Here is a 54,690-nt window from a genome sequence, read left to right on the forward strand (position 1 = left end):
GCATCCTCGCCGCACTGGCGCACCGCGAGCGTACGGGCGAGGGCCAGTACATCGACCTCGCGCTGCTCGACGTGCAGGTCGCCTGCCTGGCCAACCAGGCGATGAACTATCTGGTCTCCGCCCGCGCACCCGCGCGCATGGGCAACGCCCACCCCAACATCGTGCCCTACCAGGCCTTTCCGAGCGCCGACGGCGATATCGTGCTGGCCATCGGCAACGACCGCCAGTGGGCCGCGTTCTGCCAACTGGCCGGGCGCGCGGAATGGACCGCCGACGCACGCTTCGCCACCAACGCCGCGCGCGTCGAGCACCGCCACATCCTGATTCCGCTGCTGCGCCAGACCACGGTGATGCGCAGCACCGACGAGTGGGTCGCCGCGCTGCAAGCCGCCGGCGTGCCGGGCGGGCCGATCAACGACCTGGCACGCGTGTTCGCCGATCCGCAGGTCGTGCATCGCGGCCTGCGCACGGAAATCGACGGCGTGCCGCAGGTCGCCAATCCGCTGCGCCTGTCGGCCACCCCGCCGGCCTACCGCGACGCGCCGCCACGGGTCGGCGAGCACACCGACGCGGTGCTCGGCACCCTGCCGGGCATGGACGCGGCCACGCTGGCAGCACTGCGCACGCGCGGCATCATCGGCTGAACGGCCATCGGAAAAGCAAAAGGCGCGATTCACATGAATCGCGCCTTGCTGTTTGGCCCCCCGCCTGTGCCGTGTTCACCGGGCATCCTGAACCTAGGGTTCAGGGTGGTCGCTTGCCAACCGCTTCAGGCTTCCCCAGTCGGGGCATGCACACCGCGGCGTTCAGGTTCGCAACCGAGTCTCTCGACTATTGGTTCAAGGAATCTACGGCTTCCACGAACACTGCAGGGGATTGATGGGCCGGCAACTCCTCGCTCAGAACAGCTTTTCCTGCTGGGCGAGCACCCCGTCGAGGCGTGCCGTCATAAGTCCGATTCTACGCTTCGCGGCAGGCAAGTCAAACCCGCCGCCGCGCTGTTGCTGAAGGTGCTCGTGGACGATGTTGAGCGCCGTCATGATCGCCAGACGCTCGCCCGAGGAGCCCGTGCGGCGGGCCACTTCGGCCAGCCTGTCGTCGAGCAGGGCCACCGCCGCGAGCAGCGCGTCGCGCTCCTCGGGCCGGCAGGCCACCTGGTATTCCTTGCCCAGCAGACGGATGTCGAGGGTTTCCATGGGTACGCGTTCTCCCTCGTTCATGCCACCGGCAGGCGGGCCAGCAATTCTTCCAGTTTGTCGCCGGCCAGGCGCAGCTTCTCGCCCTGCGCGCGGTTGTCCGCTTCCAGCTTGGCCACCCGGCTGCGCAGATCGCGGTTTTCCGCCTTGATGCCCTCGTAGAGGGTGACGAGTTGCTCGATGCGGTTTTCGAGCTGGGTGAGTTCTTCTTCCATGGCGGCGATGGTAGAGGTCGCCCTGGGGGTGGTCAAGCCAGCACCCGGATGGAATCGTCCGTGCGCAGCACGGCGCCCGCGCGGCCGCCCAGGCAGTCCGCCAGCCGGCCCAGATCGAGGGCTTCGGCCAGCACATCGGCCAGACGGTCGAGGTCGGCCTCGCGGCGCGCGGCCAGGTCCACATGCGCCGTCTCCTCCGCACCGGCCCAGGCCAGCAGGGCAGCGAGCCCTTCCGGACGGTCGAACAGGCCGTGCACATAGGTGCCGAGCACCTGCCCATCCCCAGACAGCGCACCGTCCGCGCGCCCGTCGGCCAGCCGCAGTGCGGGGCGCTCCAGCGCGGCACCGCGCGACACGCCCATGTGGATTTCGTAACCGGCCACTGCCGCGCCGCCGGGCAGGCATAGCTCGCCGCTCACGTTGGCCAACTGCTTCCCGGCCTCCAGCACGGTTTCCATGTCCAGCACGCCCAGACCGGCCATGCCGCCACGCGCACCTTCCAGCCCGGCCGGATCTTCCAGCCGGCGGCCGAGCATCTGGAAGCCGCCGCACACGCCGATCAGCTTGCCGCCGTAGCGCAGGTGGCGCTGGATGACGGCCTCCCAGCCCTGCACACGCAGCCAGGCCAGATCGGCCTGCACGCTCTTGGAGCCGGGCAGCACGATCAGGTCGGCGGGCGGAATCGCCTGGCCGGGACCGACCCAGCGGAAATCCACCTGCGGATGCAGGCGCAGCGCATCCAGGTCCGTATGGTTGGAGATGCGCGGAAAGGCCGGCGCCACCACGCGCAGGCGGATTTCGCCCTTGTCCGCGCGCGCGCTGCCCAGTGCATCCTCGGCATCGAGGAACAGGCCGTGCAGATAGGGCAGCACGCCCAGCACCGGCAGGCCGGTGCGCGCCTCCAGCCAGTCCAGCCCGGGTTGCAACAGGCCGATGTCGCCGCGGAAGCGGTTGATCACGAAGCCCTTCACCCGCGCGCGCTCGGACGGCGAGAGCAGTTCCAGCGTGCCGACCAGATGGGCGAACACGCCGCCCCGGTCGATGTCGGCCACCAGGATCACCGGACAATCGACTGCCTCGGCGAAGCCCATGTTGGCGATGTCGCGCGCGCGCAGGTTGATCTCCGCCGGACTGCCGGCCCCCTCGACCAGCACGCATTCGAACTGCTCCAGCAGGCGCCCCCAGGACTCCAGCACCGCTGCCATCGCCTTCGGCTTGTAGTCGTGATAGGCACGCGCGTCGAGGTTGGTCGCCACCTTGCCATGCACGATGACCTGCGCGCCCACGTCGCTGGAAGGCTTGAGCAGCACCGGATTGAAATCGGTGTGCGGCGCCAGCCCGGCGGCCAGTGCCTGCAAGGCCTGGGCGCGGCCGATCTCGCCGCCGTCGGCGGTCACCGCCGAATTGAGCGCCATGTTCTGCGGCTTGAAGGGCGCCACGCGCACGCCGCGGCGCGCGAGCAGGCGGCACAGGCCGGCCACCAGCGTGCTCTTGCCGGCGTCCGAGGTGGTGCCCTGCACCATCAGCGTGGCGGGTTGCGGCATCGCGTAGAATCCGGGGTCTGAAAGACGTCGATTATCCCATGGCCTTCGCCGTGTTCCCCGCCTCCATCGTGTTCCTCAAGCTTGCCGCCGGCCTGCTGGCCGACCGCCTGCTCGGCGAACCGCGCCGCTGCCATCCGCTGGTGGGCTTCGGCCATCTGGCGAACCGCCTGGAGGACTGGCTCAATCGCGGCCATCGCTCCGCCCGCGCGCGCATCGGTCTGGGCATGCTGGCCTGGACGCTGGCGGTGCTGCCCTGGGCGGCGCTGGCGCTGTGGCTACGCGGTGTGCATCCGCATGCCCACTGGATCGTGGACATCGCGCTGCTGTGGTTCGCGCTGGGCGCACGCAGCCTCACCGAACACGCCATGGCCATCGCCGCGCCGCTGGCTGCCGGCGAGCTGCCGCTGGCGCGCGAACGCGTAGGCTACATCGTCAGCCGCGACACCCGCGCATTGGATACAGAAGGCGTGGCGCGCGCCGCGACCGAATCGGTGCTGGAAAACGGCAACGACGCGGTGTTCGGCACGCTGTTCTGGTTTCTCGTCGCGGGCGGCCCTGGTGCCCTGCTGTTCCGCCTGGCGAACACGCTGGACGCCATGTGGGGTTACCGCACGCCGCGCTTCCTGCACTTCGGCCGTGCCGCCGCACGCCTGGACGACGTGCTGAACTGGCTGCCCGCGCGGCTCACCGCGCTCACCTACGCCCTGCTCGGCGACACCCGCCGCGCACTGCGCTGCTGGCGCGCCCAGGCCGCGCAGTGGGACAGCCCCAACGCCGGCCCGGTGATGGCCGCCGGCGCCGGTGCGCTGGCCGTGCGCCTGGGCGGCGCGGCAATCTACCACGGACGCACGGAAAACCGCCCGGTGCTGGGCGAAGGCCCTCCGGCGGATGCCGCCATCCTGCTGCACGCGGTGCGTCTGGTACGGCACGGCATGCTGCTGTGGCTGGCCGTCTGCGGCGCGGTGGCGGCACTGGTTTTCCTGCTCCAGGGGGGGCCTCCACATGCTTGAGCACGGCGGCCGGCTGCGCGCGGCAGCGCAACGCCACGGCATTCCCCTGGAACACTGGCTGGATCTATCCACCGGCATCAATCCCTGCGGCTACACGCCCCCGCCCATCCCGGCCGAGGTCTGGCAGCGCCTGCCGGAAGAGGATGACGGCCTGGAGGACGCGGCGGCAGCCTACTACGGCACGCGCGAACTGCTGCCGGTGGCCGGCTCGCAGGCCGCCATCCAGGCCCTGCCCCTGCTGCGCACGCCGTGCCGGGTGGCGGTGCTCGACCCCCTGTACGCCGAACACGCCCACGCCTGGCGCAGGCATGCCCCCACCGCCTGGCCGGCCGAACAGTTCGACGAAGCCGCACGACATTCGGACGTGCTGGTGCTGGCCAATCCCGCCAACCCCAGCGGCGTACGCTTCACCCGCGAACGCCTGCTGGGCTGGCATGCCGAACTGAGCGGACGCGGTGGCTGGCTGGTGGTGGATGAAGCCTTCATCGATGCGGAGCCCGGCGAAAGCCTGGCGGGCGAGGCCGGGCGCCCCGGCCTGGTGGTGCTGCGCTCGCTGGGCAAGTTCTTCGGGCTGGCCGGCGCGCGGGTCGGCTTCGTGCTGGCCGAGGCAGAACTGCGCAAACAGCTTGCCGAACATCTCGGCCCATGGACCTTGAGCGGCCCCGCCCGGCACGCCGCCCGTGCCGCACTGGCCGACACGAACTGGCAGCAGGCCACCCGCCGGCAGTTGGCCGAACAGGGCGAACGCCTCGCCACCCTGCTGCGCCGCCATCTGCCCGGCGAACCCGCCGGCCCGGCGCTGTTCCAGTGGCTCCCCCACCCGCGCGCCGCCGCCCTGCACGACGCATTGGCCCGCCACGGAATCCTGGTCCGGCTGTTCGCCAGCCCCGCCGCCGTGCGCTTCGGCCTGCCCGCCGACGAAGCCGCCTGGCACAGGCTGGACAACGCACTGGAAAACGTCACGCGCGAACTGCGCATCTGAACGCCCCCACCCCATGGACACCCGCCGCATGCACCGCCGTCTGCTCGCCTTCCTCGCCGCCTGCACCGCACTGCTCATCAGCGTGCCCGCCTTCTCCGCCCCCGTGCGCATCGTCGACGACACCGGGCAGGAGGTCGTGCTGCCCCGTCCGGCCCAGCGCATCATCGCGCTCGCGCCGCACGTCACCGAGGTGCTGTTCGCCGCCGGCGCGGACGAGCGCGTGGTCGGCGTGGTGGCGTACAGCGACTACCCGGAAGAAGCGACCCGCCTGCCGCAGGTGGGCGGCTACACCCAGCTCGACCTGGAAGCGGTGGCCGCGCTGCGCCCCGATCTGGTGGTGGGCTGGGCAGGCGGCAACCGCGCCGCCAGCCTGGACAAACTGCGCGCCCTGGGCGTGCCGATCTACCTGAACGATCCGCACAGCCTGGACGACGTGGCGCGCAGTCTGGAAGCCATGGGCATCCTGGCCGGTACCGAAGCTGCCGCCCGCGCGGCGGCCGAGGCCTTCCGCGCACGCCGTGCGGCACTGGCCGAACGCTATGCGTCCCGCCCGCCTGTGCGCCTGTTCTATCAGGTCTGGGACCGGCCGCTGATGACCGTCAATGGCCAGCATCTGATTTCCGACGCGATCCGTCTGTGCGGCGGCGAGAACGTGTTTGCCGATCTCCCGCAGATCGCCCCGACCCTCAGCACCGAGGCGGTGCTGCTGGCCGATCCCGAAGTCATTCTGGCCAGCGGCATGGACCAGGCACGCCCGGAATGGCTGGACAATTGGCGGAACTGGAAGGAACTGCTGGCGAGCCGCAACGACAACCTGTACTTCGTGCCGCCGCAACTGCTCCAGCGCCATACGCCGCGCCTGCTCGACGGCGCGGAACGGATGTGCGTTTTCCTGGAGGAAGCGCGCGCCAAACGGCCGGCGGGTTGAGCGGGATTCAGTCGTCGATCTGATCCCGCCGCGCCATGCGGTAGGCGCGCCGCCAGGTACGCCCGGCGCAACTCCACCAGTGGCGATCGAAGGCCCAGGCCAGATGGGGCAGCAGTTCGGCCAGATAGTGGTTGGCCGCGGATGGACCGGGACGCACCTCCGCGCCCGGCAATACGCGCAGCGCGCGCAAGCGTTCAGCCGGCGAGGGATGCAGGGAACCCGCCCCGCCGTCGCCGCAGAAACCGCCATGCACGCGGCCGCCGGCATGGAAACCAGCCGCCACGCCCAGGCCCATCTCGCGGAACGGACGGATGCGCGGCTCGGGCGCGGACTCGCACTGCGCCAGCACCTTGGGCCAGTAATCCTCGCGCAGGAAGCGGTCCTTGGCGGACACCTCGATCAAGGCCTCGCCCAGCAGCCGGCGCCCGACCACGCTGGCGGCCACCGCGTCGGCCTCGAATTCCTCGAGGCGGGCCAGACGCAGCATTTCCAGCGTGTAGGCACGGGAACGACGGTCCACCCAGGCTTCGAGGCGCGGATACAGTTCCACCGTGCGTTCGGCCACGCGCAGCCACCAGGAGCGCAGATGCGCGCCGCACGCGCCCAGCCCCCTGCGCTGCGCGACCAGGTGGCCGAACTCGTGGGCCAGCACGGCGAGGAACTGTCGGCGGGTCAGGCAGTGGGTGAGCGGCAGGCCGATCATCAGGTGGGTTTCGACCCCCCCCAGGCAGCCCAGGCGGGGGCGTTGCAGCACCGAGGCGTTCATCTCGTCGGTGACCCACACGCCGTCCAGGCGTGGCACCCCCATGCGGCGGACGACCTCGTCGATACGGTAATGCAGGGCGCTGGCCTCTTCGCGGCCCAAGGGAATGCCGTAAGGACCGGGCGCCGGGATGACGATCAGCGCAAGCAGCCGGCGGGCAACCAGCAGGCACGCCAGCGCCACCACCATCCATACCGCGAATTCCGGCGCCAGGCCGATCTGCACCGCACGCCAGACCGCCCACAGCGCACCACCCAGCGCGGCAAGCAAGGCGCCACCGAGCAGGCAAAACCCGCCAAGCGCCGAGAGCGTCAGACGGCGGGCCAGGCGGGCATGCACGGCACCCAGCCGGGAAGGCGCGGAAAGGATCTCGGACATGGGCGGCTCATGGAGGGGGACGCTGGCAACTTAGTCGATTCCACGGGGTGACTTTTTGCTTCAGATCAATTTCCTTGCATTTGGAGCAATGCACATGTCACGTTTATGGCTACCGGTTTGCGCACCGGCAGCGGGTCGACTAGAGTAACCGCCTCGCGCGGCGCGTTTTTCTCCGTCCAGCGCGTGTCGACCGGCGCGCCTTGCCGCGCGGCTCGCCGGGCCGCACACGTACAAATACACGAGCCGCCCACGGCCCCACGCCCCCATGCCCCCACTGTTCCGACGTGCTCTCGTGGCTTTCTCGGCCGCCATCCTGCTGGCTGGCTGCGAAGCCCCCGCCCCCACCTTCAATGCCACCGACGTCACCGGCGCCCCCTATGGCCGCCAGCTCGCGATGACCGATCACAATGGTCAGCCGCGCACGCTGGAGGATTTCCGCGGCAAGGTGGTCACGCTGTTCTTCGGCTTCACCCAGTGCCCGGACGTCTGCCCGACCAGCCTGAGCAACATGGCGGAAGTGATGCGCCTGCTCGGTCCGGATGCCGATCGCGTGCAGGCGCTGTTCGTCACCGTCGACCCGGAGCGCGACACCCAGGCCCTGCTGGCCGAGTACATGCCGGTGTTCGATCCGCGCTTCGTCGGCCTGTACGGCAGCCTGGAGCAGACCGCCGAGGTTGCCAAGGAATTCCGCGTGTTCTACCGCAAGAGCGGCGACACCAGCGGGATGAACTACACCATCGATCATTCCGCCGGCACCTATGTGTTCGACACCCAGGGGCGCATGCGGCTGTACCTCAAGCATGGAGAAACCCCGGAGAACATCGCGGCGGACATCCGCCAGTTGCTGGAAGGACGGTAGATCACCCCACGCGTGCTAGACTTGGTCCGCAGGTTAGCCAACCACTGGGAGTGACCGCATCATGCCCCTTACCGTGAATGTCCACGAAGCCAAGACACAGTTCTCCCGGCTGCTCGAACAGGCCCATGCGGGCCAGGAGATCATCCTGGCCAAAGCGGGCAAGCCTTATGCCCGCCTCGTGCCGCTGACGCCGGCCCGGCCGCAGCGCCAGCCCGGTCGTCTGAAGGGTCACATCGGCGACGCGTTTTTCGAGCCGCTGCCCGAAGACGAGATCAACGCCTGGGAACGCGGATGAACCTGCTCCTCGATACCCATGCCCTGCTGTGGTGGTTCACGGACGATCCACGCCTGTCCGCCGGGGCGCGGCGGGCGATCGCCGACGAATCCAACACCGTCTTCGTCAGCGCCGCAAGCGCGTGGGAAATTGCCACCAAGCACCGCCTAGGCAAGCTGAATGAAGCCATCGAAGCCATCGACCGCTTCGGCGAACTGGTAGCCGCTGACGGTTTCGAGCACCTGCCGGTCACCTACCTTCACGCCCTGAAAGCCGGCTCCTACCAAGTGGATCATCGTGATCCTTTCGACCGCGTGCTTGCCGCACAAAGCGCACTGGACGGCCTGACACTGGTTACCATCGACCCCGCCTTCAAGCGCTTCGGCACCGAGGTCGTCTGGTAATTGGAAAACTTCCGGCCCCACAAAGAACAAAGGCAGCCGCGGCTGCCTTTGTTCTTTGTGGGGCCGTCTCCGCCAGGTCACACTGCGGCGTCGAGCATCCCGCGCATCTTCTGCATGGCCTTGGCCTCAATCTGGCGGATGCGCTCCGCCGACACGCCGTACTCGGCGGCCAGTTCATGCAGCGTGGCGGAGTCGTCCTCGGTCAGCCAGCGGCGTTCGACGATGCGCCGGCTGCGCTCGTCCAAGCTGGCCAGCGCGTTCTTCAGGCCTTCGTCGCGCAGATGGGCAAGCTGGGCCTGCTCCAGCGCCTCGGACGGCTCGGCCTGCGGATCGGGCAGGTAGGCGATGGGCGCGAAGCGCTGCTCGTCCTCGTCGTCCGAGCCGCCATCCAGCGGCAGGTCGCGCCCGGTGAGGCGGGTTTCCATCTCCACCACTTCCTCGGGCTTCACCTTGAGCTGGGCGGCCACCGCCTCGACCTCGTCGGCGGAGAGCGTGCCGGTATCCTGCTTGAGACTGCGCAGGTTGAAGAACAGCTTGCGCTGGGCCTTGGTAGTGGCAATCTTCACCAGACGCCAGTTCTTCAGGATGTACTCGTGGATTTCCGCCTTGATCCAGTGGATGGCGAACGACACCAGGCGCACGCCGCGCGTCGGGTCGAAACGCTTCACCGCCTTCATCAGGCCGACGTTGCCTTCCTGGATCAGGTCGGCGTGCGGCAGGCCGTAACCCAGATAGCCGCGCGCGATCGCGACCACCAGACGCAGATGGGACATCACCAGCTTGCGGGCCGCGTCCAGATCGCCTTCCTCGCGAAAGCGGGTCGCCAGGTCCACCTCTTCATGCTCGGAGAGCATCGGCATCCGGTTCACGGACTGGATGTACTGGTCGATGCTGCCAGCGGCGGGAATAGGGAACGACAGGGCTTGGGTCATGTGCGGTTGTCCTCCTCGGTGCGATTTTAGCACTCGGCACGTGAGAGTGCTAAAGCGCCCGGAAAGTTCACCGCGTTGCGCGCGGCAAGCCCGGCGAAGGCGTTACCAGACGTATGCAGCAGGCGCTCAATCCAGCAGCAGCGCGTCATCGGACACCTTCTCGCCGCGCGTGCGCTCGAACATCTCCAACAGATGCGGCACGTCCATGCCCTCGCGCTCCTTGCCGCTGACGTCGAGCACCACCTGCCCCTGGTGCAGCATCACCGTGCGCGAACCATAGTCCAGCGCCTGGCGCATGCTGTGGGTGACCATCATCGCGGTGAGCTTGCTCTCCTCGATGATGCGCGCGGTGAGTTCAAGCACGAAGGCTGCAGTCTTGGGATCGAGCGCGGCGGTGTGCTCGTCCAGCAGCAGGATGCGCGACGGCTGCAGCGAGGCCATCAGCAGGCTGACGGCTTGGCGCTGGCCGCCGGAAAGCAGGCCGATGCGGTCGGTGAGGCGTTTCTCCAGCCCGAGATTGAGGATCGCCAGCTTCTCGCGGAACAGTTCGCGGTTCTGCCGGTTGAGGGCGAAGCTGAAGCCGCGCCGCCGCCCGCGCGCCATCGCCAGCGCCATGTTCTCCTCGATGGTGAGCGCCTCGCAGGTACCGGCCATCGGGTCTTGGAACACGCGGGCGACCAGGTCCGCGCGCTCCCAGGCATGCTTGCGGGTGACGTCGGTGTGGTCGATGGTGACGCTGCCCTCATCGACCAGCAGATCGCCCGAAATGGCGTTCAGGAAGGTCGACTTGCCGGCGCCGTTGGAGCCGATCACCGAGACGAACTGGCCGGTCGGGATGTCCAGCGACAGGCCGCGCAGCGCGCGGTTCTCGATGGGCGTGCCGGCGTTGAAGGTGATCTTGAGGTTCTTCGCGCTGAGCATGTCAGGCCTCCCGCCGGGCCGCCCCAAGGGAGGCCTGCGCCCCCTTGGGAGGCAGCGAATGTAATGAGCGTGGGGGTCGTTCCATCTTAGCCCCCTTGCCTGCCGCGCAGCCGCAGGTTGCGCTTGAGGATGGGCAGCACCAGCACAAAGGTCACAAGCAGGGACGCCACCAGATTGAGATCCTGCGACTTGAGGCCGATGAACTCGCTGTTGAGCGCCAGCGCGATGAAGAAACGGTACAGCACTGCACCGATGATCACCGCCAGCGTCATCCAGATCAGCCGGCGCGCCGGCAGCACGCTCTCGCCTATGATCACTGCGGCCAGGCCGATGACGATGGTGCCGATGCCCATGGAAATGTCCGAACCACCCTGGCTCTGCGCGAACAGCGCCCCGGCCAGCGACACCAGCGCGTTGGACAGCGCCAGCCCGGCCAGCTTGGCACGCCCGGTGGCCACGCCCTGGGCGCGCGCCATGCGCGGATTGGCGCCGGTGGCCCGCATCGCCAGGCCGGTTTCGGAAGAGAAGAACCAGTCCAGCGCGAACTTGATCACCAGCACCACCACCACGAGCAGCAGGGGCTTCTCGATATAGTCGGGCAACACGCCCGGCAGCAGCACGGAGAACACCGTGGGCTCGAAGATCAACGGCACGTTGGGCTTGCCCATGATGCGCAGGTTGATCGAGTACAGCGCGGTCATCAGCAGGATGCCAGCGAGCAGATCCATGATGCGCAGGCGCACGTTGAACCAGCCGGTGAGCATGCCCGCGAAGGCGCCCGCGGCAGTCGCGACCAGCGTGGCCGTGAAGGGATCGCTGCCGGACGCGATGAGGGTGGCCGCCACCGCCCCGCCGAGCGGGAAGGTGCCGTCCACCGTGAGATCGGGGAAATTCAGGATGCGGAACGAGATCAACACCCCAAGAGCGACCAGACTGAAGATCAAACCGATCTCCAGCGCGCCCATGAAGGAATACAAGGTCATCGGGTACGGGGCCTTTACTGTACCTGGCCGGTAAAGCCGATCTGGCGGATTCGGCGGGTGGCGCGCGGACCACCCGCCCTACGAACGAAACGCGGGGCATGAAGCCCCGCGCCCGGATCACTCAATGATGGAAGCGGCCGACTGGACGAATTCCGGCGACAGCGTCACGCCCTGGCTGGCGGCAGCCTTGGGGTTCACAAAGAGCTGCAGCTTGTCGCTGGTTTCGGAGGCGATCGTACCCGGCGCCTCGCCCTTGAGGATGCGCGCCACCACCTTGCCGGTCTGGCGGCCGAGATCCTTGTAGTCGATGCCCAGCGCGGCAATGGCGCCACGCTTCACGCTGTCGGTATCGGAAGCGATCAGCGGAATCTTCGCATCCGTCGCCACCTTCACCAGCGCCTCGTAGGCCGACACCACGTTGTTGTCGGTGTTGGTGTATACCACATCCACCTTGCCCACCAGGCTGCGCGCGGCCTGGCCCACATCCACGGTACGCGGCGCGGTGGCTTCCACCAGGGTCAGCCCCGCCGCCGGCAGCAGCTTCTTGAACTGCTCCACGACCACCACGGAGTTGGCCTCGCCCGGGTTGTACACCATGCCCACGCGCTTGGCGTTGGGCACCACCTGCTTGATCAGGTCGATCTGCTTCTGCAGCTCCAGCAGGTCGGACACGCCGGTCACGTTGGTGCCAGAGGCTTCCCAGCCCGCGACCAGCTGCGCGGCCACCGGATCGGTCACCGCGCTATACACGGTCGGGATGCTCTTGGTGGCCGCCACCACGGCCTGCGCCGACGGCGTGGCGATGGCGACGATCACGTCCGGCTTGTCGCCGATGAACTTACGGGCGATCTGCGCGGCCGTACCCGGGTTGCCCTGGGCGCTCTGGTACTCCCACTTCAGATTCTTGCCGGCCTCGAAACCCTGTGCGGCAAGTTCCTCCTTGACCCCATCGCGCACCGAATCGAGCGCCGGGTGTTCAACGATCGCGGTCACCGAAACCGCCTTGTCGGCAGCAACGGCGGGACCGGCAAACGCCGCGGCAACCAACAACATGCCGAGACAGCTTTTCTGCAGGAAGCGGGCGGGAACGCTGAACATCTGTGTCTCCTTTGAAGTGACTGGACGCACGCCGCGTTGTAACACGCAGGCAACACTGGAAAAGCGCGTATCTTAGCGTGGATAGCGTGTCGTTTGCGGGGACTTTGGCGCGTTTTCGGTGCTTCTCTCCCGAAAAGTGCGCCCCTCGGAATCGAAGCCCACCGCAGCACGCCACCCCCGCCGCTTTGCGGCCCCCGGCTTCATCGTCCCGGCAAAGTCCACGCTGGCAAAGGGCCGCAGAGGCCAACCGGTCGATCACAGTGGCCACCCATATTGTCAAGATTTGACAATTCCCGCCCGGAATGCGTCAAGAATGGACAAGCCGGAAGCCTGCATCTTCAGCAATTCCTCCGAAAAACCAGTATTTACGCGCTGGCACGGCCTATGCATTGGTGCTGTCCGAGCGGTACGGCTCAGCACACCGCACAACCAACCAGGAGAATTCCATGAAGAAGATGCAGCAAGGTTTCACCCTGATCGAACTGATGATCGTCGTGGCGATCATCGGCATTCTGGCTGCCGTGGCGCTGCCGGCGTATCAGGATTACACCGCGCGGGCCCAGATGGCCGAAGCAATGACGCTGGCCGGTGGCGCTCGTACTGCGGTCACTGAATTCAGAACATCGGAAGGTGATTGGCCTGCCGGCAACACTGAAGCTGGACTTTCGCCGGCCACTGATATTACCGGCAATTACGTTGCTTCCGTGTCGGTCCAGGCTGATGGAACCATCATCGCTGCGATGAAGGGCACTGGTGTTTCCACAGGAATTCGGGGAAAAACGCTGGTTCTTAGCCCAATCAGCCAAGCCGGGGCTATTACCTGGGTGTGCAAGCCCGGTGGCGACGATCCGGTCGATAACAAATTCGTGCCGACCTCCTGCCGCTCGTAATTTTTCCTGTCTGGTATGTAACTGCCCGCTAAAGCGGGCAGTTTTTTTTGGAGCCTCGCCCTGTCACGCTTAAAACAGCCTGCGCTGGCACTTCTCGCATTACTCATCTTGTGCTCAATCGTCTATTCCCCGGGGCTACAAGGTGGATTTCTATTCGACGACACGCCTAATTTATCCCCACTTGGTGCATATGGTGGAGTAAATAACCGGGACTCCCTCCAAAGCTTTGTTCTAGGTGGAAATGCAGGCCCAACCGGGCGCCCCGTTGCTTTGGCTAGTTTTTTACTGAATGACAATACTTGGCCCAGCCAAGCTAATTATTTCAAGCCTACCAACCTAGCCTTTCATCTCTTGACCGGCCTTGCGCTATGCTGGGCCACCCTGCTGCTGATGCGTCTGTGGGGCAAAAGCGAACGGACCGCCCAGTGGCTCGCTGTGCTCAACATGGGGCTATGGCTGTTGCACCCTTACATGGTGTCCACCACCCTGTACGTAGTGCAGCGCATGGCCCAGTTGGCCACCCTGTTCATGTTTGCGGGGCTTGCCGGCTACCTGCACGGCCGCCTGCTCCTGCCAACCCGCCCACGCGCAGCGTACGCATGGATGTCCTGCTCCGTGGCCTTGGGCACTTTACTGGCCGTATTGAGCAAGGAAAACGGTGCGCTCCTCCCGTTGCTGATCTGCATCGTCGAATTCTGCCAGCCTGTTTCCTACCCGTACGAGAACAAACCCGACTGGCGTTGGCGAGCCGTTTTCTTATGGCTACCCGCACTGGCCATCCTTTTCTACCTCGCCCAACGCATCAACTTCTCGCCCGATCTGTGGCCGACCCGACCGTTCAATCAGGTCGAACGGCTCATGACCCAGCCGCGCATCCTCTGGGAATACCTCTATCATCTATGGGTACCGCGCATTGAGGGACGCGGCCTTTTTCAGGATGGTTTCCTGATTTCGCGCGGCTGGCTGAGCCCTCCCGGCACTCTGGTTGCCACTATCGGGCTGGCGACTCTTGCCGCCCTGGCCATTGCATTGCGCCGTACCTGGCCCGCATTCAGCCTGGCCATCCTGTTCTTCCTCAGTGCCCACCTGATCGAATCCAGCGTCATCGGACTGGAACTGTACTTCGAGCACCGCAATTACGCTGCCGCGGCGTTCCTCTTTTTACCGATCGCCTGCGCCCTGGCCTGGACCGCCCAGCACATCCGCCCCACAGCTGCAATTGCGGCGTGCTGTGCGCTACTGATGCTGCTATCTTTTTTCACATGGCAAAGAGCCACGCTTTGGGGCGACACCAATAAATTGCAAACCTATTGGGCATTGGCCACCCCCGACTCACCACGCGCCCAGAATTACCTGGCAGTACAGTTGTTCAAGCAAGGGCGCACGGCCGAAGGCATGCATCATCTGGAACAGGCCGCCGAACGCCTGCCACACAGTTCTCTCCTAACCATGCAGTGGCTTTTACAGCGCGTATCGCTTGGCATAGCCATAGAAGCGGACTTCGAGCTTGCCAAGCAACGCTTGGCCGACCAGCAATTCGATGCACAGGCAGTGCTGGGCTTACGCATGATCACCGAGGAGCTCATCACGTCAAAGCAAAGCACGGCTTACCGCAAATGGACTCTTGGCCTGCTGGAAAGCATGGACGAATACCCCCACTACCGCAGGGTCGCTCTGTTCCGCAGACTTTCCCCTTACTTACGGGGTTTGCTGCTGCTTGCCGAACACGAGGCAACACAGGCTACCGAATTACTGAGCATCGCCATGCGCCGCTATGCCGACACCGACGCAGCCATGAGCATGGTTGCCCATGTGGCGAATTCCGGGTATCCCGCCGAAGCGATGGTGTTGCTGGCACAGGCACACGAAATTTATCTGGCTCAACCCGACAGGAAACTGAAACGCTCACGCCAAATCTACGACATGGAATTCGAGCGTGTAGAAAACATACTGAAGGAAGATCTGAAGGCCTCCAAGCAGCACACGCCATCCGTGCCCGGCATTTCACGGACTATTGACTAAGCCATGCCCCCCACGCCACCATGCCCAGCCTAAGCATCGTCATCCCCGCACGCAATGAAGCCAAAACGCTCGTACAGTTGCTCTCCCATCTGACCTCCATACTTCCGGGGGTCGAGATTATCGTGGTGGATGATGGCTCCACCGACGACACCGCAGTCATTGCTTTAACTCATGGCGCAAAGGCCGTTCGCCACCCATACTCCAAAGGCAACGGCGCGGCGATCAAGACTGGTGCCCGTACAGCCGGGGGCGAAGTCATCGTATTCATGGACGCCGATGGCCAACATGATCCGATGGATATTCCCCGCCTGCTGGCCAAGCTGGATGAAGGCTACGACATGGTGGTGGGTGCACGCCAGAGAGGCTCACAGGCCAGCGTGGGGCGTGGCCTAGCCAACCACTTCTACAACCGGTTGGCCAGCTACATGACGGGCCACAAGGTGGAAGATCTGACCTCCGGCTTTCGGGCCGTGCGCGCCGAAAAATTCCGCGAATTCCTATATTTGCTGCCCAATGGTTTTTCCTATCCTACAACAATCACGATGGCCTTCTTCCGCGCCGGCTATTCGGTGGCCTATGAACCGATTCATGCCGCCCGGCGCATCGGCAAGAGCCATATCCGATTACTGCGGGACGGGACACGATTTTTGCTCATTATCTTCAAGATCGGCACTCTGTTCTCGCCCATGAAACTGTTCGCGCCGGTAGCCTTGGCGATGTTTCTGCTAGCAACGGGGTGGTATGGATATACCTATCTATCCATTCGCCGGTTTACCAACATGAGCGCGCTGCTGTACACCGGCTCGGTCATCACGTTCATGATGGGGCTGATTTCCGAGCAGATCACAGCGTTAATGTACCGGGATGAGGAGCGTTGATTGCTCCCGTGGACTGCATACCATCCAGCGTTTGCCACAGACCAGACATCAAGGAGCGTTGCCCCCGCACTTGTGCCGCTTGTTGGCACACAAAGCATGGCAGTAGCCGTTTGCCAATGTGATCTGATCGAGTAAACATTAGACACGGAATAAACCGCGGCACGATGAAACCTGAAATGCGGCAGCCTCATGCAGCCTTGGACATGCATGGACGTTTGCGCAAGGCACAAAAAATTGCTGAATTACTGGCGCTGCGCCCATCAGATGGCCGACCTGTACGGGTGCTTGAAGTTGGTACGGGCTCTGGAGCAATTGCCCAATACTTCAGTGAATTGCTGAACGAGCGTGGCGTTGTCAATGCGGTAGATGTCTTAGACCAACGTGTAGTGAGCACCGGTTATCAATTTGATCTGGTCAAGAGCACGGCCTTGCCGTTTCCTGATGGCATGTTTGACGCGGTCATCAGCAATCATGTCATTGAGCATGTGGGAGCGACACAGGATCAAAGACATCACCTCCACGAACTGAAACGAGTCCTACGCAACGATGGCAGAGGCTACTTGGCCGTTCCGAGCCGCTGGCAATTGATCGAGCCACACTACCATCTCGCCTTTCTCAGTTGGCTGCCACACCGTATGCGCAGCCCCTATCTGCGCTGGCGTGGGCGCGGGTTTTACTACGACTGTGAGCCACTGGGAATGTATAGCCTGGAATCCTGCCTGCAAGCCTGTGGGCTGGTGTACGAAAACCAGTTCGCTCAAGCGGTCAAGGCAATGATCGACGCAGAGCACCAACCCCCCATTGCTGCCAAACTGGCGGCTCTGCTACCCATGCCGGTTTTGCAAATGTTTCGCGTGACCAGTCCAACCCACGTCTATTTGTTTGCCAAAAACCGGGCGGCGTTGGCCAATGTATAGACAAGAGCCCGACGGCAAAGCATGCCTGCTCATTCTTGCCTCCACCTACCCCCGTTGGCAAAACGACCCGGAACCCGGCTTTGTCCATGAACTGTCCAAACGCCTTACGGATCGGTTTCGTGTCATCGTGCTGTGTCCCCATGCGCCAGGCGCACAGCCGCACGAAGTACTCGATGGAGTGGAGATCATGCGTTACCACTATGCGCCCGAGCGATGGGAAACACTGGTCAACGACGGTGGCATCGTCACCAACCTGAAACTGCACCGCTGGAAGCTGCTACTGGTGCCCGGTTTCATCCTGATGCAAGCTTGGTGGGCCTGGCGGCTGTGCCGGCGAGAGAAGGTCGATGTGATCCATGCCCACTGGCTGATTCCGCAAGGTCTGATCGCTGCCTTGTTGCAAAGCCTGCCGGGGCGGAAAGTAGCTTATGTAGTGACATCGCATGGCGCCGATTTGTATGCATTGAAGGGTCCGTGGCTTGATAGGATCAAGGCTTTCGTCGCACGAAAAGCTTCTGCGGTAACCGTTGTCAGCAGTGCCATGCGCAAGCGGATCGCCTGCCTGAATGTGCCAAGAGATAAAATTTCCGTGCTGCCGATGGGCGTGGATCTTTCCGGTCTTTTTTTCCCGGACTCGGCAGTACCCCGTCGTGAGTACGAAATTCTTTTCGTTGGTCGACTGGTGGAGAAAAAAGGCTTGCGCTATCTCCTCGATGCGTTGCCTGCCATATTACGAGCCGTACCCGATGCCCATTTGACAGTGATCGGCTTCGGCCCAGAGGAAAAGACTCTCAAAGAACAGGTATCCCACCTTGGAATCGCATCGGCGGTTTCGTTTATCGGGGCAATGCCACAGGCCGAACTACCTCCTCTGTATCGTCGCGCAGCACTGTTCGTAGCGCCGTTCGTGCGAACTGACTCGGGCGACCAGGAAGGCCTGCCTGTCGCATTGATGGAGGCGGTGGCTTGTGGGTGTCCGATCATCGCTGGCGATGTTGCAGGTCTAGAAGACCTGCTGGGCGGAGCGGCAGATGCAGTGTGCCTCGACGTGCACGACGTACCCGCATTGGCCAACAAAATAATTGAGTCATTGTGTTTTCCTACGATGGCACAGACGTACGCAGATAACATTCGCGCGACTGCCACGCAACATATGGGCTGGGCAAGAATTTCTCAGGAATACGCACATATAATTTCAGAATGCCTCACGCCAATGGAAAAATAGGCGTGCTGTGGTCAGCCACAAAGGGGGATTTCAAAGGAAAATCGAAAATCGCACCAAATCTCGACGCCCCCCCCCCAATCACTACTTCAAAGATCAAAATTCGTCGAAATCTGGATTTTTGGAACATCCACAAAAAATGAAAATCAACAAGCGCAATCCAAAACACTGGCTATTACTGTTCGCATTCATGGGGCAAGGTATTCTTGGTTTGGTATTGCGCTGGGCTACCGGACATAAGCACCGGGATCAGAAGCGCCAAGCGGTTGTGAATGTCATCCTGTACGGCCACAAACTCAATGGTAATCTGCTGGCGCTACATGATTATTCGCGGAGCAATCCCAGTATTGGGTTGCGTCCGGTATTTCTGAGCATGGATGGCGCGTATTGCCAGGAGCTGGCCGCACTTGGAGTGGATTGTGTATGGGCCGGCGGCATGGGTTGTTCGCGCATCTTGGCCGGCGCTACAGCCTTGGTCAGCGATCACGGCCTGCATTCGCTGCAACCATTGCTTGGAGCCTACCAACGGTTGGGGCTCCGGTTCTTCGATGTCTGGCACGGCTTCGGCTTCAAGGGCTTCGACGCAGACGATTACCGCACCTTGCATCACTATGACGAGGTCTGGGTCGCATCGGAAACGCAGCGAGAACAATACGTTCGCATGGCGGAATTTGAGCCTGCCATCGTGCACCCGACCGGGTACGGGCGCACAGATGCCTTGGTTAATCGCAGCCACAATCCCGAAGGCATTATTCAGCACCTCGGACTGAACCCGTCGACCTGCGGCAAGCTAGTCATGTTTGCGCCGACTTGGGCGCAGGACGACCGCGGACGAAGCATTTATCCGTTCGGCTGCTCCGAACAAAAATTTCTCGGGGCGCTATCGGATTTTGCGTCCGGACACGGAGTGACCGTCCTTTTTCGCAGTCACATGAACAGCGGCGATGTGTCGGGCGGTGATTATCCCGGTATCGTTGCCCTGCCGGGTACGCGGTTCCCGAATACGGAGGCGCTTCTGTTCATCAGCGATGCACTGGTGTGTGACTGGTCGTCGATTGCATTCGATTACTTGGTCCTCGACCGGCCCACCTTCTTCCTCGATGTGCCGGCGCCGTTTGCGAAAGGGCATTCGCTCGGACCCGAGTGCAGGTTCGGCCCCATCGTGCATGGCATGGAAGAATTGCTGGAGGGTTTGCGAAACGCGTTGACCGACCCGCAGAGATACTGGTCGATCCATGGGGCTGCACACCTATCGACGAAGCAATATGTCTGGGGGCCTTACGCAGACGGCAACGCGACCAGTCGTTACGTTGAGCGGCTTCAGTTGCTCTGCGGCCATTGAGGCTCGCGAAGCTCGATTGCTGTCATCGGGTGCCGTTGCCCAATGTCGGATGCAGGGCTGGAATCCAACCTTGGTCGCGCATGAAACCGAGCAGGAGAATGCTGGAGTCAGCTTGGGGGTGGCCATCGAACGCAAGTTGACACAAATTAAGACGGCGCTGTTGCCAGTGAGCAGACTCTCCTTGGAGGATACCCCCAAGAAGGCCGTCCCAATTTTCGAATTTCGGACCCGGTGTCATCGACTCAAAGTCGAACTGGATTTCTCGGTCGCCAGACACGTATTGACGGAAGTCGGGCACAAGGAAATAAACCGGCCGATCCAGCAGCAGGTAGTCCATGTAGATCGACGAATAATCGGTGATCAGGCAGGACATGTACGGCAGCAAGGGATAGGCATCACTGTGCGGGTTAAGGACATGCAGGTGGCGCCCGGCAACAGCGGCTCCCCCTCGTTCATAGGGATGGAATTTGAAGACGAACTCGAATCCATGTAATTCACAGAATTCGTCCAGCTTGGTGATTTGTCCGGGATCAAGCCCGAGCGGAACTCCAGGGGTATGGCGATAGGTTGGCGCGACAAAAACAAGCTTCCTGTCTCCGCTCCGACAGACTTCCAGCTTGTCACGTGCGGTGATGTCCGCGTTGATCCAATCCAGCGGGTGTTCGTTGCGAAACCCGTTGCGCGGATAGCCGGTGATAGGCAAGTGCCTGCTGCGGAAGGCCTTTGCGAACACGTTGTCGCGATAGAAGACCGATGTGCAGACCACTGCGTCGAACCGGATGGCCCGGCCATACAGGTAACGCCGGGCCATGCGCGGCCATAACACCCACCTGCTCGACAGGATTTTTTTCCCAGGCGCTTCGTTGCGCCATTTGTCGAATTCGATTCGCTTGAAGCCGACGCCGTGCCAGAACTGCACAAGACGCGCTCGGATGAGAAAAAAACGCCGCCACTTCTGGTACCACTCGATGGAGTCCACCACTACACTGCCGCAACGCATCAGGAACCAGATAGCGCGAAGCGAGGGATACACCATAGCTTCGAAGCCCTGATCGAGGACTGCCCTTGCCACCTCGGGCAGCCCAGTAACGTGGACGATGCGCAAACCATTAGTCTTGTCCGTTGCCACGTCGATGAAGAAGTATTTGGTGTTGTCGACGAACTCGCCGGATTCGCGACCGATGACGGCGATCCAGTCAAGGCGCCTGGGAACCAGCGCCGCGACCGGCGCGATCAATATCCAGCCTGCGAGACCGGAGAAGATTTCGGCTATGTTCGTTTTTGTATCGTGCCAAAGGCTAGATGCGGACATCGATTACTTCGCCTGTTGCCGGGGAAAAGCAGGCGCTCAGGGTCGCTTTGGCAACCGTTTCGGGACTCAGCAGCTTCTCGGCTGGCTCGATGCCAAAATTCTCTGTTCGCATCGGCGTCGCCGTACGCTCCGGGTTGATTGCATTAATCCGTACGTGAAACGGAAGAAACTCCTCGCTCAATGCCTGCACAAGGTTGACGACCGCCGCTTTCGTCGCCGAGTAGATGCTGTAGCGTGCGCGTCCACGAGTATACGAGCTCGAAGTAAACAGGGCAATGCTGCCGCCGGATTCTCGCATTACCTCAAATGCTTCGCGGGCAACGACGATGCTCCCACGAAGGTTGATTGCGACCTGCTCATCAATGCACGCGTAGTCCTGCCCCGCGATCAAGCCCGTCCGCAAGATGCTGGCGGTCACAATCACGGCATCAATCCGACCGAAGGATTGCATGGTTTTACGCAACGTTGCCCGCACCGCATTCTCGTCGCAGATATCGACGCCGCTGGAGCGGGAAACCGCAACGACATTGGCTCCGGCTTCCGTGCCAAGCTGAAGGATACTCTTGCCGATGCCGCGGCTGGCGCCGAAAACAACGATGATCTTCCCTGGCAAGTCGGGTGTCTCTTTGTTGTTCCCATGTCGGGTACGAAGCTGGAAAATACGATCTGCCAAGTAAATGTCGGAAGGATAGGTAATTTTGATGTTGTTGATGTCGCCCGCGACTACTCCAACATCGCCGAGTCCAAATTGCAGAATCAGGCCGCAGTCGTCGGTAACCTTTAGATTATTTTCTTGGACCGCGAGTTGGTGTGCCTTGCGTAACAGGCCAGAACGAAAGGCTTGTGGTGTCTGTCCTAGCCGCAGACACGACCGATCGGGGATTTCATCGATCATGGAGTCGTCCTGTACGCGAATGATAGTGTCACTGGACGGAATCGCCGTATCCACAGCATCAACACGATCCAGTGCATCAAGGCAGCGGTCGATGGTCGCATGGTCGAGCAGCGGCCTGACCGCGTCGTGGACCAGCACCTTGTGGCCATCACCCACGACCGAAGCGATCCCGGCGGCAGAGCTTTGCTGGCGTGTCGCACCGCCTGATACCACCTTCGTGACTTTTCGATAGCCGGCGCGATTGATGATCTCGTTTATGAGAAGCAGGTTGCCTTCATGCCCCACAATGACGATTTCGTCGATTGCTGTATGTCGCTCGAAGATGTCGAGTGTATGTTCCAGCACTGTCTTCCCGGCAAGCTTGAGGAATTGCTTGGGGGTTGGTGCGCCGAAGCGAACGCCAGATCCGGATGCTAGGACGATGGCAATGTTCATGGCCTGCGCCTTCATGTTCTTTTTGCGTCGTCCGATATGGTTTGAATCGAGGCCGAACCAAGCCTCGTGTCGAGTATGACAGAGGAGAAATGTTTTGCCGATCTCTTGGATGGCGGGTGCGGTGTCATATATTCGTCTCCGTAAAAGACTCGCAAGACGCCATCTGGATTTTTGGGTGCAAAAAACTCGGAGCCCTCGAAGACAATCCTTTCGACTGGATAGATATGATCCCTCTTGAAAACTCTCGTCCATCGGACATCAAACCCATATCCGGGGTTTCCATTTCCGGACTCCCTGAATTTGCTTTTAATTAGGAATTTTCTAGAGAATGCACGAAATACCTTTATTGGTGTTTCCGCGGTAATGACAGGAGCAAGCAGTTGAAGAATTCTGTTGATGGCAATCGCAACTGGGCGAAATGCTCCACGGGAGGGAGGCATATATATCTTCAATAGATTTCGGTAAATAGATTTGCACATCAAATCCATCATAAGCATGGGGTTGCTTCGATGAAAATCATCGCAAGGCAAAACGTCGATGAATAAGCCTCGTTGCTCGTGCACAGGGCTTTGCGTATCAACAATCCGACTGTATTTGTCCCTGATTCGGCACGGAACACTGTAGTCACTTTCGATTATTCCCGTGGCAGGATCGATCTCTAGGTCAGATGGCAATTCCTTTCTTGCAACCTCCATGAAACGATCAAAATCCCGGCGCGGCATCACGATATCCACGTCGTCGTCCCAAGGGATGAAGCCACCGTGGCGGACGGCGCCAAGGAGTGTGCCGCCATCGAGCCAATAAACTAGACCGTGCTTGGTGCAAATATAGTCGACAATCTTGAGCATGCGCAGTTCGATGAATTGAATTCCACGCAGAGTAGAATTTTGAATATTCCTTTCGTCTGGAAAAATCATGCCGAGAGATGGATTTTTCATGTCGGCATTAATCAACGCTTTCCCCATACTATCGATTTAATCTTTCGGCGAATCGGCTGCTCGATAATGAAACTGTTTTGCTCCATCAATTTGAGGCCGGCAGATTCGAAGGTTGAAATATATAGAGCCTCGTTTCTAATAACACCACCAAAGGACATATAAATTTTTCTTTCGGATTCTGCTAGGCAATCCCTGGTTATTACGATCCCTCCTGACTTTGTCAGATCAGAGATTTTCCGAACAACTCGATCAAAAGCTTGATCGCTGGAGACATGGAGGAGCACGCCCAAGCACAGCACTGCGTCGTATTTCTTGCCGTCGTCGAAAGTGGCGATGTCGCCGCATTCGAATGTGAATGAAATATCGGAAAGATTCGCATAAAGATGTCTTGCAGCATCAAGCGATGACTGCGAAATGTCTTGAAGTGTGACATGGCATTTGCACGGAGCAAATTTTTTAGCCAATGCAATAGAGTGCCCAGTCGAGCTTCCGCCGATGTCGAGGATATTGACAGTATCGGACGCGGGTTGACATAAGCTCTCAAGAAGACGGAGGTAGTAATCTGTCTTGGTGTCAGTATGAAGGGAGTCGGAATGGTCTACGTATTTGTAGCGAAAATGCGCGCGCGCATCCGAGACTTCATCGAGGAAATCGGCTTCGTATTTCTGGTGATTTCTGGCCAGAACGGCATCGCCTGCAATTTCAAGGATGTCGATGATGTCCTCCTCGTGAACGCCGAATTCATGAAGGTATTGCTTGCAAAGGTGAAGGTCGGTGCAGGCGAGAAAAAATTTCTTGATTCCAAGTGCTTGGTAATCATCAAAAACTCTTTTCAAGAGTCGCTTTGGATGAGCGGCATAATTTTCGCCGAGTCCGGCATAGCCTCTTTTGACCGATGTGATAAGGTCGCCCATCTTTTCCGAATGACTGGAAAGTGTAACAAACCGATTGGTATCCTTCGGGAGGCATTCAAGCGTTCCGATGAACGCGATCCTGTCTTCATTGCCTTCGATGCGCTTGGCGACACTGTCCCAGAGATTGATGCATTTAAGCTTGGTGTTGAGCTTAGGAATGAGCTGGTGCGCTGTCAGGCACAGCAGCATGTAATGTCCATGGTTCGACTCGGCCTCCTTCAACTTCCGGTTGAAGATCGAGACCACCTCCGCGACCTTTCCCTGCCGGATGCTTTTTGAGACGGATGGTGTCTGTGTTAGGAAATCCAGCGTGTATTCGGGGAGGTCATTGTCCCAAAGAACTCCTCGCTGCTGGCACTTTTTCAGCATGTACGTCGCCAAGTCGACGCCGGCCACGGTTCCCTTTCCTGAAATGATGTACATGGACGTTCACCATGTCCGAACGAAATCTATTGCCCTCTTGTAGTCGTCGTATGTGTCGATGTCCATCGCGCGCACCTTCAGGCCTTTCATAGGAAGATATTCCTCGATTTGATTAAAGACGGTGCCGGATGTATAACGAACCTTGTCCCTCCGAAGGCAGGCAGGCCCGGTCCATTCATAATCGCCGTTTTCTCGCGAAAACATCACCACGTCGCCGTGCCTGTTCGTGCGAACGAAGACTGCTTCATCCGACGAGCGTTCGGCATAGGCAACATATTCAGATGGATGTTGGAGGCACATCTTGACGTCTTCGGGGTGTACCAACAAATCACCATCCCATTCGATGACGTACTCATTTGCGTCCCGGCTACCCAAATAGAAGCTTGCACCGGTCTGCGTGTTGAAATAGTTGTGGTTGTAGATGAATACGACGTCCCGCCGCTTTTCAAGAACCGCGCTGATGATCGAATTTGCCTCATACCCGACCACGATCCGCAAATCCTCGACATTCTGAAATAAATCCAGCTGCCAATGGATCAGCGGTTTTCCATTAATATCTATCAGCGCTTTGGTCTGCCCAAGCCCAAGTCTGGAGCCGATGCCGGCACAACTCAGAACAACTGATTTAGTTGACGGCATAGTGCCTCCTCGTCGAAAACGGCATAGTCTGCGATAGTAAGAACACTTCTGGCCGGGTAGTGCGTCAGCCCGCATGCGATGGAAACGTGGGCTTCGCGCATGGCTTCAACATCATTGTTTCCGTCGCCAATGAAGACGACTTTTTCGTTTCTATCCTTGTAATGTCTGACCACGTTTTCTTTCTTCAGGATGACCTTTATACGGTCTATCCTGTTATCGATAACTGTAGCTTCCGATCCAAAAAACCGGCAGTCCAGCTTTCTCGACAAACTGGTTGTCCAGCAGGTCAGATTACCGGTGGCGATGGCGCAATGCTCTGCATTGATTTTGATGAATTCCCGGATTTTCGGGTGCATGGCGACATCTCCCAGCAATTCGTCCACCTTATCGACTGGGAGTTTGCCGAGTATATGAACCCGCTTGATGAAGCTTTCGACGAACGGGATGTTTCCCTGGATCGTTTCCCTCGTCAGAGCTTCTATCTGCTCCGCGACCTGAAAATGTTCAGCAATCAACGGTAAAGTTTCCTGGGAAGTCACCGTTCCATCGAGATCAAAAATGAAAGTGGTCATTCTTACACTGCTTATTCGGTTGACAAGTGCTGGTTACTTCGTCCAACAGTAACACGTGCGGATCTCGATACGGGGTACGTCCGATGCCCTGCTCGTGATGCTGCATTTTCAATCCCCCATCCAGTTTTCCACCCGCATTCCCGCAGAACAAGTCAAAGTAGTTGTCGCCTGATTCATGCAACCAACGTCACTATGTTTTCAGCATGAAGTCACCGCGTATACCGTGCGGCGAGGGCGTCAGGGCAATCACCTGCGCACAGTCTTTCAAGCTCGCTTCCCGGTGCGCAATAACCACGATGGTCTTGCTGCCGGAAAGTGCCCGTACCGCCTCGTTGACCGCAGCCTCTGTCGCGCCATCCAGCGCGCTCGTCGCCTCGTCCATGAACAATACCAGTGGATCGCGATAGAGGGCGCGGGCAATGCCGATGCGCTGGCGCTGCCCGCCGGAAAGGCGTATGCCACGGTCGCCCACCGGTGTGTCGTAGCCCTGAGGCAGTTCGTTCATCACAAAGTCGTGGATTTGCGCGGCGCAGGCGGCGCGTTGCACGGCCTGCATGTCGATCTGATCGGCAGCGGTGCCGAAGGCGATATTGGCGGCCACGCTGGCATCGGCAATGTAGATGTGCTGCGGCACGTAACCGATGGCGGCCTGCCAGGCGGGCAGGTTCCGCGCGGTGACGGGCTGACCGTCCACGCTCAAGGTGCCGGCCTGCGGGCAGAGCAGGCCGAGCAGGATGTCCATTACTGTGCTTTTGCCGGCGCCGCTGGGGCCTTGGATGCCCACGCTGGTGTTGACCGGGATGACGAGGTCGAAGCTGTCGAGCACAGGCTTGCCGAGCGTGGCGGAGTAGGCGTAGCGGATACCGCTGAGGCGGATTTCCTGCCGGGGCACGATGGGTGGCTGATTGGTCGGCGCGGCGGTGGGTAGCGGTAGCGACATGTCGCGGTACAGGCCGTCCAACGTGGCGCTGACGAACTTGAGGCGGGCAAAGCCTCGGTACATGATCTGCGCGGCGGGCAGCATGCGGTAGGCGGCAAAGCCGTAAAGGCCCAGCGCGGGCAGCACGTGCGCCACGTCGCCGCTCTTGAGCAGCAGTGCCAGGGCGATGAGGATGAGGCCGGTGTAGCCGGTGGCTTCCACCAGGTAGAGCGGAGTCTGGCTCAGGGTTTCGTTGGCGGCCATGTGGCGCGCCTGGGTGCGCGAAGCCTGCTGGTAGCGCTGCTGATAGGCGGCTTCGGCATGGGTGATCTTGATGTCGCGGATGCCTTGCAGGGCTTCGTTGCAGGTCTGGTAGCGCTGGCGGTTGGCTTCCACTATTTCGGTGCCGATGCGCTTCAAGCGCCGGCGCACCAGCAGGTAGATGAGGCCGTAGAGCGTGCCCACTACGGCCACGATGGCCAGCGCGGTGAGTGGGTTGTAGGCGAACACCAGCGCCAGCATGGCGAGCAGCACGATGCCTTGCACGATGACTTGCGAAAACGGCTGGATGAGGTTGCCCATGACCATGTCCACCTCGGCCAGGATGCTTTTGGAGAGTTCCGCCGTGTTGCGGTGGATGAAGAATTCGTAGGGCTGGGCCAGGTAGCGGGCAATCAACCGGCTGCTGATGGAATGCCGCAGCAGGTGCACAAAGCGGTTGAGCAGGTGCTGGGTGATGGTCTTGAAGACGGACGAGGCCAGTACCAGCACGACGGAAGCCAGCCCCAGGGCGATGATGAATGTGCGGGGCTCGGCGAACCCCAGGCTGGCGTAGAGGGCGTGCAGCCAGGGGTTTTCTTCGATCACACCGGGCCGCGCCAGCACCGAGAGGAACGGCATGATGGAGATGACACCCACGGTTTCGGCCATGGCCATGAACAAGGCGAGCAGCAGCATCCACACCGCCTTGCGCTGCTCGGCGGGGGTGAAGAGTTGCCAGACTTTTTTGAGGGTGTCGTGCATCAGTCTTCCGTGCCTTTCAGCATGCGTCCGCCCCGGTCGGTAAGCCGATATTTTTGCAGCCGGCTCTGTGGTCTGTCTGGAAGGGTCATTTCGATGATGCCGAGTTCCAGCAGGCGGCGAACTTGCTTGTGTAGCTCGCCCGATACCGTGGCGTGGCCCAGGGCCTTGGCCAGTTCGGCTTTGCCGGCGGTTTGTTCGCGCAGCAGCAGCGCTACCTTGGCTGCTAGCCGTGACTCTAGCCGTGACTCTAGCCGTGACTCTAGCCGTGACGGATCGGCATGTTTATCGCCTGAGACTGGATGATCGTCGGATGTGGGCGGGCCTGGGGCATGATGCCGCCCCAAGTAAATGCTCAGCCGCAAGCCGGTGGCAATTTCCGCGATGACGGGTTCCGGCAGCCCCAGCCGGGCGGCTTCACCGAAGATGCGCCGGATGCCGCTACCCCATTGTTCGGTCAGCCCAAGTTCGCGGAACACGCGGGCGATGACCGGGTTGCGGATGCGGGAGACGCCGCTTTTCATGTCGTCGATGGTCATGCCCGGCAACAGCAGGCCGGGGCTTTCGATGTCGATGCGGTCGTCGAAGAAGGCAACCCGGATGGGCGCGCCGCGCTGGGCGTAGTCGCTGTGCACCAGGGCATTGACGATGGTCTCGCGCAGCATGGCCAACGGAATGCTCCAGACGTCTTCGCGTCGCATGGCGCCGAAGCGGGCGGTCTTGAAGGCGTGCTTTTTCAGGAACAGTTCGATCTGTTCCACGGCGTCGGGCAGGTGGGCATGCACTTCGTGCTGGTCGAAGATGTCCACCTTGTCGAGCCCGCGAAAGCGCCCGCACTGTACCCAGGCGTCGGGGAAGTGCTGTTCGCGTTCCTTGCCGAACAGCAGTACGGCGCCTTGCGTGGGCACCGGGCGACCTTGTTCGAGGCGCAGCAGCTTCAGGGTTTGCAGGGCCTTCTCGTCCACTGTCCGTTCGGGGCCGAACAGGCGCGCGATGGCTGCCAGGTCCAGATCGTCCGTGCCCAGGTCCGGCATGGGCTGTTCGTCGAACACCAAGCCGGCGGCTGCGCGGCGCGTCTCGGCAATCCAGTCAGGCCCAGCCTGCCGGTTGCTGGAGCCCAGACGCACGTAAACGCCTTGTGCGGGGCCCTGGCTGTTAAGGTAGTGCGGCCGGGCACTGCTGGGAAACACTTCCACCACCAACACCGTGTATTGGTTGACGCCCAGCAGTTCGACGCTGGGTACCAGGCGCGGCGAGATGCCGTCAGCAATCAGGTTACAGATGCGCTCTTCTGCGTCCAGCGGATCGGCCACTCCAACTACCTGGCGCGCATCGTCCACCCCGATGACCAGCCGGCCTCCCGCCGAGTTGGCGAAGGCCACCACCGTCTTGAGCACATTGCGCGGCGATGACAGGTCGCGCTTGAACTCCAGCGTCTTGCCTTCGGGCTGCTTGAGCAACGGATCCATCGGCAGTTTCATGGTTGGTAGCGGGGGCGGTGAAGCAGAGGTCCGGTATTTACGGCGGCGACCAGCATAGCCGCCACCTCATCCTGCTGCATTTCGCTCGGGCCCTGGCTTCCTTGTAATACCGCTCGGCCTCGGGGAAGTCGCCGGCCTTGAAGCCCAGGGCCTGGAAATACGGCTGCGTATGCACCGGAATGTAGCATCGTTTGTCAGGGCTATGCCGCCCTCGGCGATGGTGATGGTTTTGACGAACCGGGATGAACCGGCGTCATGGACTACAATGGCCGCCCTGTTTCCAGCCTATACTCGAAAAGCCGATGAGTACCCTGCCCTCCTGCCCCCAATGTAGTTCCGAATACACCTACGAAGACGGCACCAACTACGTGTGCCCGGAATGCGCGCACGAATGGCCGCAGACCGTCGCAGCGAGTGAGGAGGAAAGCCGCGTGGTGCGTGACGCCAACGGCAACGTGCTGCAGGACGGCGACACGGTGGTGGTGATCAAGGATCTGAAAGTGAAGGGCGCTTCTTCCGTGCTGAAGGTGGGCACCAAGGTGAAGAACATCCGCCTGGTGGAGGGCGACCACGATATCGACTGCAAGATCGACGGTTTCGGATCGATGGGGCTGAAGTCGGAGTTCGTGAAGAAGGCCTAAACCGGGCGATTGCCCCACATCGACCAGCACCATCCCAATCTTGGGGGTTGATAACCTACTCCATCCCCCACTTCTGCAGCCGATAGCGCAACTGGCGCAGGGTAAGGCCCAGGCGGCGGGCGGCGGCCGAGCGGTTCCAGCGCGTTTCGTCGAGCATGCGCAGGATGCGGATGCGCTCGTCGTCGGAATCGGCATCGGGGAGGTCGCAGGCATCCAGCGCATCGTAGCGCGGCAACGCCCGCATCAAGCCCTCGGTAGGATGCAGGTCGATGTCCTGCGGGCCGATTTCCTCGCCGTCGCACAGCGCGCAGGCGCGTTCCAGCAGGTTTTCCAGTTCGCGCACGTTGCCCGGGAAGAGGTGTTGGCGGAGCAGATCGACCGCCACGCGCGACAGGCGGCGCGGCGCGGTGCCTTCGCGCTCGGCGAGGCGGGCGAGGATGTGCGCGGCGAGATCGGGCACGTCTTCGGGGCGCTCGCGCAGGGGCGGCACGCGCAGGGTGATGACGTTGATGCGGAAGTAGAGGTCCTGGCGGAAACGGTTTTCCGCGACCAGTTGGGTGAGGTCGCGGTGCGAGGCGGACAGCACGCGCACGTCCACGGGTTCTTCTTCCTGCCCGCCCACCGGGCGCACGGCGCGTTCCTGGATGGCGCGCAGCAGCTTGACCTGCATGGCCAGCGGCAGTTCGGCGACTTCGTCGAGGAACAGGGTGCCGCCGCTGGCGGCCTGGAAGAGGCCTTGTTTGTCGTTGGCGGCGCCGGTGAAGCTGCCTTTCTTGTGGCCGAAGAATTCGCTTTCCATCAGCTCGGGCGAAATGGCGCCGCAGTTCACCGGCACGAAGGGCCCGGCGGCGCGCGGCCCCAGGCTGTGGATGAGGCGGGCGATGACTTCCTTGCCGGTGCCGGATTCGCCCTGGATGAACACCGGGGCCTGGTTGCGCGCGAGTTTTTCCACCTGCGCGCGCAGTTGCGCAAGCGCGGCGGAGCGGCCGACCAGGTCGCGCCCTTCCGCGCCGGCCGGCGGCGGGGCGGCCTGGCTGCGCAGGGCGTTGGCGACCAGTTCGCGCAGGCGCTTGAGTTCGACCGGCTTGGTGACGAAATCGAAGGCCCCGAGCTTGAGCGCGCGGATGGCGGTTTCGATGCTGCCGAAGGCGGTGATGACCGCCACCGGCAGGCCGGGGTGACGGTTCTGGATGTGTTCGACCAGTTCCAGCCCGTCACCGTCGGGCAGGCGCATGTCGGTAAGGCACAGGCGGTAGCGCCGGCTGTCGAGCAGGCGGCGGGCCTCGCCCACCGAGCCGGCGGTGTCGCAGCCCAGGCCCATGCGCAACAACGAGAGTTCGATGAGTTCGCGGATGTCGCTTTCGTCGTCGATCACCAGCACGTCGATCGCGCGGGCGCGGGATTCATCGCTGTTCATGATGTGCTCCGGCCGGTCAGGGTGAAATGCGCGCCGCCTTCGCCGGGGGCGAGTTCCAGCACGGCGCCGTTGGCTTCGGCGAGTTCGCGGGCGATGTACAGCCCCAGCCCGGTGCCTTTGGGGTGGGAGGTGAAGAAGGGTTCGAAGATCTTCGCGCGGTCGGCCTCGGACACGCCGGGGCCATCGTCGGAGACGTGCAGGATGACCACGCCCGGGGTGTCCGTTTCCGCACGGATCCGGATGGAACCCGGTGCGCCGCTGCAATGGCGGCGGGCATTGTCGAGCAGGTTCACGAGGATCTGCTGCAGATGGGTACGATCCGCGGAGAAGCTGACGTCGGCGGCGATGTCGATCTGGAAGATGCGGCGCTCTTCTTCGCCGCACCCCAGGCAGAGCTGATCCACCAGCCCGCCGACGAATTCGTTCAGCGGCACGGTGTCGGGCAAGGCCTCGTCACGCCGGCCGAGGGCCAGCACGTCGCGCACCATGCGTTCGATGCGCCCGGCATTGTCGTTGATGATGCGCACCAGGCGCGCCTGCATGTCGCGGCGGTTTTCGTCGAGCAGCAGTTCGGCGGCCTGCGAGACGGCCGACAGCGGGTTGCGGATTTCGTGCGCCATGCTGGCGGTGAGCCGCCCCAGCGCGGCCAGCTTGAGTTGCTGGATCTGGCGCTGGATTTCCTCGAAATCACTGAGGTAGATCACCGTGTAGATCACCGTGTCGCCATCGCCGCCGGCTTCCACGGTACGGCAGCGTAGGCTGCGCCTGGCGCGGCCGAGACGGGTCAGGCTGTCCTCACGGCCGCGCTCGACGGTACGCGCTGCCAGAAAGGCGTCCAGCTCGCTGAGCAGCGCGCCTTCGGGCAGATCGATGCCGAGCAGGTTGGAGGCCCGCGCGTTGGCGTGGCGGATGCGCCCTTCGGCATCAAGCACGATCACGCCATCCTGCAGGTCGCGGATGATGCGTTCGTTGATGGCCTGCTGGCTGGCCAGTTCGGCGCCCCGGCGGCGGGCCAGCGCTTCGTTGGCCTGCGCGCGGCGGGCGAGCAGGCGGGCGATGACGGCAATGGCGAAGAAGCCCGCGCAGGCGATGCCGACCTGGAAGAAGTCGGCGGGCCAACCGCCGGAAATGAACCGCCAGGTGTTTTCCGAGAGCACCAACACGGTCGCCAGCGCCGCGTGGAACAACACGGTGCGCTCGCGCGACACCAGCCCGGAGCCCGCCAGCACCACGGTCATCAGCAGCAGGGGCACGCCGCTGCGGTAGCCGCCGCTGGCCCACATCAGCACGGCCAGCGCGACGATGTCGATGACGCCCTGCAGGGCGGCCACGCGGTCGAAGCCCAGACGCTGGATGGCATCCGGAAAGCCCAGCAGCAACACGGCGGTGAGGTACACGACCGCCGCGCCGAGGAACACACGGGGCGATTCGCCGCCCAGGTTCAGTTCCTGCCCGGCGACGACGAACAGCCCGGCCAGGATCAGGCGGAATACGTTGAGATAGCGCAGGGAAACGCGGCGGGTCTGCTCCAAGCCGTCGAAAGCGGGCGCAACCGCGTTCATTCAGGGCCTTCCGCTGCCCAGCCTGCGATGCTCTTCGCTGCAGTAGAAGGCACCTTCGTGGCGCACGCCCTCGCTCTCCGGCACATGCACGCCGCAGTGGCGGCAGGCCAGCATGCGCTCGGCGGCGGCCTTCTTCGCCTTGCCGCCGGCCGGGCCCCTGCGCGCGCTCATCCTGCGCAGGGCGTTGCGCACCCACCAGACGGCGATGACGACGAGAATGAAGATCAGCAGAGTGCGCACGGCGACAGGCGAAGATGGGGAAGCGGGCCGGCGCAGTGTAGCACGCGGGCGGGGCGGCTCTCAGCGTGCCAGCAGGCGCTCGCCCTCGCGGCGGGCCACGCCGGCACGCAGCAGTTCGTCGACCAGCCAGATGGTCAGCGCATCCACCGACAGGCCGAGGAAACGCGTGTTGGCGATGCGGTACAGCGGCACTTCGGCCAGCTGTCCGGCCAGTTCATCGACCGTCATGGCGCGGCGCTCCAGCAGGGTGAAGGTGACGCAGGCACGCATGGCGTTGCGCGCGATGCGCGCGCCGTCCTGCTCGAAGGCGCGGATGCGGCCGAAGGCGCGCTCCAGCGCGTCGTCGAACTCCACGAAGGGCGATCCGTGGCCGGGAATCACCACCTCCACCGGCAGGCGGGCGATGGCTTCCAGCGTGCGGCGCGCCTCCCCCAGGCCGTCGCCGCTGCCCAGCACGTCGGCGAACAGGATGCCGAAGCCGTCGCGCCACAGGGCATCGCCGGAGATCAGCACGCGATGCTCGGGATTGTGGAACACCAGCGCGTCCATGTCGTGGCCGGGGGCGGCCAGTGCCTGCCATTGCAGCCCGCCGGCGACGAAGGATTCACCGGCGGCCAGCGCGTGGTCGGCACTGAAGCGTTCGCCGTGCTGGGCGGCCACGCTGAGCAGCAAAGCCTCCTCATCCCAGCGCTGCACGGCGTCGAACATGCCGGCGGGTACGGTGATCTCGCAGCCGAAGGCGCGGCGCAGCGCCGCGTTGCCGCCGATGTGGTCGGAGTGCGAGTGGGTGTTGATCAGCCGGGTGAGCGGCTTGTCGCCGAGGCCTGCGCGCAGCAGGGCGACGGTCTGCCCGGCATGGCTGAGGTAGCCGCTGTCGATCAGCGTGGCGCCGTCACCGTCGTCGAGCAGGATGTTGTTGGCCGACAGCCAGCCGCGTTCGAACACCCGCAGCCCGTCGGGCAGGCGCACCGGCGCGGTCAATCGCTGCCCTCGCCGAGCGCGGCGGCCACGTTGGGCGGCAGCGGGGCTTCCACCGCGGAAGGCTGCGAATGCGGCATTTCCGCCGCTGGCGGCTCGGCCACCGGCACGCCGTGGATTTCTTCCGACGTACGTCCGCAGCCCAGACACACGCCGGTGTCCCAGTCGATCATGCACACACCCACGCACAGCGCATCGCCACTCATTCCACATTCTCCAATCCATCCAGACCCCGCGCGGCACGCCGGCCGGCCACGGCAGCCAGGATGCGCCGCCGTTCGGCATCGTCCGCAGCGCCCCAGCGCGCGATCTCGTCCAGCGTGCGCAGACAGCCGGCGCACAGGCCGCTGTCCGGCTCCATGCGGCATACGTTGATGCAGGGCGAGGGGATGCCCTCCTTATTGATTCGAACCGGCACCGTGCTCCCCGGAAGATAGCGCCGACCAAAGGCCAAGATGCTCCACGAAGGGATCGAAATCCCGATCGCTGTACAGTAGCGGCAAGGCTGATTCGATGCAGCGCGTGGCGATCACGGTATCAATGGTCTTGCGCACGGTGATCCCCATCGAACGCAAAATCCGGTAATTCCGCGCCGCCTGGATGGCGATGTCCTGCCCACCCAGCTCGACGAGCTCCAGCGAAGTCATCAGTTTCCTGGCCTGGTTGAAATCCCGCTCATTGGAGAAACCCTGCAGTACCTCGGTCAGGATCAGGTCGCCGATCGCAATCAATTCGACACCCAGCAGGGCATCCAGCTTTTCCGTCTGGGGTGTCGGGACGCCACGGAAGTAGTCGATCCAGACACTGGAATCGACCAGGATCATCGGTCGGTTCTCATCGCATCCAGATCACCCTGCCACGCAAGCTTGCCGCGAAAGCTGCGGATTTCTTCCTGCTGGCGCAGACGCAGCAGAGTGCGCAGGCCCAGTTCGACAGCCTCACGCTTGGTTTTCAGCCCTGTGGCCCGCAAGGTGCTGTCCATCAGTTCGTCATCAATCAGGATGTTGGTGCGCATGATGTGTATCCTTTTGCAGTTTCATACACATTATAGGCAACCCCCACTGCCTCACAAGCGTATCGGCCGCTACACGCCAGCCTTGGCCCGCTTGGCCAGCACCGCGCGGGCCACGCGCGAGGCCGGCGCCCGGCCCAGTTGCGCGCTGATCCAGGCGGCCACGTCGACCAGCACGTCCAGGTCGACGCCGGTTTCGATGCCCATGCCGGCGAACAGCCAGACCAGCTCTTCCGTGGCCACGTTGCCGGAGGCGCCGGCTGCATACGGGCAGCCGCCCAGCCCGCCCACCGAGGCATCGAACACCGCCACGCCCATTTGCAGCGAGGCGTACACGTTGGCCGCCGCCATGCCATAGGTGTCGTGATAGTGGCCGGCTAGGCGTTCCACCGGCACGCGGCGCGCCACCGTTTCGAGCATGCGCGAGATGGACGCCGGGTTGCCGGTGCCGATGGTATCGCCCAGGGAGATTTCGTAACACCCCATGCCAAGCAGGGTTTCCGCCACCTCGGCGACCTTCCCGGGGGTCACCGGGCCCTCGTACGGACAGCCGGCCACACAGGATACGTAGCCGCGCACGCGCACGCCGGCCGCGCGCGCCGCCTCGGTGACCGGGCGGAAGCGCTCCAGCGATTCGGCGATGGAGCAGTTGATGTTCTTGCGGCTGAAGGACTCGCTGGCCGCGCCGAACACCGCCACCTCGCGAGCGCCGGCTGCCAGCGCGGCTTCGAAGCCCTGCAGGTTGGGGGTGAGCACCGGGTAGTCCGGCCCGGCCGGCGCCGCGCCGCCCAGCACGCGGGCGAGCACCTCGGCGTGGTCGGCCATCTGCGGCACCCACCTGGGCGAGACGAAGGCAGTGGCCTCGATGGCCGGCAGGCCTGCGGCGGCCAGCCGGCGGATCAGTTCGACCTTGGTATCGGCGGGCACCAGTTGCTTTTCATTCTGCAGGCCGTCGCGCGGGCCGACTTCGACGATGCGCACCTTTTGCGGCAGATTCATGCCAACGCCTCCTTCACTCCGCCAACGCTTCGAACTCGACCAGTTCCGCGCCGTCGCCGACCTGATCGCCCACGCCGAAGCGGAAGGCCTTCACCGTGCCGGCGGCCGGCGCGGCAATGGTGTGCTCCATCTTCATCGCCTCCAGGATCAGCAGCGGCGCGCCCTTTTCCACCCTGGCGCCCGCGCTGGCGACCAGGGCAATGACCTTGCCCGGCATCGGCGCCCTCATTTGCCACCCTCCTCCGCCTTCCGCGCCGCCGCCCTCGCCGGCATGATGCAGCGGATCGACGGCGGCCAGCACCCAGGCGCGGCCCTGCACGAACACGTGGCGGCGGCCGGCGGCGGCGATCACCGTGGCGTCCAGGCGGCGGCCGTCGAAATCCGCGCGCAGCAGGCCGCGCGGGTTGAGTTCGCCGTGGGCGCTCACCGCGCCTCCCGCGTATTCCAGCCGGTAGCCGCCCGACGGCAGGTAGGCCACGCTCACCGCCACCTCCTGTTCCTGCCAGCGGAACCGCAGCACGCGGCGCGCGGCGGCGTTGAGCCGCCAGCCGTCGCGCGCGTGCCACGGCGAGGCCGGGTGAGCGTCGCGGCGCGCGCGTTTTTCCGCCAGCGCGCGCTCGCGCAGCAGTTCGGCCAGCGCGGCGGCGAACAACACCTCGGCCGGCGCCGCCGTTTCGGCGGGGAACAGATAGGCGTGCTCGCGCTCGATCAGCCCGGTGTCCAGATCCGCGTTGGCGAAGGCCGGGCAGGCGGCCAGGCGGGCGAGGAAATCGACGTTGTTGGCCACGCCCACCACGCGGTAGTCGGCCAGCGCCTGCAGCAGACGGGCCAGGGCACGCTCACGGCTGGCGGCAGCATCCCCGCCCTCGTCCCAGACGATCAGCTTGGCGATCATCGGATCGTAGTGCGGGCTGATCTCGTCGCCCTCTTCCACGCCGGTGTCCACCCGCACGTGCAGGTTCTCGGCAGGCGGCGCCAGATGCACCAGCCGGCCTGTGGACGGCAGGAAGCCCTTGTCCGGGTCTTCCGCGTAGATGCGCGCCTCGAAGGCGTGGCCGCGAATGCGCAGTTGCTCCTGTGCCAGCGGCAGCGGCTCGCCGGCGGCCACGCGCAGCTGCCATTCCACCAGATCCAGGCCGGTGATCATCTCGGTGACCGGGTGCTCGACCTGCAAACGGGTGTTCATTTCCATGAAGTAGAAGGAGCCATCTTGATTGGCGATGAACTCCACCGTGCCGGCGCCCACGTAGCCCACCGCCCTGGCCGCATCCACCGCCGCCTGGCCCATGGCCGTGCGGCGCTCGGGGGTCATGCCCGGCGCGGGGGCTTCTTCCAGCACCTTCTGGTGGCGGCGCTGCACCGAGCAGTCGCGCTCGAACAGGTACACCACGTTGCCGTGGGCATCGCCGAACACCTGGATTTCGATATGGCGCGGGCGGGTGATGTACTTCTCCACCAGCACGTGATCGTCGCCGAAGCTGGAGGCCGCCTCGCGCTTGCACGAGGCCAGCGCGTCGGGGAAGTCCGCGCCCTTCTCCACCAGCCGCATACCCTTGCCGCCACCGCCGGCGGCGGCCTTGATCAGCACCGGGTAGCCGATGGCGTCCGCCTCACGTTGCAGGCGGGCGGGGTCCTGGTCGTCGCCGTGGTAGCCGGGAGTGAGCGGCACGCCGGCCGCTTCCATGAGTTTCTTGGCTTCGGACTTGGAACCCATGGCGCGGATCGCCGACACCGGCGGACCGATGAAGACGATGCCGGCCTCATCGCAGGCGTGGCAGAAGGCTTCGTTTTCCGACAGGAAGCCGTAGCCCGGATGGATGGCCTGCGCGCCGGTGGCCTTGGCCGCGGCGATGATGCGCTCGATGACCAGATAGCTTTCCCGCGCGGCGGCCGGGCCGATCAGCACCGCCTCGTCGGCCAGGCGCACGTGGCGGGCATCGGCGTCGGCCTCGGAATACACGGCGACGGTCCGGATGCCCATGCGGCGCGCGGTCTTGATGACGCGGCAGGCGATTTCACCGCGGTTGGCGATCAGGATCTTTTCAAACATCTCGTCTCCCCCAGGCTTTTTCAGCTCATGAAGTGGCCGGCCGCTGGCGCGGCCGGAATATCCGTTTGACGAAGCGCCACAGCAGCACGATCAGCGCCACCGCGAACAGCACGAAAACCAGCAGCCCGAGGGCGAACCACAGCGGGTTGGTGAACAGCAGCCACAGCCCGCCGAGGAACATGGCGTCCTCGCCGAAGGAGGCCAGCACGTTGCTGACCGGCTCCGGCGAGGTGTTGATCGCCGCGCGCGCGCCGGCCTTGGCAAGATGGGTGCCGGCCGCCAGCGAACCGCCCAGCAGGCCGGCGATCACCTGGGTGGCAGCGCCCTGGTCGCCCATCACTCCGGCGGCCAGCGCGGCGCCGGCAGGGATGCGGATGAAGGTGTGCAACCCGTCCCACAGCGAATCCAGCCAGGGCAGCTTGTCGGCGAAGAATTCGGCGAACAGCATCAGGCCCGAGAGGCCCAGCACCCAGGAATGGGTGAGCACCTCCAGCCCGCCGGGCAGTTGCACGCCGCCGAAGCGCCCCAGCGCGCCGAGCGCGAACACCAGCGCGTACAGGCGCAGCCCGCTCGCCCAGCCGAGCCCGGCGGCCAGCACGGCCAGCGAGGCGAGGTCGAGCGGCAGGCCGCTCCAGTCGAGCAGCGGGGCCGGGTCGGGCAGGCGGTCCAGCCAGTCCGTGGGGTTCATCGCGTGGCGCTCACGGCAAGGACATCAAACCTTGGACACCCAAGCCGGCGGACGTTTCTCCAGAAAGGCCCCCAGCCCCTCGCGCGCTTCCGGCGTGGCGCGCAGCCGCGCGATGCGCCGGGCGGTGTCTTCCACCAGCGCGTCGCTCAACGGACGGTTGGCCACTGCAGCGATCAGTTCCTTGGCCTCGGCCTGCGCGCGGGGGCCGCCTTGCAGCAGCGCCCGGGCGATTTCCGCCACCTTGGCGTCCAGCTCTTCGGTGGCAACGCACTCGTGCACCAGGCCGATGTGCACCGCGCGCGCCGCATCGATGCGTTCCGCGCTCTGGAAATAGCGCAGGGCCTGACGTGCGCCGATGGCGCGCAGCACGTAGGGGCCGATGGCCGCCGGAATGATGCCCAGGCGCACTTCGGACGTGGCGAACACCGCCTGCTCGCCGGCCACGCAGAGGTCGCAGGCGCTCGCCAGCCCCATGCCGCCGCCCAGCGCGGCGCCGTGCACGCGGGCGATGGTGGGTTTGCGCAGTTCCGCCAGCGTGCGCAGCATGCCTGCCAGCTTCATGGCGTCGGCGAAGTTGTCGGCCTCGCCCGCCTCGCCGGCGGCCTTCATCCAGTTGAGGTCCGCTCCGGCGGAAAAGCTCTTGCCCCGCCCGCCCAGCACCACCACTCGCACCGCATCGTCGGCGTCCAGCTCCTGGCACGCCTCCGTCAGTTCGGCGATGAGTTGCGTGTTGAAGGCGTTGTGGACGTCCGGACGGTTCATCCACACGGTGGCGATGCCTTTGTCGATGTCGATTTCCAGGGTTTCGTACATGCCGCGCCGTCTCCTCGCCTCTCCGGGGCATTCAATCCTTGTCAGGGGCAAACCAGTTTTCCAGGCGCAAGCCCTGGAAACATTCGAAATCGCGGGTGTTGCCGGTGACCAGCGTCAGGTCGCGGGTGGCGGCGGTGGCGGCAATCTGACTGTCCAGCGTCGGGGGCGGCCTGCCCTGCGCCAGCAGGCGTGCAAGCTCGTGCGCCAGCCAACGGGCCGCCTCGCGATCAAAGGGCAACACTTCCAGTCCCCCAGGTGCGAACAGGTTGCGGTAGCCGCCGCGCAGATATTTTCCCCGAGCTGTATCGCCCAGTTTCTCGACGCCCGCCCACAGCTCCAGGTACACGATGCTGGCGGTCACGCAATCACGCTCGCAGGCGCGCACCTTGGCGGCGACGGAAGCATCCGGCCGCGGACGCACCAGTTCGGACAGTATGTTGGTATCCAGCAGGTACTTCATGCGCTCTTCTTTCCTGCTTTGCGGCGCACGGGATCAGCCGGTGCAGCTTCCGCAGCGCGCAGGGCCTGCACGTGGGCATCAATGTCCGCGTAGCTGCTATCGCCGAAGTCGACCCGCGGAGCGAAAAGCTCACCGCCGCCCGCCGCCAGTTCATCCTCCCGCAACCCTTCCAGATCGGCCGGCACGTGGGCGCGCCAGCCATCCAGCCGCGCCAGCCAGGACGGCACACTGCCCTCCCTCCGTTGCAGACGGGCATATTCGTCCACGGACAGCACCACAGCCACCGCCTTGCCGCGTCGGGAAATGGTCACCGCCTCGCCCGCTTCGGCCTGGTGAATCAGGGCGGGCAGCCTGTTCTTCGCATCGGCAATCGAGATCATCACGCACCTCATAATAGCTATCTACATAGCTATTTTAGACCGCATTGCCCGGATTACATCCGGAACACGCCGAACCGGGTCGGTTGGATCGGCGCATTGAGCGCGGCCGACAGGCTGAGCCCCAGCACGCGGCGGGTCTGCGCCGGGTCCACCACGCCGTCGTCCCACAGGCGCGCGGTGGCGTAGTAGGGGTGGCCCTGAAGCTCGTACTGTTCGCGGATCGGCGCCTTGAAGGCTTCTTCCTCTTCCGCGCTCCAGGCGCCGCCCTTGGCGGAGATAGAGTCGCGGCGCACGGTGGCGAGCACGCTGGCGGCCTGCTCGCCGCCCATCACGCTGATGCGGCTGTTGGGCCAGGTCCACAGGAAGCGCGGCGAATACGCCCGGCCGCACATGCCGTAGTTGCCGGCGCCGAAGCTGCCGCCGATGAGGGTGGTGATCTTGGGCACCTGCACGGTGGACACGGCGGTGACCATCTTGGCGCCGTCCTTGGCGATGCCGCCGTTCTCGTACTTGCGGCCGACCATGAAGCCGGTGATGTTCTGCAGGAACAGCAACGGGATGCCGCGCTGGCCGCACAGCTCGATGAAGTGCGCGCCCTTCTGCGCGGATTCGCCGAACAGGATGCCGTTGTTGGCGACGATGCCCACCGGGTAGCCGTGCAGTTGCGCGAAGCCGGTGACCAGGGTGCTGCCGTAGCGCGCCTTGAATTCGTCGAAGCGCGAGCCGTCCACCACGCGGGCGATGATCTCGCGCACGTCGTAAGGCTTGCGCGTGTCGGTGGGCACGATGCCGTAGATTTCCTCGGGATCGTAGGCGGGTTCTTCACCCTCGCCCAGCGCCAGCCCCTGCGGCTTGACCCGGTTGAGGTTGGCGACGATGCGCCGCGCGATGGACAGCGCGTGGTTGTCGTTTTCCGCCAGGTGATCCGCCACGCCGGACAGGCGCGTATGCACGTCGCCGCCGCCCAGGTCCTCGGCGCTGACCACTTCGCCGGTGGCCGCCTTCACCAGCGGCGGGCCGCCGAGGAAGATGGTGCCCTGGTTCTTGACGATCACGGTTTCGTCGCTCATCGCCGGCACGTAGGCGCCGCCGGCGGTGCACGAGCCCATCACCACGGCGATCTGCGGAATGCCCTTGGCGGACAGGTTGGCCTGGTTGTAGAAGATGCGGCCGAAGTGGTCGCGGTCCGGGAACACCTCGTCCTGCTTGGGCAGGAAGGCGCCGCCGGAATCCACCAGGTAGATGCACGGCAGGTGGTTCTGCTCGGCGATCTCCTGCGCGCGCAGGTGCTTCTTGACCGTCATCGGGTAGTAGGTGCCGCCTTTCACCGTGGCGTCGTTGGCGACGATCATGCATTCCACGCCCTGCACCCGGCCGATGCCGGCAATCACCCCGGCCGAGGGCGCGTCGCCGCCGTACATGCCGTAGGCGGCCATCTGGCCCACTTCCAGAAAGGCCGTGCCGGGGTCCAGCAGATGATCGACGCGGTCGCGCGGCAGCAGCTTGCCGCGCGCGCTGTGCTTGGCGCGCGCGGCCTCGCCGCCGCCCTGGGCCACCTCCGCCGCCTTGCCGCGCAGGTCTTCCACCAGTGCCCGCATGGCGGCCGCGTTGGCCTGGAATTCCGCGCTTCTCGGATTGATGGCGGATTTGATCGTGCTCATGTCTCCTCGTCCCCCGTCGCCTGGAACCAGGCAAAAGACTACTCCCGATCAGCACGCCACAAGTGCCAACAAGGTTGCAATTCGTGCCACGGATGCGCAGGATCGAACTTCATGAAAACCCTGCTCCCCGCCCCCGCCGACCTCACCCGTGGCCGTGCCGAGACGCCGGTCGCCTTCATCCGCGCGATAATCCTGGGCTACCGCGCGCGGGGAATGGATCCGGCCAGCGCCCTGCGCCAGGCGCGGATTCCGCAGGCATCGCTGGACGACCCCGCCGCCCGCGTCACCGCCGCGCAGATGGAAACCATCTCGGCGCTGGCCATGCAGGAGCTGGACGACGAGGCGCTGGGCTGGTTCTCGCGCCGGCTACCGTGGGGCAGCTACGGCATGCTGGCGCGCGCCTCGCTCACCTCGCCGACGCTGGAAATCGCCCTCAAACGCTGGTGCCGCCACCACCGCCTGCTCACCGAAGACCTCACGCTGGAGTTCACCCAGGCCCGCCACGCGGCCACCCTGCGCATCCGCGAAGCGCGCGACTTCGGCGAGATGCGCGAGTTCTGCCTGGTTTCCATGCTGCGCAACCTGCTGGGCTATGCTTGCTGGCTGATCGACTCGCGCATCGCGCTGGCCGAGACCACCCTGCCCTTTCCCGCCCCGCCGCACGCGGACGCCTACCCCTACCTGTTCCCTGGCCCGCTGCGCTTCGACGCGCAGACCGCCGGCTTCAGCTTCGACGCCCGCTACCTCGCCCTGCCCCTGCGCCGCGACGAGAACGCCCTGCGCGCCATGTTGCAGCGGGCCCTGCCGCTCACCGTGCACCAGTACCGCCGCGACCGCCTGCTGGTGCACAGCGTCGGGCAAATCCTCGCCGCCGCCCCGGACGCCGCCCACACGGCGGAGGACGTCGCCGCGCGGCTCAACGTCTCGGTACGCACGCTGCACCGCCAGTTGAAGGAAGAGGGCCTTTCGCTGCAACGCCTGAAGAACGAGGTGCGGCGCGAGCAGGCCATCAAACTGCTGTTGCAGACGCAAAAGCCGGTGAAGCAGGTGGCGGCGGCCGTGGGCTTCGACAGCGAGAAAAGCTTCTCGCGGGCGTTCCGGGCGTGGACGGGCACCACGCCGAGGCGATTCAGGCGCCAGGACTGAGGGCCGCCACGGCGACCGGGAAACACCCGGCGCACCGTGGCGGGCAGGCGGGGCTCAGAACCCGCCCGTCTCCAGCCAGCGCTCGATCTGCGGAATGCGGTCCACGCCCCAGAAGGGCTCGCCGTCCACGAACACGAAAGGCGAGCCGAACACGCCGTGGGCGATGGCCTGGGCGCATTCGTCCTTCAGCCGCTGGCGGACCGCCTCCCCCGCCAGCGCCCCGGCCAGCGCGGCGCGGTCCGCCCCGGCGGCCGCGGCGATGTCCAGTACCAGCGTTTCCTGCGAAATGTCGCGGCCCTCGGCGAAGTAGGCGCGGTAGACGTCCTGGGCAAAGCGCCGGGCCAGCGCCGGGTCGCGCTCGTCCAGCCAGTAGAAGGTGCGCGCCGCCACCTGGGTGCCGATCGGGAAGACCGCCGGCACCGTCCACGGCAGGCCCAGGAAGCGCGCCGTGCGGTCGAAGTCCCGGTAGGCGTAGGGGCCCTTCAACTCGGCCGCGAGCATCGGCCCGCCGCCGGTCTGCTTGTATACCGCACCCAGCAGGAAGGGGCGCCAGCGCACCGCGCGGCCGTGGGCCGCGGCCAGGGCGTCGATCTTCTCGGCCATGAAATAACCGTAGGGCGAGGAGAAGTCGAAGTAGAAGTCGATCGGTTCGGCCATCGTTTTACCTCCGCCCGTGCGTTCAGCCGGCCAGTGCGCGGCCGATGACAAGGCGCTGGATGTCGCTGGCGCCCTCGTAGATCTGGCACACCCGCACGTCGCGGTAGATGCGCTCGACGGGGAAGTCGCTCACGTAGCCGTAGCCGCCATGCACCTGGATGGCGTCGGAGCACACCGCCTCGGCCATCTCGGAGGCGAACAGCTTGGCCATCGAGGCCTCCTTCAGGCAGGGCCGGCCGGCGTCCTTCAGGCTGGCGGCATGCCACACCAGCTGGCGCGCTGCCTCCAGCCGGGTGGCCATGTCGGCCAGGCGGAAGTTCACCGCCTGGTGCTCGAAGATGGGCTTGCCGAAGGCTTCGCGCTCCTGCGCATACTTCACCGCTGCTTCCAGCGCGGCGCGCGCCATGCCCAGGCATTGCGCGGCGATGCCGATGCGCCCGGCTTCCAGGTTGGACAGCGCGATGCGGTAGCCCTCACCTTCCGCACCGAGCAGGTTCTCCGCCGGGATGCGGCAGTTCTCCAGCAGGATCTGCGCGGTGTCCGAGGCCTTCTGGCCCATCTTCTCCTCGATGCGCGCGACGATGTAGCCGGGGTTGTCGCAGGGCACCAGGAAGCAGGAGATGCCCTTCTTGCCCGCGGCCTTGTCGGTGACCGCGAAGACGATCGCCACGTCCGCCTCGCGTCCGGTGGTGATGAACTGCTTGACGCCGTTGAGCACCCACTCGTTGCCGTCCTTCACCGCGGAGGTGCGGATGGCCGAGGCATCCGAACCCACATGCGGCTCGGTGAGGCAGAAGCAGCCCAGCTTCTCGCCGCGCGCCAGGGGCTTCAGCCACTGTTCCTTCTGCGCGTCGCTGCCGAAGCGCGCCGGGATGCCGCAGGCCAGCGAGTTCTGCACACTGACGATGGTGGAGGTGGCGCCGTCGCCGGCGGCGATCTCTTCCAGCGCCAGCACCAGGCTCATGTAGTCCATGCCGGCGCCGCCCCATTCCTCCGGCACCACCATGCCCAGCGCGCCGAGCCCGGCGAGTTCCTTCAGCGCCTCGTGCGGGAAGGTGTGGTCGCGGTCCCATCCGGCGGCGAACGGGGCGAGGCGCTCCTGCGCAAAGGCGCGCAGGGAGTCGCGGATCATTTCCTGTTCCTGGGTCAGGATCATTTTGTTCTGTCTCCTCCGCCCGCTGGATCAGGCGAGTTCCAGCGCCAGCGCGGTGGCTTCGCCGCCGCCGATGCACAGGCTGGCCACGCCGCGCTTCTTGCCGTACTGGCGCAGCGCGCCGAGCAGCGAAACAATGATGCGCGCGCCGGACGCGCCGATGGGATGGCCCAGCGCGCAGGCGCCGCCATGCACGTTGACGCGCTCGTGCGGCAGGTTCATTTCCTTCATCGCCGCCATGGTGACCACGGCGAAGGCTTCGTTGACCTCCCACAGATCCACGTCCGCGCTCTGCCAGCCGGCCTTGTCCAGCACCTTTTGCATGGCGCCCACCGGGGCGGTGGTGAACCAGCGCGGCTCCTGGGCGTGGGTGGCGTGCGCCAGGATGGTGGCGAGCGGCGCGAAGCCCAGGCGTTCTGCGGTGGAGCGGCGCATCAGCACCAGGGCTGCGGCGCCGTCGGAGATCGAGCTGGAGTTGGCGGCGGTGACCGTGCCGGTCTTGCTGAACGCGGGCTTGAGCGTGGGGATCTTTTCCGGCTGGGCCTTGAGCGGCTGCTCGTCATTCTCCACCAGCACGTCGCCCTTGCGGCCGGCCACCGTGACCGGCGCCACTTCCCACTTGAACAGCCCTTCCTTGATGGCCTTCTGCGCGCGGGTCGTGGAGGCGATGGCGAACTCGTCCTGCGCTTCGCGGCTGAAGGAGAAATGTGCCGCGCAGTCCTCGGCGAAGGTGCCCATCAGGCGGCCCTTGGTTTCGTCCGAGTAGCGGTCTTCCAAGCCGTCGAAGAACATGTGGTCCAGCGTCTGGCCGTGGCCCAGGCGGTAGCCGCCGCGCGCCTTGGGCAGCAGGTAGGGGGCGTTGGACATGGATTCCATGCCGCCGGCGACCATCACCTCGTTGCTGCCGGCGAGCAGCAGGTCGTGGGCCAGCATGGTGGCCTTCATGCCGGAGCCGCACACCTTGTTGATCGTGGTGCACCCGGCCGCCAGCGGCAGGCCGGCACCCAGCGCGGCCTGGCGGGCGGGGGCCTGGCCCAGGCCGGCGGGCAGCACGCAGCCCATGATGACTTCCTGCACCTGCTCGGCGGACAGCCCGGCGCGCTCGACGGCGGCACGGATGGCCGCCGCACCCAGTTGCGGGGCGAGGAGCGCGGCGAGTTCGCCCTGGAAGCCGCCCATCGGCGTGCGGGCGGCGGAAACGATGACGACGGGGTCGGTCATAGGTGGTGCTCCTAAATGGTGTACCGGCGGAGCGCGCGCCCCGCGCGGGACTTACAGGGTTTCGGCGAACAATTCCCGGCCGATCAGCATGCGGCGGATTTCCGAGGTGCCGGCGCCGATCTCGTACAGCTTGGCGTCGCGCCACAGGCGGCCCACCGGGTATTCGTTGGTATAGCCCACGCCGCCCAGCGCCTGGATGGCTTCGCCGGCCATCCAGGTGGCCTTTTCGGCGGTGTACAGGATGACCCCGGCGGCGTCCTTGCGCAGGCTGCGGGCGTGGTCCGCGCGGTCGCAGGCCTGGCCCACGGCATAGGCGTAGGCGCGGCAGGCCGACCAGGTGGAGTACATGTCGGCCACCTTGCCCTGCATGAGCTGGAATTCGCCGATGGGGGTGTCGAACTGCCTGCGCTCGTGCATATAGGGCACCACCGCGTCCATGCACGCGGCCATGATGCCCAGCGGGCCGCCGGCGAGCACCGCACGCTCGTAGTCCAGCCCGCTCATCAGCACTTTCACGCCGTTGCCCACGCCGCCCAGCACGTTCTCTTCCGGCACTTCCACGTCGTCGAAGAACAGCGGGAAGGTGTTGGAGCCGCGCATGCCCAGCTTGTCCAGGTGGGTGCCGTGGGTGAAGCCCTTCATGCCCTTTTCGATGAGGAAGGCGGTGATGCCCTTCGGGCCGGCGGCGAGGTCGGTCTTGGCATACACCACCAGGGTGTCGGCATCGCCACCGTTGGTGATCCACATCTTGGCGCCGTTGAGCACGTAGCGGTCGCCCTTCCTGTCGGCGCGCAGCTTCATGCTGACCACGTCGGAGCCGGCGTTGGGTTCGCTCATCGCCAGCGCGCCCACCTGCTCGCCGGAAACCAGGCCGGGCAGGTACTTGCGTTTCTGCGCCTCGCTGCCGTTGCGGCGGATCTGGTTCACGCACAGGTTGGAGTGCGCGCCGTAGGACAGGCCCACCGAGGCCGAGGCGCGGGAGATTTCCTCCATGGCGATGATGTGGGCCAGATAGCCCATCGCCGTGCCGCCGTATTCCTCTTCCACGGTCATGCCATGCACGCCCAGGTCGCCGAGCTTCTTCCACAGGTCGGCGGGGAATTCGTTCACCCGGTCGATCTCGGCCGCGCGCGGGGCGATCTCCGCCGCGCAGAATGCGCGCAGGGTGTCGCGCAGCATCTCGATGGTCTCGCCCAGGGCGAAATCCAGGCTGGGAATGTTCATGTAGTCGTCTCCTCCACGCGCGTATGCGCTGTCTTCTGTCTTGATCCGCCCGCCCTGTTCTCAGGCGGTGCGTTCGGCCTTGTCCGGCAGTGCCATGATGGTCTGCTGCATCACCGCGCACAAGTTCCAGCGCTCCGCCTTCACCGCGAACACGTCGGCGCGGGTGACGATCAGCGTGCGCCCGGGGCGGATCACCTCGCCACGGGCGATCAGGCGCTCGCCCTCGGCCGGGGCCACCAGGTTGAGCTTGTATTCCACGGTGAGCACGCTGGCGCCGGCCGCGACCAGCGAGTTGGCGGCGAATCCGCCGGCGTTGTCGGCGATCATGCCGACGATGCCGCCGTGGATGTAGCCGTGCTGCTGGGTGATGTCCTCACGGTAGGGCAGCTCGATCTCGACGAAGCCCGGCTCCACCAGCAGCAGGCGCGCGCCGATCAGCTCCATGGCGCGCTGGCGCTCGAAGCTGGCGCGCACGCGCGCCGCGTAGCCGGCGTCGCGTGGCTGGAAGATCGGTGCATCACGTCGCATCGTCGTGTCTCCTCCAGTGGGGTGCATCGGATCGTCGTGCCTGTTCCGTGCGCATTCTGTCGTTGTTATTACGTTTACGTCAACGTAAACTCAAGCGCAAAAAACGGCTCATCCACGCATGCGGCGCGCCAGTTCGGCACGCGCGGCGGCCGCGCCGGCGGCATTGTCGCCGAGCAGGGCGGAACACTGGCGTTCCAGCATGTCGATCTCGGCGAGCACCGCCTCGATATCCTCGCGCTGCTGCACCAGCGCCGCGCGGCGCTCGGCGAGCACGCCCTGGAAACGTTGCAACTGGGGCGCCGAGTTGCGCACGCCGTCGTACATGTAGAGCAGTTCCTTGATCTCGGCGAGCGACAGGCCCAGGCGCTTGCCGCGCAGGGTCAGGCGCAGGCGGGTGCGGTCGGCGCGGCTGTAGATGCGCGCGCGGCCGCTGCGCGCCGGGTTGAGCAGGCCCTGGTCCTCATAGAAACGGATGGCGCGCGCGGTGATGCTGAACTCGCGCGCCAGCTCGGTGATGGTGTAGGTTTGTTCGGTGGCCATGCCGGTGCCCGTGACAGCCGGCGCCCACATGCGCCGACCGGAATTATTAGCGCCTTGTTTTATAACAACAAAGCTTTTCAGAACCGAAAGAGTTAAGCAGATTTCCGGGGTTTGGGCAATGCGCGCCCGGCCCCGGCCAACGGAGAACCCGATGAATCCAAACCCCTCCCCCGCATCGACCGCCGAAGCGAAGCTAACCACCCCCTGGACCCAGGCACCCGCCGGCGGCCAGCGCTTCGCCGTGGCCGACGGTGTGTACTGGGTGCGCATGCCGCTGCCCTTCGTGCTCGACCACGTCAATCTGTGGCTGCTCGACGACGGCGACACCCTGGCCGCCGTGGATACCGGCTACGCCCTCGACGAGGTGCGCGCGCACTGGCAGGCCCTGCTGGGCGAAGACGGCCGCGCGCTGCGCCGCCTGGTGCTCACCCACTGCCACCCCGACCACCTCGGCCTGGCCGCCTGGCTGGCCGAACAGCATGGCGCACGCGTCCACATGACCCAGGGCGAATTTCTCGGTGCGCAGGCGATCTGGCACCAACTGCCCGGCCACCGGGTGGAGGACATGGTGGCGCAGTTCCGCACCCACGGCCTGGACGAAACCCGCCTGGACGCCCTCGCCGAACGCGGCAACGCCTACCGCCGGGGCGTGCCCGCGCTGCCGACCACCTATCGCCGGCTGATCGACGGCGACCGCCTGCGCATCGGCGCGCACGAGTGGGAAGTGATCACCGGCTACGGGCACGCGCCCGAGCATGCCAGCCTGTACTGCGCCGCACTCGGTGTGCTCATTTCGGGCGATATGCTGCTACCGCGCATTTCCACCAATGTCAGCGTTTACGCGGCCACGCCGGACGACGACCCCCTGGGCCGCTTCCTCGATTCGCTGCAGCGCATCATTAACTTGCCGGTCAATACGCTCGTGCTACCATCGCACGGAAGGCCCTTCCGTGGGATCCGCACGCGCATCGACCAGCTCGTCGAGCACCACCGCGCACGCTGTGCCGAGTTGCTCGCGGCTTGCGAGACGCCTCGCAGCGCTGGCGAACTGCTCAACACGCTGTTCCCGCGCGAGTTGGACACCCATCAAGTGATGTTCGCCATGGGAGAGGCCATCGCCCACCTGAACCACCTCGCGGCGCGCGGAGCGCTGCGTGGACAGGCCGGCAGCGACGGCATCATCCGTTTTGCCAGAAGAATCCTTTGAAAGAGGAGTGGAACAAGAAAATGGCTGCACCCGCGACCGACGAAAAACGCCCCGAGCTTCCCGACCCCCAGGAGCTCGCCAAAACCTACGCCGAAGTGGCCCAGCGCGCCTCGCACCTGATCAGCGAGCACGTGCAGCGCCAGTTGAAGAAAGGCGTGGCCGCGCCCGCCGATGAACTGGGCATCGCCCAGGCCTTCATGGACATGATGGCCAAGCTGCTGGCCAACCCCTACAAGCTCGCCCAGGCGCAGATGGGCCTGGTGTGGGATTACTTCTCGCTGTGGCAGCACTCCATGCTGCGCTTCATGGGCATGCATGCCGCCCCGGTGGCCGCCCCGGAGAAGACCGACAAGCGTTTCAAGGACGAGGAGTGGGAGCAGCACTTCCTGTTCGACTTCATCAAGCAGTCCTACCTGATCGCCGCACGCCACGTGCATGACACCGTGTGCTGCGTGGACGGCCTGGACGAGCACACGCAGAAGAAGGTCAACTTCTACACGCGCCAGTACATCGACGCGATGAGCCCGTCCAACTTCGCCGTCACCAATCCCGAGGTGTTCCGCGAGACCCTGAAGAGCAACGGCCAGAACCTGCTCAAGGGCCTGAACAACCTGCTGCGCGACATCGAGGACGGCGGCGGCAACCTGCGCGTCAAGATGACCGACACCACGGCCTTCGAGCTGGGCAAGAACGTCGCCACCACGCCGGGCAAGGTGGTCTTCCAGACCGACATGATGCAGCTCATCCAGTACACCCCGACCACCGAGAAGGTGTACAAGCGCCCGCTGCTGGTCATTCCGCCGTGGATCAACAAGTTCTACATCCTCGACCTGCGCGAGAAGAACTCCTACATCAAGTGGTGTGTGGACCAGGGCCACACGGTGTTCGTGATCTCCTGGGTGAACCCGGACGAACGCCAGGCCGAGAAGACCTTCGACTCCTACCTGCAGGAAGGCATCCTGGCCGCGCTCGACGCCATCGAGCAGCAGACCGGCGAGAAGGAAGTGAACGCCGCCGGCTACTGCCTGGGCGGCACGCTGCTGGCCACCACGCTGGCCTATCTGGCGGCCAAGCGGCAGAAGCGCATCGCCGCGGCGACCTTCTTCACCACCATGACCGACTTCGCCGACCCGGGCGAGCTGGGCGTGTTCATCGACGAAACCCAGGTCACCAGCCTGGAAAAGAAGATGTTCGAGCGCGGCTACCTGGAAGGCTCGGAAATGGCCGGCACCTTCAACCTGATGCGCGCCAACGACCTGATCTGGTCCTTCGTGGTGAACAACTACCTGATGGGCAAGGATCCGTTCCCCTTCGATCTGCTGTACTGGAACTCCGATTCCACCCGCATGCCGGCGAAGATGCACAGCTTCTACCTGCGCAAGATGTACATGGAGAACAAGCTGGTCGAGCCGGGCGGCATCGAGGTCGACGGCGTGCCCATCGATCTGGGCAAGATCAAGGTGCCGTGCTACTTCATCTCCACCATCGAAGACCACATCGCGCCGTGGAAGAGCACCTACGCGGGCGCGCGCCATTTCGGCGGACCGGTGCGCTTCGTGCTGGGCGGCTCCGGCCACATCGCCGGCATCGTCAACCCGCCGGTGGCCAACAAGTACGGCTACTGGCTGAATCCGGTCGCCAGGCTGCCGGAAACCGCCGGACAATGGTTCGACGGCGCCCAGCAGCAAGCCGGTTCGTGGTGGACCGACTGGCAGGCCTGGGTGGTGGCCCATGACGACGAACAGGTCGCCCCGCGCAACCCGGCCAAGGGCAAGCTGAAGGTGCTGGAAGAGGCGCCGGGCAGCTTCGTCAAGATTCGTCTGGACGCCCAGGCAGCCGAGTAAGACTGGCTTTCCGGGCCTGAGACACACAGCAGGGCGCACCGCGCGGAAACCGCCGGTGCGCCCTGTCTTTTCATGCCGGACGGCGCACAAGCCCAGGAAAACGCATGTCTTCCCCCCGCCTGGTGCTCGACACCAACACCGTGATGGCCTTGTGGCTGTTCGAAGACCCGCGCCTGGCGGCCCTGCGCGCGGCCGCCGAACAGCGCCGGGTCGGCCTGGTCGCGCGCGCCGACGCACTGGAAGAACTGCGCCGCGTGCTCGCCTATGCGCAGTTCGGCGTGACACCCGCGCGGCAGGCCGAACTGCTGACGTATTACCGCGACCTGAGCAGCGCGGCCCCGCAGCCCGGCATGGAACCGCCTTCGCTGCCGCAATGCCGCGACGCGGACGACCAGAAATTCCTGGAAATCGCCCGCGACGCACAGGCCGACGCCCTGCTCACGCGCGACAAGCTGCTGCTGCGCCTGGCCCGCCACCGCCTGGTGCGCGAGCGCTTCGCCATCCTCACGCCGGACGCCTTCATACCTCCGGCGAGTTGAGTCCACGCACCGCCAGACGCCGGCGCAGGGCCGCCAGATAACGCAGGCCGGCCACCGCCCGGCTGCCGTACCAGGAACACATTTCGCCATCGATCAGCTGCGCCGGACGCCCGCCGAGCGCCTCGACCTCGGGCAGGTGCCGCGCCGTGAAGCGATAGGGTTCGGACGACAGCAGCACCCCGGCCGCCCCGCGGATCTCCGCGGCACGCCAATCCACCTCCGGGTAGCGCGCCGCCGCGGAGGCCGGCACGGTCCGCCAGCCGACCTCCGCGAGGCAGGCGGAGATGTAGGTGTCTCGCGCCACGGTCATCCACGGTTCGCGCCAGATCAGGTACAGCACGTCCTCGGCCGGCAGTTCGGCTCGCAAGGCACGCGCCTCGTCGAGCGCACCGCGCAATGCTGCCTGCAGGCGCAGCGCCTCTCCGGAACAGCGGAACAATCCGCCGAACAGTTCGCAGAGCGCCAGATTGTCCTGCGGCGCGCACGGATGGGTGACGACCACCACCGGAACGCTGGCGGCCAGTTCCTCCACCGTCTCGCGGCGGTTCTCGTCGATATTGACGATCAGATGCGTGGGCGCCAGCGCGCGCACCGCGTCCAGCTTGACGTCCTTGGTGCCGCCGACCTTGGGAACCGCGCGCAGCGCCTCGCGCGGATGCACGCAGAAACCGGTGCGGCCGACCAGTTGCCCGGTCAGCCCGAGATCGCAGAGCAGTTCGGTGAGCGACGGCACCAGGGAAACGATGCGCACCGGCCCCTCGGCCGGGCGGTGCTCGCGGCCCGCTGCGTCGATGAGTTGTCCCATGGGCGCGGAAGTCATCCCGGCATCTCCGGATTCGGCGCACGGCCGACAACGCCCATGCTGACCGGCTCTTGGCCGCAGATCAAGCGCCCCCGGGACGACCGGCGGCCGTGGTGCTCAGATCAGCGACCCGCCGCTGACGATGTTGCGCGCGTCCTGTTCGGTGATGCGCACCGTGGCATTGGCGATCACATGGGCGACCAGCCAGTCGTTGAGGCGCTCCGCACCGTCGCCTTCAAAACTCACGAAGGCGCAACCGGCCTGTCCGCCACCGGCGTCCTGCAGATAATTGACCACCTGCGCGATGCCGCGGATCTCGTCCGGCACCCCGCTGCGCACCAGCACGAAGGGGAAATCGCGCCCGGACGCGGGGGCAGTCGAAGCCGGATAAGCGAAACCTTCCAGCGAAAGATCGTTGAGCGCCAGCTTGATGTCATCGACGATCACCCAGAAGCACGCCTGTCCCCAACGTGTCGCCAGGAAACGCTGACGGCTGCGCCGCTCCACGCTGTCCTGCTCTTCGCCCGCCGGTGCCTCGTCGTTTGCCGCCATCGCGCTCTCCGTCCTCATCTCGTGCCTGCCGGGCGCCGATCATAAACCATGCAGGGCGGATGGCAGAAGGTTCAGAGTGGCAAGCCGCGCGGCTTGCGCCCGGCGCGTGCGAACAGGGTGTCGAACAATACGCGCGGCAGCAGGCGCAGCAGGCGGGCGACGATGCCCATCTGCCAGGGCACGACCACCCAGCGCCGGCCGGCATCCACCGCCGCGGCGACGCGACGCGCGGCCTCGTCGGCCGGCAGCAGGAAGGGCATGGGATACGGATTCACTGCGGTCATCGGTGTGGCGATGTAGCCCGGCGCCACGGTGACCACGCGCACGCCGGAACCGTGCAGTTCCACGCGCAGGCTTTCCAGATAGCTGATCGTGCCGGCCTTGGACGCGCAGTAGGCACCCGCCCCAGGCAGGCCACGAATGCCGGCCACCGAGGCGATGCCGACCAGGCGGCCGCTGCCGCGCGCGCGCATCGGTGCGACGAAGGGCTGGAAGGTGGCCACCATGCCGAGCAGGTTGGTGCGCAGCACCCGCTCGAAAGCCTCGAGATCCGCGACGTGTTCGGTGAGCGTGCCGACCGACACGCCGGCATTGGCGATGACCACGTCGGGTACGCCGAAGGCCGCCGTGAAACGCTCGGCGACGGCGCGCAGGGCGGCCGGATCGCCGCAATCGGCCGGCAGCGCGAGCACCTCGCCGGGCAGTTCGCGCGCCAGTTCATCAAGCACCTCGGCACGGCGCGCCACCAGCCCCAGGCGCACGCCGAGCGCGGCGTAGTGGCGCGCCAGCGCCATGCCGAGGCCGCTGGAAGCTCCAGTGATCAGGACCGCGGGTAGTTGCGCCATGCCGCCCGGCGCCAGCCGGGAACTCAGCCCTTGCGGTCGGCGCGCGCGCGCGCGACCAACTGGTCGAGCATGCGGATGGCGCCTTCGTGGCCGCCGGCCATCGAACTGGAGGTCAGGTATTTGCCATCGACCACTAGCGTGGGCACGCCCTGGATCTTGAACGCGCGGGCGCGCTGGTCGCCGCGCTGCAGCATGGACTGCACGCCGAAGGACTTGTAGGTGTCC

Annotated in this window: 59 protein-coding genes and 1 other RNA gene (2 of these 60 running past the window's edge); 18 read left to right on the plus strand and 42 right to left on the minus strand. The window is 64.6% G+C overall.

Going from position 1 to position 54,690, the window contains the following annotated elements; all coding sequences use genetic code 11:
* On the plus strand, positions 1-644 hold the 3' portion of the coding sequence (locus tag E6C76_RS15590) for a CaiB/BaiF CoA transferase family protein (RefSeq protein WP_136349145.1). The gene continues 550 nt to the left of window position 1, outside the view; 644 of the gene's 1,194 nt are visible here — the last part of the coding sequence; the start codon falls outside the window, past its left edge; its stop codon occupies positions 642-644.
* Positions 645-697: 53 nt separating this feature from the next.
* Here E6C76_RS15590 and ssrS read toward each other — a convergent pair.
* From ssrS to E6C76_RS15610, 4 genes are all read right to left on the minus strand, one after another.
* Positions 698-878, minus strand: a non-coding RNA gene (gene ssrS, locus E6C76_RS15595) — 6S RNA.
* Between the two features lie 21 nt (positions 879-899).
* Positions 900-1,196 carry a cell division protein ZapA gene (locus tag E6C76_RS15600; protein ID WP_136349146.1) on the minus strand — a complete coding sequence of 99 codons (297 nt, stop codon included), beginning with the start codon at positions 1,194-1,196 and terminating at the stop codon, positions 900-902.
* Positions 1,197-1,216: 20 nt separating this feature from the next.
* Positions 1,217-1,447, minus strand: coding sequence for a hypothetical protein (locus E6C76_RS15605; protein ID WP_230976286.1), 231 nt, complete (start codon positions 1,445-1,447; stop codon positions 1,217-1,219).
* Positions 1,444-2,955 (minus strand): cobyric acid synthase, encoded by a 1,512-nt coding sequence (locus E6C76_RS15610; protein WP_136349147.1) that lies wholly within the window; start codon positions 2,953-2,955, stop codon positions 1,444-1,446. The genes E6C76_RS15605 and E6C76_RS15610 overlap by 4 nt, the downstream gene beginning before the upstream one ends.
* A gap of 38 nt (positions 2,956-2,993) precedes the next feature.
* On the opposite strand from E6C76_RS15610, the gene cbiB reads away from it, so the two are divergent.
* Genes cbiB through E6C76_RS15625 form a run of 3 tightly spaced genes read left to right on the plus strand, consistent with a single transcriptional unit; the run spans position 2,994 to position 5,875 of the window.
* On the plus strand, positions 2,994-3,965 hold the full coding sequence (gene cbiB, locus E6C76_RS15615; RefSeq protein ID WP_136349148.1) for an adenosylcobinamide-phosphate synthase CbiB: 972 nt from the start codon (positions 2,994-2,996) through the stop codon (positions 3,963-3,965).
* Positions 3,958-4,947 carry a threonine-phosphate decarboxylase CobD gene (gene cobD, locus E6C76_RS15620; RefSeq protein WP_136349149.1) on the plus strand — a complete coding sequence of 330 codons (990 nt, stop codon included), beginning with the start codon at positions 3,958-3,960 and terminating at the stop codon, positions 4,945-4,947. Before cbiB ends, cobD begins: the two co-directional genes overlap by 8 nt.
* Before the next feature lie 13 nt (positions 4,948-4,960).
* A complete protein-coding gene (locus E6C76_RS15625) occupies positions 4,961-5,875 on the plus strand; it encodes a cobalamin-binding protein (RefSeq protein ID WP_230976287.1) in 915 nt (304 codons plus the stop codon).
* A 7-nt stretch (positions 5,876-5,882) separates the two neighbouring features.
* On the opposite strand, the gene E6C76_RS15630 is transcribed toward E6C76_RS15625, so the two are convergent.
* Positions 5,883-7,016, minus strand: coding sequence for a M48 family metallopeptidase (locus tag E6C76_RS15630; protein WP_136349150.1), 1,134 nt, complete (start codon positions 7,014-7,016; stop codon positions 5,883-5,885).
* A gap of 265 nt (positions 7,017-7,281) precedes the next feature.
* Between E6C76_RS15630 and E6C76_RS15635 the strand changes: the two genes are divergently transcribed.
* The 3 genes from E6C76_RS15635 to E6C76_RS15645 all read left to right on the plus strand — a co-directional run bounded on the left by E6C76_RS15635 (position 7,282) and on the right by E6C76_RS15645 (position 8,553).
* On the plus strand, positions 7,282-7,875 hold the full coding sequence (locus tag E6C76_RS15635; protein ID WP_136349151.1) for an SCO family protein: 594 nt from the start codon (positions 7,282-7,284) through the stop codon (positions 7,873-7,875).
* A 61-nt stretch (positions 7,876-7,936) separates the two neighbouring features.
* Positions 7,937-8,170, plus strand: a complete 234-nt coding sequence (locus tag E6C76_RS15640) for a type II toxin-antitoxin system Phd/YefM family antitoxin (protein ID WP_136349152.1) — start codon at positions 7,937-7,939, stop codon at positions 8,168-8,170.
* On the plus strand, positions 8,167-8,553 hold the full coding sequence (locus E6C76_RS15645) for a type II toxin-antitoxin system VapC family toxin (protein ID WP_136349153.1): 387 nt from the start codon (positions 8,167-8,169) through the stop codon (positions 8,551-8,553). Before E6C76_RS15640 ends, E6C76_RS15645 begins: the two co-directional genes overlap by 4 nt.
* A 77-nt stretch (positions 8,554-8,630) precedes the next feature.
* Here the strand turns inward: E6C76_RS15645 and rpoH are convergent, their stop codons facing one another.
* The 4 genes from rpoH to E6C76_RS15665 form a co-directional block, all read right to left on the minus strand.
* On the minus strand, positions 8,631-9,485 hold the full coding sequence (gene rpoH / locus E6C76_RS15650) for an RNA polymerase sigma factor RpoH (protein WP_136349154.1): 855 nt from the start codon (positions 9,483-9,485) through the stop codon (positions 8,631-8,633).
* A gap of 126 nt (positions 9,486-9,611) precedes the next feature.
* Positions 9,612-10,406 (minus strand): ABC transporter ATP-binding protein, encoded by a 795-nt coding sequence (locus tag E6C76_RS15655; RefSeq protein WP_136349155.1) that lies wholly within the window; start codon positions 10,404-10,406, stop codon positions 9,612-9,614.
* A gap of 86 nt (positions 10,407-10,492) precedes the next feature.
* A complete protein-coding gene (locus tag E6C76_RS15660; RefSeq protein ID WP_136349156.1) occupies positions 10,493-11,389 on the minus strand; it encodes an ABC transporter permease in 897 nt (298 codons plus the stop codon).
* A gap of 117 nt (positions 11,390-11,506) precedes the next feature.
* Positions 11,507-12,487: an ABC transporter substrate-binding protein gene (locus tag E6C76_RS15665; RefSeq protein WP_168734362.1), complete on the minus strand. Its 981-nt coding sequence runs from the start codon at positions 12,485-12,487 to the stop codon at positions 11,507-11,509.
* A 446-nt stretch (positions 12,488-12,933) separates the two neighbouring features.
* On the opposite strand from E6C76_RS15665, the gene E6C76_RS15670 reads away from it, so the two are divergent.
* The 6 genes from E6C76_RS15670 to E6C76_RS15695 all read left to right on the plus strand — a co-directional run bounded on the left by E6C76_RS15670 (position 12,934) and on the right by E6C76_RS15695 (position 19,758).
* Complete coding sequence (locus tag E6C76_RS15670; protein ID WP_136349157.1) at positions 12,934-13,377, plus strand: pilin; 444 nt, start codon at positions 12,934-12,936, stop codon at positions 13,375-13,377.
* Positions 13,378-13,728: 351 nt separating this feature from the next.
* Positions 13,729-15,399, plus strand: a complete 1,671-nt coding sequence (locus E6C76_RS15675; protein ID WP_211090242.1) for a hypothetical protein — start codon at positions 13,729-13,731, stop codon at positions 15,397-15,399.
* A 20-nt stretch (positions 15,400-15,419) separates the two neighbouring features.
* Positions 15,420-16,277: a glycosyltransferase family 2 protein gene (locus E6C76_RS15680; protein WP_136349159.1), complete on the plus strand. Its 858-nt coding sequence runs from the start codon at positions 15,420-15,422 to the stop codon at positions 16,275-16,277.
* A gap of 164 nt (positions 16,278-16,441) precedes the next feature.
* The gene (locus E6C76_RS15685; protein ID WP_211090243.1) at positions 16,442-17,194 is read left to right on the plus strand and encodes a class I SAM-dependent methyltransferase; all 753 of its coding nucleotides are present in this window, start codon (positions 16,442-16,444) and stop codon (positions 17,192-17,194) included.
* Positions 17,187-18,419 carry a glycosyltransferase gene (locus E6C76_RS15690; RefSeq protein ID WP_136349160.1) on the plus strand — a complete coding sequence of 411 codons (1,233 nt, stop codon included), beginning with the start codon at positions 17,187-17,189 and terminating at the stop codon, positions 18,417-18,419. Before E6C76_RS15685 ends, E6C76_RS15690 begins: the two co-directional genes overlap by 8 nt.
* Before the next feature lie 136 nt (positions 18,420-18,555).
* Positions 18,556-19,758 carry a CDP-glycerol glycerophosphotransferase family protein gene (locus E6C76_RS15695; RefSeq protein ID WP_136349161.1) on the plus strand — a complete coding sequence of 401 codons (1,203 nt, stop codon included), beginning with the start codon at positions 18,556-18,558 and terminating at the stop codon, positions 19,756-19,758.
* Between the two features lie 22 nt (positions 19,759-19,780).
* Here the strand turns inward: E6C76_RS15695 and E6C76_RS15700 are convergent, their stop codons facing one another.
* The 8 genes from E6C76_RS15700 to E6C76_RS15735 all read right to left on the minus strand — a co-directional run bounded on the left by E6C76_RS15700 (position 19,781) and on the right by E6C76_RS15735 (position 29,306).
* Positions 19,781-21,070 (minus strand): CDP-glycerol glycerophosphotransferase family protein, encoded by a 1,290-nt coding sequence (locus E6C76_RS15700; protein WP_136349162.1) that lies wholly within the window; start codon positions 21,068-21,070, stop codon positions 19,781-19,783.
* Positions 21,057-22,400 (minus strand): 2-C-methyl-D-erythritol 4-phosphate cytidylyltransferase, encoded by a 1,344-nt coding sequence (ispD, locus tag E6C76_RS15705; protein ID WP_211090244.1) that lies wholly within the window; start codon positions 22,398-22,400, stop codon positions 21,057-21,059. The genes E6C76_RS15700 and ispD overlap by 14 nt, the downstream gene beginning before the upstream one ends.
* A gap of 11 nt (positions 22,401-22,411) precedes the next feature.
* Positions 22,412-23,338: a LicD family protein gene (locus tag E6C76_RS15710; RefSeq protein ID WP_168734363.1), complete on the minus strand. Its 927-nt coding sequence runs from the start codon at positions 23,336-23,338 to the stop codon at positions 22,412-22,414.
* Positions 23,339-23,349: 11 nt separating this feature from the next.
* On the minus strand, positions 23,350-24,675 hold the full coding sequence (locus E6C76_RS15715; protein ID WP_136349165.1) for a class I SAM-dependent methyltransferase: 1,326 nt from the start codon (positions 24,673-24,675) through the stop codon (positions 23,350-23,352).
* Between the two features lie 6 nt (positions 24,676-24,681).
* On the minus strand, positions 24,682-25,314 hold the full coding sequence (locus E6C76_RS15720) for a phosphocholine cytidylyltransferase family protein (protein WP_136349166.1): 633 nt from the start codon (positions 25,312-25,314) through the stop codon (positions 24,682-24,684).
* Complete coding sequence (locus tag E6C76_RS15725; protein ID WP_136349167.1) at positions 25,287-25,886, minus strand: HAD-IB family phosphatase; 600 nt, start codon at positions 25,884-25,886, stop codon at positions 25,287-25,289. The genes E6C76_RS15720 and E6C76_RS15725 overlap by 28 nt, the downstream gene beginning before the upstream one ends.
* Positions 25,887-26,076: 190 nt before the next feature.
* Positions 26,077-27,828, minus strand: a complete 1,752-nt coding sequence (locus tag E6C76_RS15730) for an ABC transporter ATP-binding protein (protein ID WP_136349168.1) — start codon at positions 27,826-27,828, stop codon at positions 26,077-26,079.
* Positions 27,828-29,306, minus strand: a complete 1,479-nt coding sequence (locus tag E6C76_RS15735; RefSeq protein ID WP_136349169.1) for an AlbA family DNA-binding domain-containing protein — start codon at positions 29,304-29,306, stop codon at positions 27,828-27,830. Before E6C76_RS15735 ends, E6C76_RS15730 begins: the two co-directional genes overlap by 1 nt.
* Positions 29,307-29,608: 302 nt before the next feature.
* Between E6C76_RS15735 and E6C76_RS15740 the strand changes: the two genes are divergently transcribed.
* On the plus strand, positions 29,609-29,947 hold the full coding sequence (locus E6C76_RS15740) for a zinc ribbon domain-containing protein YjdM (RefSeq protein ID WP_136349170.1): 339 nt from the start codon (positions 29,609-29,611) through the stop codon (positions 29,945-29,947).
* A 55-nt stretch (positions 29,948-30,002) separates the two neighbouring features.
* Here the strand turns inward: E6C76_RS15740 and E6C76_RS15745 are convergent, their stop codons facing one another.
* From E6C76_RS15745 to E6C76_RS15815, 15 genes are all read right to left on the minus strand, one after another.
* A complete protein-coding gene (locus E6C76_RS15745; protein ID WP_136349171.1) occupies positions 30,003-31,364 on the minus strand; it encodes a sigma-54-dependent transcriptional regulator in 1,362 nt (453 codons plus the stop codon).
* On the minus strand, positions 31,361-32,926 hold the full coding sequence (locus tag E6C76_RS15750) for a sensor histidine kinase (RefSeq protein ID WP_136349172.1): 1,566 nt from the start codon (positions 32,924-32,926) through the stop codon (positions 31,361-31,363). Before E6C76_RS15750 ends, E6C76_RS15745 begins: the two co-directional genes overlap by 4 nt.
* A complete protein-coding gene (locus E6C76_RS15755; protein WP_136349173.1) occupies positions 32,927-33,166 on the minus strand; it encodes a PP0621 family protein in 240 nt (79 codons plus the stop codon).
* A 60-nt stretch (positions 33,167-33,226) separates the two neighbouring features.
* On the minus strand, positions 33,227-34,147 hold the full coding sequence (locus E6C76_RS15760; protein ID WP_136349174.1) for an MBL fold metallo-hydrolase: 921 nt from the start codon (positions 34,145-34,147) through the stop codon (positions 33,227-33,229).
* The gene (locus E6C76_RS15765; protein ID WP_136349175.1) at positions 34,144-34,350 is read right to left on the minus strand and encodes a DUF1289 domain-containing protein; all 207 of its coding nucleotides are present in this window, start codon (positions 34,348-34,350) and stop codon (positions 34,144-34,146) included. Before E6C76_RS15765 ends, E6C76_RS15760 begins: the two co-directional genes overlap by 4 nt.
* Complete coding sequence (locus E6C76_RS15770) at positions 34,347-34,562, minus strand: DUF1289 domain-containing protein (protein WP_331000019.1); 216 nt, start codon at positions 34,560-34,562, stop codon at positions 34,347-34,349. The genes E6C76_RS15765 and E6C76_RS15770 overlap by 4 nt, the downstream gene beginning before the upstream one ends.
* Positions 34,543-34,968: a type II toxin-antitoxin system VapC family toxin gene (gene vapC, locus E6C76_RS15775; RefSeq protein WP_136349177.1), complete on the minus strand. Its 426-nt coding sequence runs from the start codon at positions 34,966-34,968 to the stop codon at positions 34,543-34,545. The genes E6C76_RS15770 and vapC overlap by 20 nt, the downstream gene beginning before the upstream one ends.
* A complete protein-coding gene (locus E6C76_RS15780; RefSeq protein ID WP_136349178.1) occupies positions 34,965-35,159 on the minus strand; it encodes a type II toxin-antitoxin system VapB family antitoxin in 195 nt (64 codons plus the stop codon). The genes vapC and E6C76_RS15780 overlap by 4 nt, the downstream gene beginning before the upstream one ends.
* Before the next feature lie 69 nt (positions 35,160-35,228).
* Positions 35,229-36,155: a hydroxymethylglutaryl-CoA lyase gene (locus tag E6C76_RS15785; protein WP_136349179.1), complete on the minus strand. Its 927-nt coding sequence runs from the start codon at positions 36,153-36,155 to the stop codon at positions 35,229-35,231.
* A 13-nt stretch (positions 36,156-36,168) separates the two neighbouring features.
* Positions 36,169-38,205, minus strand: a complete 2,037-nt coding sequence (locus E6C76_RS15790; RefSeq protein WP_136349180.1) for an acetyl/propionyl/methylcrotonyl-CoA carboxylase subunit alpha — start codon at positions 38,203-38,205, stop codon at positions 36,169-36,171.
* A gap of 25 nt (positions 38,206-38,230) precedes the next feature.
* The gene (locus E6C76_RS15795; protein ID WP_136349181.1) at positions 38,231-38,893 is read right to left on the minus strand and encodes a DUF4126 domain-containing protein; all 663 of its coding nucleotides are present in this window, start codon (positions 38,891-38,893) and stop codon (positions 38,231-38,233) included.
* 24 nt (positions 38,894-38,917) lie between these two features.
* The gene (locus tag E6C76_RS15800) at positions 38,918-39,706 is read right to left on the minus strand and encodes an enoyl-CoA hydratase/isomerase family protein (RefSeq protein WP_136349182.1); all 789 of its coding nucleotides are present in this window, start codon (positions 39,704-39,706) and stop codon (positions 38,918-38,920) included.
* Between the two features lie 31 nt (positions 39,707-39,737).
* Complete coding sequence (locus E6C76_RS15805) at positions 39,738-40,166, minus strand: type II toxin-antitoxin system VapC family toxin (protein WP_136349183.1); 429 nt, start codon at positions 40,164-40,166, stop codon at positions 39,738-39,740.
* Positions 40,163-40,546 (minus strand): type II toxin-antitoxin system Phd/YefM family antitoxin, encoded by a 384-nt coding sequence (locus E6C76_RS15810; RefSeq protein WP_136349184.1) that lies wholly within the window; start codon positions 40,544-40,546, stop codon positions 40,163-40,165. The genes E6C76_RS15805 and E6C76_RS15810 overlap by 4 nt, the downstream gene beginning before the upstream one ends.
* A gap of 53 nt (positions 40,547-40,599) precedes the next feature.
* On the minus strand, positions 40,600-42,207 hold the full coding sequence (locus E6C76_RS15815; protein WP_136349185.1) for a carboxyl transferase domain-containing protein: 1,608 nt from the start codon (positions 42,205-42,207) through the stop codon (positions 40,600-40,602).
* A 111-nt stretch (positions 42,208-42,318) separates the two neighbouring features.
* On the opposite strand from E6C76_RS15815, the gene E6C76_RS15820 reads away from it, so the two are divergent.
* Positions 42,319-43,353, plus strand: coding sequence for an AraC family transcriptional regulator (locus E6C76_RS15820; protein ID WP_136349186.1), 1,035 nt, complete (start codon positions 42,319-42,321; stop codon positions 43,351-43,353).
* A 54-nt stretch (positions 43,354-43,407) separates the two neighbouring features.
* On the opposite strand, the gene E6C76_RS15825 is transcribed toward E6C76_RS15820, so the two are convergent.
* The 6 genes from E6C76_RS15825 to E6C76_RS15850 form a co-directional block, all read right to left on the minus strand.
* Complete coding sequence (locus E6C76_RS15825) at positions 43,408-44,010, minus strand: 2-hydroxychromene-2-carboxylate isomerase (protein WP_136349187.1); 603 nt, start codon at positions 44,008-44,010, stop codon at positions 43,408-43,410.
* 22 nt (positions 44,011-44,032) lie between these two features.
* Positions 44,033-45,166 (minus strand): acyl-CoA dehydrogenase, encoded by a 1,134-nt coding sequence (locus E6C76_RS15830; protein WP_136349188.1) that lies wholly within the window; start codon positions 45,164-45,166, stop codon positions 44,033-44,035.
* A 27-nt stretch (positions 45,167-45,193) separates the two neighbouring features.
* Complete coding sequence (locus E6C76_RS15835) at positions 45,194-46,384, minus strand: acetyl-CoA C-acetyltransferase (RefSeq protein WP_136349189.1); 1,191 nt, start codon at positions 46,382-46,384, stop codon at positions 45,194-45,196.
* 51 nt (positions 46,385-46,435) lie between these two features.
* Positions 46,436-47,608, minus strand: a complete 1,173-nt coding sequence (locus E6C76_RS15840; RefSeq protein ID WP_136349190.1) for an isovaleryl-CoA dehydrogenase — start codon at positions 47,606-47,608, stop codon at positions 46,436-46,438.
* A gap of 60 nt (positions 47,609-47,668) precedes the next feature.
* Positions 47,669-48,136: a PaaI family thioesterase gene (locus tag E6C76_RS15845; RefSeq protein ID WP_136349191.1), complete on the minus strand. Its 468-nt coding sequence runs from the start codon at positions 48,134-48,136 to the stop codon at positions 47,669-47,671.
* Between the two features lie 108 nt (positions 48,137-48,244).
* Positions 48,245-48,676, minus strand: coding sequence for a MerR family transcriptional regulator (locus E6C76_RS15850; protein WP_136349192.1), 432 nt, complete (start codon positions 48,674-48,676; stop codon positions 48,245-48,247).
* Positions 48,677-48,827: 151 nt separating this feature from the next.
* Here E6C76_RS15850 and E6C76_RS15855 point away from each other — a divergent pair, with 151 nt between their 5' ends.
* From E6C76_RS15855 to E6C76_RS15865, 3 genes are all read left to right on the plus strand, one after another.
* On the plus strand, positions 48,828-49,883 hold the full coding sequence (locus E6C76_RS15855; RefSeq protein WP_136349193.1) for an MBL fold metallo-hydrolase: 1,056 nt from the start codon (positions 48,828-48,830) through the stop codon (positions 49,881-49,883).
* 20 nt (positions 49,884-49,903) lie between these two features.
* A complete protein-coding gene (locus E6C76_RS15860) occupies positions 49,904-51,727 on the plus strand; it encodes a PHA/PHB synthase family protein (protein WP_136349194.1) in 1,824 nt (607 codons plus the stop codon).
* 104 nt (positions 51,728-51,831) lie between these two features.
* Complete coding sequence (locus E6C76_RS15865) at positions 51,832-52,266, plus strand: putative toxin-antitoxin system toxin component, PIN family (RefSeq protein ID WP_136349195.1); 435 nt, start codon at positions 51,832-51,834, stop codon at positions 52,264-52,266.
* Here the strand turns inward: E6C76_RS15865 and E6C76_RS15870 are convergent.
* The 4 genes from E6C76_RS15870 to E6C76_RS15885 all read right to left on the minus strand — a co-directional run.
* Positions 52,247-53,086: a helical backbone metal receptor gene (locus E6C76_RS15870; RefSeq protein WP_136349196.1), complete on the minus strand. Its 840-nt coding sequence runs from the start codon at positions 53,084-53,086 to the stop codon at positions 52,247-52,249. The genes E6C76_RS15865 and E6C76_RS15870 overlap by 20 nt on opposite strands.
* Before the next feature lie 99 nt (positions 53,087-53,185).
* Entirely contained in the window at positions 53,186-53,620 is a 435-nt protein-coding gene (locus E6C76_RS15875) for a PilZ domain-containing protein (RefSeq protein WP_136349197.1), read from the minus strand.
* Between the two features lie 71 nt (positions 53,621-53,691).
* A complete protein-coding gene (locus E6C76_RS15880; RefSeq protein ID WP_211090245.1) occupies positions 53,692-54,465 on the minus strand; it encodes an SDR family oxidoreductase in 774 nt (257 codons plus the stop codon).
* Between the two features lie 23 nt (positions 54,466-54,488).
* On the minus strand, positions 54,489-54,690 hold the end of the coding sequence (locus E6C76_RS15885) for a thiol:disulfide interchange protein DsbA/DsbL (RefSeq protein ID WP_136349198.1). It continues 434 nt past the right edge of the window; 202 of the gene's 636 nt are visible here — the last part of the coding sequence; the start codon falls outside the window, past its right edge; it ends in the stop codon at positions 54,489-54,491.

Origin of the sequence: Pseudothauera nasutitermitis, assembly GCF_004801295.1 — a bacterium.
In the GTDB taxonomy this organism is placed as follows: domain Bacteria; phylum Pseudomonadota; class Gammaproteobacteria; order Burkholderiales; family Rhodocyclaceae; genus Pseudothauera; species Pseudothauera nasutitermitis.

Coding starts and splice junctions, on each gene's coding strand:
- E6C76_RS15810 (WP_136349184.1), bottom strand. CDS start 40,546: ATGATCTCGATTGCCGATGCGAAGAACAGGCTGCCCGCCCTGATTCAC.
- E6C76_RS15610 (WP_136349147.1), bottom strand. CDS start 2,955: ATGCCGCAACCCGCCACGCTGATGGTGCAGGGCACCACCTCGGACGCC.
- E6C76_RS15645 (WP_136349153.1), top strand. CDS start 8,167: ATGAACCTGCTCCTCGATACCCATGCCCTGCTGTGGTGGTTCACGGAC.
- E6C76_RS15640 (WP_136349152.1), top strand. CDS start 7,937: ATGCCCCTTACCGTGAATGTCCACGAAGCCAAGACACAGTTCTCCCGG.
- E6C76_RS15795 (WP_136349181.1), bottom strand. CDS start 38,893: ATGAACCCCACGGACTGGCTGGACCGCCTGCCCGACCCGGCCCCGCTG.
- E6C76_RS15730 (WP_136349168.1), bottom strand. CDS start 27,828: ATGCACGACACCCTCAAAAAAGTCTGGCAACTCTTCACCCCCGCCGAG.
- cbiB (WP_136349148.1), top strand. CDS start 2,994: ATGGCCTTCGCCGTGTTCCCCGCCTCCATCGTGTTCCTCAAGCTTGCC.
- E6C76_RS15750 (WP_136349172.1), bottom strand. CDS start 32,926: ATGAACGCGGTTGCGCCCGCTTTCGACGGCTTGGAGCAGACCCGCCGC.
- E6C76_RS15670 (WP_136349157.1), top strand. CDS start 12,934: ATGAAGAAGATGCAGCAAGGTTTCACCCTGATCGAACTGATGATCGTC.
- E6C76_RS15780 (WP_136349178.1), bottom strand. CDS start 35,159: ATGCGCACCAACATCCTGATTGATGACGAACTGATGGACAGCACCTTG.
- E6C76_RS15835 (WP_136349189.1), bottom strand. CDS start 46,384: ATGACCGACCCCGTCGTCATCGTTTCCGCCGCCCGCACGCCGATGGGC.
- E6C76_RS15710 (WP_168734363.1), bottom strand. CDS start 23,338: ATGAAAAATCCATCTCTCGGCATGATTTTTCCAGACGAAAGGAATATT.
- E6C76_RS15860 (WP_136349194.1), top strand. CDS start 49,904: ATGGCTGCACCCGCGACCGACGAAAAACGCCCCGAGCTTCCCGACCCC.
- E6C76_RS15680 (WP_136349159.1), top strand. CDS start 15,420: ATGCCCAGCCTAAGCATCGTCATCCCCGCACGCAATGAAGCCAAAACG.
- E6C76_RS15685 (WP_211090243.1), top strand. CDS start 16,442: ATGAAACCTGAAATGCGGCAGCCTCATGCAGCCTTGGACATGCATGGA.
- E6C76_RS15820 (WP_136349186.1), top strand. CDS start 42,319: ATGAAAACCCTGCTCCCCGCCCCCGCCGACCTCACCCGTGGCCGTGCC.
- E6C76_RS15765 (WP_136349175.1), bottom strand. CDS start 34,350: ATGAGTGGCGATGCGCTGTGCGTGGGTGTGTGCATGATCGACTGGGAC.
- E6C76_RS15855 (WP_136349193.1), top strand. CDS start 48,828: ATGAATCCAAACCCCTCCCCCGCATCGACCGCCGAAGCGAAGCTAACC.
- E6C76_RS15630 (WP_136349150.1), bottom strand. CDS start 7,016: ATGTCCGAGATCCTTTCCGCGCCTTCCCGGCTGGGTGCCGTGCATGCC.
- E6C76_RS15805 (WP_136349183.1), bottom strand. CDS start 40,166: ATGAAGTACCTGCTGGATACCAACATACTGTCCGAACTGGTGCGTCCG.
- E6C76_RS15700 (WP_136349162.1), bottom strand. CDS start 21,070: ATGTCCGCATCTAGCCTTTGGCACGATACAAAAACGAACATAGCCGAA.
- E6C76_RS15715 (WP_136349165.1), bottom strand. CDS start 24,675: ATGTACATCATTTCAGGAAAGGGAACCGTGGCCGGCGTCGACTTGGCG.
- E6C76_RS15875 (WP_136349197.1), bottom strand. CDS start 53,620: ATGGCGGCAAACGACGAGGCACCGGCGGGCGAAGAGCAGGACAGCGTG.
- E6C76_RS15720 (WP_136349166.1), bottom strand. CDS start 25,314: ATGCCGTCAACTAAATCAGTTGTTCTGAGTTGTGCCGGCATCGGCTCC.
- E6C76_RS15635 (WP_136349151.1), top strand. CDS start 7,282: ATGCCCCCACTGTTCCGACGTGCTCTCGTGGCTTTCTCGGCCGCCATC.
- E6C76_RS15790 (WP_136349180.1), bottom strand. CDS start 38,205: ATGTTTGAAAAGATCCTGATCGCCAACCGCGGTGAAATCGCCTGCCGC.
- E6C76_RS15600 (WP_136349146.1), bottom strand. CDS start 1,196: ATGGAAACCCTCGACATCCGTCTGCTGGGCAAGGAATACCAGGTGGCC.
- E6C76_RS15880 (WP_211090245.1), bottom strand. CDS start 54,465: ATGGCGCAACTACCCGCGGTCCTGATCACTGGAGCTTCCAGCGGCCTC.
- E6C76_RS15815 (WP_136349185.1), bottom strand. CDS start 42,207: ATGAGCACGATCAAATCCGCCATCAATCCGAGAAGCGCGGAATTCCAG.
- E6C76_RS15690 (WP_136349160.1), top strand. CDS start 17,187: ATGTATAGACAAGAGCCCGACGGCAAAGCATGCCTGCTCATTCTTGCC.
- E6C76_RS15735 (WP_136349169.1), bottom strand. CDS start 29,306: ATGAAACTGCCGATGGATCCGTTGCTCAAGCAGCCCGAAGGCAAGACG.
- E6C76_RS15825 (WP_136349187.1), bottom strand. CDS start 44,010: ATGGCCGAACCGATCGACTTCTACTTCGACTTCTCCTCGCCCTACGGT.
- E6C76_RS15845 (WP_136349191.1), bottom strand. CDS start 48,136: ATGCGACGTGATGCACCGATCTTCCAGCCACGCGACGCCGGCTACGCG.
- E6C76_RS15865 (WP_136349195.1), top strand. CDS start 51,832: ATGTCTTCCCCCCGCCTGGTGCTCGACACCAACACCGTGATGGCCTTG.
- E6C76_RS15800 (WP_136349182.1), bottom strand. CDS start 39,706: ATGTACGAAACCCTGGAAATCGACATCGACAAAGGCATCGCCACCGTG.
- E6C76_RS15625 (WP_230976287.1), top strand. CDS start 4,961: ATGGACACCCGCCGCATGCACCGCCGTCTGCTCGCCTTCCTCGCCGCC.
- E6C76_RS15655 (WP_136349155.1), bottom strand. CDS start 10,406: ATGCTCAGCGCGAAGAACCTCAAGATCACCTTCAACGCCGGCACGCCC.
- E6C76_RS15745 (WP_136349171.1), bottom strand. CDS start 31,364: ATGAACAGCGATGAATCCCGCGCCCGCGCGATCGACGTGCTGGTGATC.
- E6C76_RS15870 (WP_136349196.1), bottom strand. CDS start 53,086: ATGACTTCCGCGCCCATGGGACAACTCATCGACGCAGCGGGCCGCGAG.
- E6C76_RS15740 (WP_136349170.1), top strand. CDS start 29,609: ATGAGTACCCTGCCCTCCTGCCCCCAATGTAGTTCCGAATACACCTAC.
- E6C76_RS15725 (WP_136349167.1), bottom strand. CDS start 25,886: ATGACCACTTTCATTTTTGATCTCGATGGAACGGTGACTTCCCAGGAA.
- rpoH (WP_136349154.1), bottom strand. CDS start 9,485: ATGACCCAAGCCCTGTCGTTCCCTATTCCCGCCGCTGGCAGCATCGAC.
- cobD (WP_136349149.1), top strand. CDS start 3,958: ATGCTTGAGCACGGCGGCCGGCTGCGCGCGGCAGCGCAACGCCACGGC.
- ispD (WP_211090244.1), bottom strand. CDS start 22,400: ATGAACATTGCCATCGTCCTAGCATCCGGATCTGGCGTTCGCTTCGGC.
- E6C76_RS15660 (WP_136349156.1), bottom strand. CDS start 11,389: ATGACCTTGTATTCCTTCATGGGCGCGCTGGAGATCGGTTTGATCTTC.
- E6C76_RS15785 (WP_136349179.1), bottom strand. CDS start 36,155: ATGAATCTGCCGCAAAAGGTGCGCATCGTCGAAGTCGGCCCGCGCGAC.
- E6C76_RS15665 (WP_168734362.1), bottom strand. CDS start 12,487: ATGTTCAGCGTTCCCGCCCGCTTCCTGCAGAAAAGCTGTCTCGGCATG.
- vapC (WP_136349177.1), bottom strand. CDS start 34,968: ATGATCCTGGTCGATTCCAGTGTCTGGATCGACTACTTCCGTGGCGTC.
- E6C76_RS15840 (WP_136349190.1), bottom strand. CDS start 47,608: ATGAACATTCCCAGCCTGGATTTCGCCCTGGGCGAGACCATCGAGATG.
- E6C76_RS15830 (WP_136349188.1), bottom strand. CDS start 45,166: ATGATCCTGACCCAGGAACAGGAAATGATCCGCGACTCCCTGCGCGCC.
- E6C76_RS15695 (WP_136349161.1), top strand. CDS start 18,556: ATGAAAATCAACAAGCGCAATCCAAAACACTGGCTATTACTGTTCGCA.
- E6C76_RS15850 (WP_136349192.1), bottom strand. CDS start 48,676: ATGGCCACCGAACAAACCTACACCATCACCGAGCTGGCGCGCGAGTTC.